Genomic DNA, 57,671 nt, shown 5'->3' with positions numbered 1-57,671 from the left:
ACCCCCCACCACGGAACCCTGCACCTCGACGCCGACACCATCCGCGACATCGCCCTGACCTGCGCCGACACCGGCGCCCAGACCGGATTCCACGCCATCGGCGACGCCGCCATCACCACCGTCCTCGACGGCCTCAACGCCGCGGCCGCCCACCTCGGACGCCACCGCCTCGCCGCCGCCCGCCACCGCCTCGAACACGCCGAGATGATCAACGAAGCGCATCTGGCGCGCATCGCCGCCCTCGGACTCGTCATCTCCACCCAACCCGCCTTCGACGCCCGCTGGGGCGGCACCACCGGCATGTACGCCACCCGGCTGGGCCCCGACCGCGCCGCCACCCTCAACCCCTACGCCGCCCTCGCCCACGCCGGCATCCCCCTCGCCTTCGGCTCCGACGCCCCCGTCACCCCCCTGGACCCCTGGGGCGCCATCCACGCCGCCACCGCCCACCACACCCACACCGCCCGCCTGCCCGCCCACACCGCCCTACGCGCCGCCACCCACGGCGGCTGGTACGCCGCCCACGCCGAACACGACGGGCACGGCACCCTCGCCCCCGGCCACCCCGCCACCTACGCCATCTGGACCCACACCGGCCTGCACCCCACCACCGGCCTGCCCCATCCCGACACCGCCCAGCCCCTCTGCCGGCGCACCGTCCTACGCGGCCAGATCCTGCACGACACCCTCACCTGAACCCATCCACCCATCCGCCACCATCCGCACCCCCCGATCCCCACCATCCGCCACCATCCGCAGTCGGCGGCCGAGCAAGATCCGGTTAACCAGGTCCCCGTGGGGGGCAAATCGGACACGAACACCCCCACAACGACCTGTTAGGATCTTGGGCCGCGCCAGGGTCGGGTTTTCCGTCACGGAACGTGACTGCGAGGCCGGGTGGCGGCGGGGGAGTGAGCCCGCAGCCGACACGCACGACACGAACGGCGACAGTCAGGCAGAACACCAAGCACCCCGAGGTCTCGCACACGAGGCGGGAGCCGACGTGGCCAGTACGCCCGGCGTGACCGAGACTGGACCGGTGACTGCGACTCCGGCCCGCCACCGTCCCGCGGCCCCCCGGACCGGGGAACCCGCCGACCTGCCACCCACCGACAGCATCCCCATCCAGCAGAACACCCCCGCCGCCACAGCGCCACCCGCCGCGGCGGGGGAGCAGCGCGCCACCAGCCCGCACCCGGCAGCCGTACACGGCGACACAGCCGGGACGCAGCCAGCGGGGGAGAACCACCAACCCCACCGCAACCGAACGCGACACACCCACCCCAGCCGCGCCACCCTGCGCCGACGCACCCCACCCGCCCTGGCCGCCCTCACCGGCGGCCTCCTGCTCTACCTGGCCACCCCACCCGTCGGCGCCTGGCCACTGGCACCCCTGGCCGTCACCCTGCTCACCCTCACCGTCCGCGGCCGGCGCCTACGCGCCTCCTACACCCTGGGCCTCCTGTTCGGCCTCGGCTTCTTCCTACCCCTCCTGCGCTTCGTCTCCTTCGTCGGCGCCGACGCCTGGATCGTCCTCGCCCTCGCCGAAGCCGCCATCCTCGCCCTCACCGCCCCCGCCACCACCCTCGCCTGGCGCCTACCCGCCCCCTGGCTGTGGACCGGCGCCGTCTGGGTCGCCGACGAAGCCCTCCGCGACCGCGCCCCCTTCGGCGGCTTCCCCTGGGGACGACTCGCCTTCACCCAGTCCGCAACCCCCCTCACCCCCCTGATAGCCCTCGGCGGCGCACCCCTGCTCACCGCCACCGTCGCCACCCTCGGCGGCCTGCTCACCCTCACCGCCCTCACCCTGCGCCCCACCCTCACCCCCCACATCCACACCCTGCTCCACCGCCCACCCCCCACCACGACCAGCCCAGGCAGGAGAACAACCGCCCGCCAGCTCACCCCACCCCTACTCGGCGCCCTCACCCTCACCCTCATCGGCCAAGCCGTCCCCCTGCCCACCACCGCCGAACACGGCACCCGCACCATCGCCGCCATCCAGGGAAACGTCCCCGCCGACGGCGGCATCCACGCCCTCGGCCGCGCCTCCCAGGTCACCACCAACCACCTCACCGAAACCCGCCGCCTCGCCGCCGACATCGCCGCCGGCCACACCCGCCAACCCGACCTCGTCCTGTGGCCCGAAAACTCCTCCGACCTCGACCCCCTCCAGAACCCCACCGTCGCCGCCGCCCTACGCGACGCCGCCCGCACCGCCCGCGCCCCCCTGCTCGTCGGCGCCGTCCTCGACGGACCCGGACCCGGCCACGTCCGCAACGCCGGCATGATCTGGACCGCCGACGGCTACACCGGCCACATGTACGTCAAACGCCACCCCGTCCCCTTCGCCGAATACCTCCCCGGCCGAGCCCTGCTCACCACCCTCATCCACCGCTTCGCCGACGAGATGCCCAGCGACTTCGTCCACGGCACCACCATCGGCACCCTGCCCGCCGCCGGCACCACCATCGGCGACGTCATCTGCTTCGAAGTCGCCTACGACTCCCTCGTCCGCGACACCGTCAACCACGGCGCCGAACTCCTCGTCATCCAGACCAACAACGCCTCCTTCGGCCGCCACGGCGAAAGCCAGCAGCAACTCGCCATGTCCCGCCTACGCGCCATCGAACACGCCCGCGCCACCATCCAGGTCTCCACCAGCGGACAGAGCGCCCTCATCGCCCCCAACGGCACCATCCTCGCCGAAAGCGGCCTATACCAGCCCGCCGCGCTCAGCGCCACCCTCCCGCTGCGCACCAGCCGCACCCTCGCCGACCGCGCCGGCGACCTCCCCGAGGCGGTGCTGCTCGCCCTCGCCCTGGGCGCCATGATGGCGGGAGCACTACGCCGCACCACCCATACGGCCCACACCACCGACAGCAGCACCCCCAGGCCAGGCCAGCCACACCCGGACGCCTAGCCGCCCACCGACCAGGCCAGGGAGAACACCGCACCACCGGGCACTCGGACATGGCCCCCGAAACGGAAGGAACCGCGTGGATCGCCACCGCGTCGTCGTCTGCATCCCCACCTACAACGAGCGGGACAACCTCCCCGACACCGCCCGCCGGCTGCGCCGCGCGAACCCGACGGTCGACCTGCTCGTCATCGACGACGCCAGCCCCGACGGCACCGGTCAGATCGCCGACAAGCTCGCCGCCGACGACGACCACATCCACGTCCTGCACCGCACCGAAAAATCCGGACTCGGCACCGCCTACATAGCCGGCTTCACCTGGGCCCTGCAACACGACTACACCGTCATCGTCGAAATGGACGCCGACGGCTCCCACCAGCCCGAACAGCTACCCCGCCTGCTCACCGCCCTCGAACACGCCGACCTCGTCATCGGCGCCCGCTGGATACCCGGGGGAGAGGTCCGCAACTGGCCACGGCGCCGCCTGCTGCTCTCCCGCGGCGCCAACCTGTACGTCCGCGCCGCCCTCGGCATGCCGCTGCGAGACGCCACCGCCGGCTACCGCGCCTACCGCGCCGACGTCCTACGCGCCCGCGACCTCACCCGCATCGCCAGCCAGGGCTACTGCTTCCAGGTCGACCTCGCCTGGCAGGCCTGGCGCGCCGGCTACCGCGTCACCGAAGTCCCCATCACCTTCGTCGAACGCGCCCGCGGCACCTCCAAGATGAGCAACACCATCGTCGCCGAAGCATTCTGGCGCGTCGGCTGGTGGGCCCTCACCCACCCCCGCCGCACACCCACCCCCCGCACCCACACCCAGCCCCACACCACCAGCGACCCCGACACCACCCACAGCAACATCACCCACAGCAACGTCACCACATCCAGCAGCTAACCCGCCCCGCGAACCCCACCCACAACCAGAGCACACCAAAGGGTCGGGCACGCACCCCCCCCGTGCCCGACCCGCACCCCACACACGGCAGCGCCCCCGACGCCACCCACACCCGCTCAGGCGCTACGCCGCCCCTCACCGGTACCCCGCAGCACCGCCAACCGCTCCGCCAGAACCTCCTCCAGATCATCCGTGGTCCGACGCTCCATCAGCATGTCCCAATGCGTACGCGGCGGCTTCGCCTTCTTCGGCTCCGGCCGCTCACCATCGACAATCACCGACGCGCCCCCACACACCCGGCACTCCCACACCGACGGCACCTCCGCCTCCGCGGCGAACGGCATCGTGAACTGGTGCCCGTTCGGACAGTCGTAGGACGCCGACTGACGCGGGGCAAGCTCGGTACTGCGGTCAGTCTCGTAGGACACCGCACCGAGACGGCTTCCCCGCAGGATGCGCTCGCCCATATAACTCCTCCGAGCGTCGAGTCGTATGCAACTACCCCCCGACAACGTTCCAGCCAGCCGAGACGTTCCCACCGCGGAAGGACCCGTATCACAATCATGAACACAGCACGCCAGCGACCCGTCGCGAAACACCCCAACCACCCCCTGCGCGCCCTGCACACCACCACCCTCGGCATCCTGCGCACCGCCGTCGGAACCCTCGCCCTCACCCGCGCCGTCGACACCCTGCGGATCACCGGCGTCGACCGCGTCACCGCCACCCAACTCGCCTGGACCGCCCGCCTCGCCGGCATCCGCGACATCGCCCTCGGCGCCGGCCTGCTCACCGCCCAGGCCACCGGCCGCGACACCCACACCTGGATCACCGCCGGAATGCTCGCCGACACCGCCGACGTTTCCGTCTTCGCCACCGCCACCGCCCGCGGCCACCTCCCACCCGCCCTCGGCGCCGCCATGACCACCCTCGCCCTCGCCGGCGCCGCCACCGCCACACCCCTGCTGCGCACACCCAAGACGGGGGAGTAACACCCCACCCAGCCACACCCCACCACGAAAGGACCCGCCACCCATGACCACCAGCAACCCCAACAACCCACCACCCACCACCCACAAGATCACCAAAACCGACGAGCAGTGGCGCACCGAACTCGACCCCGAGCGCTACGCCATCCTGCGCCAGGCCGCCACCGAACGCGCCTTCAGCGGCACCTACACCTACAACAAGGAAACCGGCACCTACCGCTGCGGCGCCTGCGACACGCCCCTGTTCACCTCCGACACCAAATACGACTCCGGCAGCGGCTGGCCCAGCTTCACCGAACCCACCACCCGCGATGCCGTCACCCTCATCGACGACCACTCCCACGGCATGACCCGCACCGAAGTCCGCTGCGCCCGCTGCGACAGCCACCTCGGCCACGTCTTCCCCGACGGCCCCGGCCCCACCGGCGAGCGCTACTGCATGAACAGCCTCGCCCTCAACCTCGACACCGACTGAACCCGCCAGACCCAAACCCACACCAGACCACCACCCACACAACCCTGTGGTCGTTCTGACCCCACCAGAACGACCACAGAGCAGCCCACACCAGCGCCAACCCCCCATCCCCCAAGCGCCGATAATGCACATTATGTCAAGTAGCGGGACCGCAGGCGGGTCAAGATCATCTCTACATGATCGCCCGGCCGCCCCCGACAAATGTGATGATCATGGTGGGTGGCCTCGGGTGACAGTCCGCCGAAGGGCGCCACCCGAGGCCGAGAAGCGTTACCAGGGGCGCGACAGTCGGGCTGGAACACCGCCGCCGGCGCATGCTGGAGCGCAAAAAGATTTTCAGGCCCGACTCCCCCAGGTGCTGGTCTTTGTGGTGGTAGTTGATCAAGGTGGTGCGACATCGTCAACAGTGTTGATTATCTTGGATGGAGTCGATGGTCGGAGCGGCAGGCGCGTTCCGGCAGGCCGATACTGACCCGCATGAGCGATGGCGATCCGGCCCCCCTTGCCGCGGACGACAACGGGAACCTCCTCGTGGCGTTCCACCAGGCCGGCGAGGACGCCGAACCGCGCGACGCTGCGCTGCCGGCGTCCTTGGTCGCGCTCTGGACCGACGACGGCCGCCTGCTGCTGGTGTTCGACCGCCGTCGGCAGCGCTGGGAGCTGCCCGGCGGGATGATCGACGCGGGTGAGACACCGCGGCAGGCGGCGATACGTGAGCTGCGCGAGGAATCCGGCTATCAGGTGGATGACCTGATCTTCGAGGTGGGGTGCGGTACCGGTCAGGCGACCCGCGGGCTGGCGGCGCTGGGCTGCCCGGTGACCGCCGTCGAACCCGGCGCGGGATTGGCCGCACTCGCCCGCCGGCGGTCACCACCTTCCGCAACGTTGAGCTCGAGACGTCGACGTTCGAGGACTGGGATGACCGTGGTCGGCGCTTCGACGTTCTCGTGGCCGCGTCGTCATGGCACTGGGTCGACCCGTCGATCGGCTGGCGGCGCGCGCACGAGGTGCTCCATCCCCGAGGGTGGATGGCGCTGGCCGGCAACGTCGTCGTCCGCCGGCGCGGACAGCCGGAGGTGTACGCCGAGACCGCCGACCTCCACGAACGGCTGTCCCCCGGGAACCCCGACTGGGGGCTTCCGCCGCTGGAGAGCGATGTCGGGGGGTCAGTGGGGGGCGTCGGACCAGCGGTGCAGGACCGAGACCTCGGCGACGAGGCGCACCCCGCTGCCGGCCGCCCAGTAGCCGGCGGTCGCCGCCAGGGTGCGGTGGAGCAGGTCCACGGCCGGTTGGGCGCTGTCGCGAGGAACGTGCAGCAGCAGCTCGTCGTGCAGGCACAGGACGATCTGGCCGCCGAGGGGGGACAGTTCAGCGCGCACCGTCGCCGCCCAGGCTTTGAACAGCTCGGCGGCGGGTCCTTGGACCACGGCGTTGCGGGCGAATCGGCCGCGGGCCGTGCGGGCTGCCACCGAGGAGGAAAGCTCGCCGGACCGTGGCGGGGCGGGCGGCTCATCCGGCGCGGTGGTGGCACCGGGGGCGGGTGGGGTGGGCTCGTCCCATGCCGGTTCGGTGAGGCCGCGGCCCGAACCGGGGGAACCGGGTGGGGAGGCGAGTGGCGCCGTGCTGGTCGGTGCCAGGGTCAGGCGGAGCAGCCGCCCGCCGAAGGTGCGCAGGTCGCGTCCGTCGCGGCCGGCGGCGTCGGCGGCGTCGAGGAAGTCCAGCGCCGTGGGGTATGCGCGGCGCATGCGGCGCAGCGCCTCGCCCGCGGAGCCGGTGGTCTGGCCGTACATGGCGGCGAGCATCGCGACCTTGGCCTCGGCACGGGGCCGGCCCAGGTGCGCGGCGACGGGGGCGTACATGTCGTCGGCCTGGGTGGCCCGGGCCAGCGCCGGGTCGCCGGAGACGACGGCGAGCACCCGGGGTTCGATCTGGCCGAGGTCGGCGCGGACGAACACCCGGCCCGGTTCGGCCACGACGGCCACGCGCAGGTCGGCGGGCAGGTTGTGCAGGCCCGCCTGGGCGGTCATCCGCCCGGCACCTCCGTCGCTGCCGTGCCAGGTGCCGCGCAGCCGCCCGTCGGGGCCGACATGGTCGTCCAGCCAGCGGTGGCCGTAGGTGGTGGCGATCCGCTCGGCGCGCCGCCATGCCAGCAACGCGCCGACGACGGGATGCGCGGCGCGCAGCGGTTCGAGCCGTCCGGAACGGGTGTCGGGAACGTCGATGCCCACGCTGCGCAGCGCCATGCGGACCGCGGCGGGGTTGCGCAGGTCCACGGGGCGGGGCAGGTGGGTGAGGACGGGGGCGTCGCGGTCGCGGCGGGCGGCGAGCTCGTCGGCGCCGGAGCGGGGTGCCGGGCCGATCAGCTCGGTGAGCAGCGCCGCGGCGACCGGCCTGGCCAGCGGCAGGCCGTCGCGTTCGAGCTCGCGGGCGAGCAGCTCGGCGGCCGACTCCGACCGGGCGGTGAGCACGGCCAGCGGTGTGGGCCCGGGCCGGGGCCGGGGATCGTCGAACCGGCGCAGCTCGCGCTCCTGGTGTTCCTGCACCCGCACGGCGCGGCGGGCCAGTTCCCCTGCCCGGCGCAGTGCTTCGGCCGGTGACGCCGCCCGTTGGGGCCACCCGTCGTCGAGTGGCTGGTCCGCCACCAGCTCGGCCGGGCGCTCGCCGTCCCGAATCCGGGCGGCCCCGGCGCCGACCCCGCGGATCGGAGCGCGGGCCGGGGGGTCGCTCGCATCCGGGGTGCCCGTGGTGGGGTCGACGTCCGCGTCGGCGGCGTCCCACAGGTCAAGCTGGCCGGCCACGACGGGGCGGGTGGGACGGACCGGCGGCGGGGGCGCGGGCCGCCCGGTGAACGCCGCCCACACCGCGCCCTGGTCGCCACGGCGTCCGCCGTGCAACAGCCGGTGCACGGCGGACAGGTCCCAGCAGGCCACCCGGTGCAGGCCCGCGGCCAGCAGCGGCCCGGCCGACGGCCGCGTCGACCACCACACCCACCGCGGCGCGACCCGTCGCTCGATCTCGGCCACCCATCCGGCGGCCCGCTCGTCGCCGGCCGCCACGAGGACCTCACCCACCGACCCGGCGGCCGCCGGGTCCTGCCACGCGAGCGCGAAGCCGACCGCCGGCACGGCCACCATGGCCAGCGGATACCGGGGCGGCAACCCGGCCGCGTACAGCCGCGCGCAGACGTCGGCCCCCTCGGCGGGCAGCGCGGCCGTGACCATGACTCGATTCTCCCCGGCGGCTCCGACAGTTTCCGTTCCCGTCGCCGCTCCCCCGGGCGGCGACACCCACCGTCCTGGCATCCACCGTCCTGACACCCACAGCCCTGGCGACCCGCACAGAGCCTCGCGGCGTGCAGCCGCTCCTTCGCCCCCCGCCAGGCCGACCCGCGCGGCCACCCCACTATGATCTTCGTATCTCGGATGCTGGTGTGGAGGCTGGGTTCGTGTTCCTGATGAAGATTCGATGATCGTGAACGCCGAGTGGCGTCAACACTGTTGATTATCTTGGTTTACGATGCGGGCGGATGGTGCCGGTCCCGGTGTGGTCCTGGCGCGGGACAAAATCCGCGTGCCGGGGAAATGCCGACGTCCGAATCCCGAACCGGTGAGAATCCCGGTCTACGGGTCTGGGGCGACTGCGGCTCTGGGGCGACTGCGGCTCTGCTGTGACTACGGCTCTGGTGCGACTACGGGGGGAAGGGTGGATTCATGGCCGGGCGGGACAGCGAGTACGACCGTCCCATCCTGCTGGCGTGCGGCGGCTGCGATGCCCGTTGGACCGCGCTTACCGCGGCGCACTGCCCGACCTGCCATGCGACGTTCGCCGGTGCCACCACCGGTTTCGACGCCCACCGGGTGGGCGGAACGTGTCAGCCACCGCCGCAGGTGGGGCTGCGCGAGGACCGTGGTTACTGGCTGTTCGGCGACGAACGGCCGCCCGGGCGCGTCCTGCAGGCCGAACCACCGACCGCGGTGGCCCGGATGGCCGGTTGACCGGCATCGGCCCACAGCGTGGGCGCGGTGTCCGGTGATGGTGGCATCAGGCACGATCGAGGGACCATGACACTCGCCGACCGCCTTCCGCCGCGCTCCCCCGCCGCTTCGACCGCCCCCGCTGTGCTGACGGCGTCCGGTGCCACCGCCACGGGCCCGGCCGCCGCCCCGCCGGATCCCGACGCCCTGTACGACGCGTTCACCGCCTGGGCGTCCGAGCAGGGCCTCGAGCTGTATCCGGCGCAGTCCGAGGCGCTGATCGAGATCGTGTCGGGGTCGAACGTGATCCTGGCGACGCCGACCGGGTCGGGCAAGAGCCTGGTGGCGGCGGGGGCGCACTTCGCGGCGATGGCGGCGGGGCGGCGCACGTTCTACACGGCGCCGATCAAGGCGCTGGTGAGCGAGAAGTTCTTCGCGCTGTGCGCGATGTTCGGGGCGTCGAACGTCGGGATGATGACGGGCGACGCGAGCGTCAACGACAGCGCGCCGATCATCTGCTGCACCGCGGAGGTGCTGGCGAACATCGCGCTGCGCGACGGGGTGGACGCGGATGTCGGCCAGGTCGTGATGGACGAGTTCCACTACTACGCCGACCCCGATCGGGGCTGGGCCTGGCAGGTTCCGCTGCTGGAACTGCCGCGCACCCAGTTCGTGCTGATGTCGGCGACACTCGGCGACGTCTCGAGGTTCGAGGCGGACCTGACCCGGCGGACCGGGCGGCCGACGGCGGTGGTGAGTTCGGCGCAGCGTCCGGTGCCGTTGTTCTACCGGTTCGTGACGACTCCGTTGCACGAGACGATCGGCGAGCTGTTGGAGACCCGGCAGGCGCCGGTGTACGTCGTGCACTTCACCCAGGCGCAGGCGTTGGAGCGGGCGCAGGCGCTGATGAGCGTGAACGTGTCGTCACGGGCGGAGAAGGACGCGATCGCGGCGGCGATCGGCGGGTTCCGGTTCGCCGCCGGGTTCGGGAAGGTGCTCTCCCGGCTGGTGCGTCACGGAATCGGGGTGCACCACGCCGGGATGCTGCCGAAGTACCGTCGGCTGGTGGAACAGCTCGCGCAGGCGGGGCTGCTGAAGGTGATCTGCGGGACGGACACCCTCGGGGTGGGCATCAACGTGCCGATCCGCACGGTGGTGTTCACCGCGCTGTCGAAGTACGACGGGTCGAAGGTGCGGCTGCTCACCGCGCGGGAGTTCCACCAGATCGCCGGGCGGGCGGGGCGGGCCGGGTTCGACACGGTCGGCAACGTGGTGGTGCAGGCCCCCGAGCATGTGATCGACAACCTGAAGGCGCTGGCGAAGGCCGGGGACGACCCGAAGAAGCGGCGCAAGGTGGTGCGCAAGAAGCCGCCCGAGGGCAGTGTCGGCTACGGCGAGCCGACGTTCGAACGTCTGGTCTCCGCCGAGCCGGAGCCGCTGACCAGCCAGTTCACCGTGTCGCACGCGATGCTGCTCAACGTCGTCAACCGGCCCGGGGACGCGTTCGCGTCCATGCGCCATCTGCTCACCGACAACCATTCCGATGCCGCGACCCAGCGTCGTCTCATCCGCCGGGCGATCGCGATCTACCGGGCGCTGCTGGCCGCGGGGGTGGTGGAGAAGCTCGACTCCCCCGACGAGCTGGGCCGAAACGTGCGGGTGACCGTCGACCTGCAGCTCGACTTCGCGCTCAACCAGCCGCTGTCGCCGTTCGCGCTGGCCGCGCTCGAACTGCTCGACCCCGCCTCCCCCGGCTACGCCCTCGACGTGCTCTCGGTTCTGGAGTCGACGCTGGACAATCCGCGTCAGGTGCTGCACGCCCAGCTGTCCAAGGCCAAGGGCGAGGCGGTGGCGGCGATGAAGGCGGAGGGCGTCGAGTACGACCGGCGCATGGAGCTGCTGGAGGAGGTCAGCTATCCCAGGCCGCTCGCCGAGCTGCTGGAGCCCGCGTTCGAGACCTACCGGCGGGGGCATCCATGGGTCGGTGACTACGAGCTCGCGCCCAAGTCGGTGGCGCGCGAGCTGTACGAGCGGGCGATGACGTTCGCCGAGTACGTCTCGTTCTACGGCCTGGCCCGCTCGGAGGGGCTGCTGTTGCGCTATCTGGCCGACGCCTACCGGGCGCTGCGCCAGACGGTGCCCGAGGACGTCCGCACCGAAGAGCTCGCGGATCTCACCGAATGGCTCGGCGAGCTGGTGCGCCAGACCGACTCGAGCCTGCTCGACGAGTGGGAGCGCCTGAGCGATCCGGACGCGGATGGCGCCGGGGGTGCGGCTGATCATCTGAGCGTCGCGGCGGCGGACGAGCGGCCGCCGGCGGTCACCCGCAACGCCCGGGCGTTTCGGGTGCTGGTCCGCAACGCGCTGTTCCGGCGGGTGGAGCTCGCGGCGCTGCGCCGCTACGACGCCCTCGGCGAGCTCGACGGGCCCCCGCCGGTCGGCGCCGGTGGCGTCGGGTCGACCTTCGACGCGGATGGCTGGCGGGAGGCGCTCTCGACCTACTACGACGAGCATGACGAGATCGGCACGGGCGCCGACGCCCGCGGCCCGAAGATGCTGCTGCTGTCCGAGGACGGGCCGCGCTGGACGGCCCGGCAGATCTTCGACGACCCGGCGGGCGACCATGACTGGGGCATCAGCGCCGAGATCGACCTGGCCGCCTCCGACGAGGCCGGGGTGGCCGTCGTGCGGGTCACCGCCGTCGACCGCCTGTGATCACAGGCTGGCGTGCTCCTGATCACGGGCTGGCGTGCACCGTCGGCGCACGGCTGGCCGGGTCCGCCCTCCGGCCGCTGCGGCTGCGGCTGCGGCGGCCGGTGGGAAGCGGCCCCGCGCGACGGCACGGACGGGCCTGCTGCCGCCCGGGTCACCCGCCTGTCATGACCGGGACGACCGGATGGGGCGGTATCGTCACCCTGTGAGTACCGTACGGGTTTTCCTCCTGGATGACCATGAAATCGTCCGCCGGGGGATCCGGGAGATGCTGTCCGAGTCCGAGGACATCGATGTGGTCGGTGAGGCGTCGACGGCCGCCGAGGCCCTGCGCCGCATCCCGGCCACCCGCCCGGGTGTGGCCGTGCTCGACGCCCGCCTGGAGGACGGCAACGGCATCGACGTCTGCCGGGATCTGCGCAGCGCACATCCGGAGATCGGCTGCCTGATCCTCACCTCCTATGACGACGACGACGCGCTGTTCGCGGCGATCATGGCCGGTGCCGCCGGCTACCTGCTCAAACAGATCAAGGGCACCGATCTGGTCGGGGCGATCCGCACGATCGCCTCGGGCCGGTCGTTGCTGGATCCCGCGGTCACCCAGCGGGTGCTGACCCGGCTGCGCGAGGGCCCGGCGGAGGACCGCAAGCTTGCCGCCCTCGGCGAGCGGGAACGGCAGATCCTCGTCCTGATCGCCGAGGGCCTGACCAACCGGCAGATCGCCGGGCGCATCCATCTGTCCGAGAAGACCGTGAAGAACTACGTCTCGGCGATCCTGGAGAAGCTGGAGCTGTCCAGTCGTACCCAGGCCGCCGTCTACGCCACCCGCGTCGAAAAGTAACCGCGGCCAGAACCGCCTCGGACTCGGTGCCACGCACCATGCCGGGGCGGCTGGTCGCGGTTGTCTAGTCGAGATGGTTCAGCACGGCCTGCAGCGCCTCGGCGACGGACACGGCGGTGCGGATGACCGTCGCGGACGGCCACGGGTCGGATCGGGCCGCCATCGCCGCCCCGATCGCCTGGGTCGCCTCCCGCGCCCCGGGGCCGGCCCCGATCCGGCGGGCGATGCGCGCGGCGGCGACCTCCGGGGCCGTCACGCAGTGCAGTTCCACCAGGTCGGCGCTCACCTCGTCGGCGAGGTCGGCGGCCTCGGCCCGCAGCCGGGCGCTGGACCAGGACGCGTCCAGCACGACGTTCTCGCCGCGGCACAGGGCCGCGCGGGCCCGGCGCAGCATCTCGGCATAGGTGGCCTCGGTGACCGCGGGGGCGTACCGGCCGACCCCGAATCCGCCATCGCTCGTGGTTCGGTCACCCGCACGAGCCCTGGCCGTATCCGCCCCGAAGGCCCCTGTCGCGGTCGCGGTCGTGGGTGTGGGTGTGGGTGTGGCAGTCGCGGTGGGCGGGGTGTTCTCGGTGGTGGGATCGCCGGCGAGCTCACGGCGGATGATGTCGCTGCGCAGCAGGACCCAGCCGTCACCGGTCTCGGCCAGCCGGCTGGCCAGCGTCGTCTTGCCGGTGCCGGGCAGGCCACCGACCACGACGAGACGCACCCGCCCCGCCCGCAGGTGACGGTGGGCGACGGCGAGCAGCCGGCGGGCCCGTTCCGGGGCGTCCTGGTCGCCCTGGCCGTGTACACAGGCCGTGCGCGCGTGGGTGAACGCGCGGTAGGCGACGTAGAAGTGCTGCAGGGAGCGGGGGTGAACCTCGCCGCTGAACTCCCGGTAGGCCTCGAGGAAGTCGGCGGCCTCCTCAGCGGCACCGAGCCGTTCGAGGTCCATCGCGAGCGAGGCCACGTCGCCGAGGACGTCCCCGGAGCGCAGCAGCGGGTCGAACTCGACGCAGTCCAGGATCCGCGGGCCGTCATCGAGGCAGAAGATGTCCTCGGCGAGCAGGTCGCCGTGGCCGTCGCGGATCCACCCGGCCCGGGTGCGTTCGGCGAGCAGCTCGCCGCGCCCGGCCAGGTACCGCAGGGCGAGGTGACCGATGTCGTCGACGACGGCGGCGTCGAGCTGGCTGCCCCGGTAGGCGACGATCCCGGCCATCGCCTCGCGCCACAGCGCCGCGAGCGCCGCCGGCTCCCCGGCCGCGGCGATCCGCGCCGACGTCTCACACCGCTGGTGGAAGACCGCGAGCGCCCGGGCCACCGAGCGCAGGAACGGCGCGACCCGGTGCCCGCGGCGCACCAGGGTGGACAGCTGACGGTTCGCGGGCATCCGACGCATCACCACGAGATGGTCGACGAGCGCACCGCCGTCGTCGTAGAGGTCGGCGACGCCCAGGTAGACGTCGGGGGCCAGGCGCCGGTTGAGCATCACCTCGGCCAGACACAGCGCCTCCCGAGCCCGCCGATCGGGACCCGGACCCACTCCCGTCGCGACCGGCTTGCGCCGCTTGTAGACATGGTCACCGATCAGGTGGAGCACCGCGCCGTGGGTCTCGTAGGTCTGCCCGGCGGTCAGCTCGGCAAGTGCCGGTGCACGCATCCGTGGCGGACCGGCATGCGCCCGCGTCACCTCCGTAGGCGCCGGCGTGGTCATCGCAACGGCCGAGACGCTCGACGTCGCCGGCACCCTCGGACTGGTCGTCGGACTGGTCGTCGGAGTCGAACCGGACGTCGGAGCGGTCGTGCCGGTGTTTCCCTGGCTGTCGCCGGCACCTGCGCCGGGTAGCGCATCCCGCACGTACTGGACGGTCATCGCCTCTCCCGGGGGTTGCGTGAAACTCTCGCGGACGACGCCCGTTCCAGCGTCGAACAGTCGAACAGCGGCGTTCGATGGTTCTCACTGGTCATGCTCGCCGCCCGGGCGCATGCTCACGACCGCCAGAGGTTGCCTCCCCGAAGGACGTTCGGACCACCGCCGCCGGTCATCCGACCCAGGCCACGGCCCTGCCGCCGCACCATCGCGCGGTACGGGACGCCGTCCGCCCGCCTCCGGCGGCCGCCTCCCGGATTCCGGCGCGCCACCACGGTGGACGTTCCGTGCTACGCGCGGTCCTGTGCGCGGGGACGATCCGTGCTCCGCATGGACCGTCCCCGCGCACCCGCCCTGACCTCAGGTGCTACTCAGTGCTGCTCAGTGCTCCTCGAACTCGCGCAGAAACGTACGCCGTTCCGCGGTTGCCCGCAGCACCAGGCGCTCGGCTCGGGCAAACGCCTCATCGTCCAGGAACAGCTCAGCGCAGTATCGGTCGAGCAGCACCGCGAGGGTGCGCAGTATCTGGCGCAGCTCGACCGAGTCCGCGGCAATCCACGGCCAGGCGTTCTCGCGCATTCCGTGTACTGCATGCAGTACGTCCTGAACGCTCAACGCCCGGAGTCCGTCGCCGGGACCACCGGGAACATGGCCGCCGTCGACCAGCGAGCCGGGTCCGTCCGGATCGCGCATACCGACGCGGGCGCCGAGCGCCCAACAGGTCCACGGGTCACAGGCCACGTCAAGAATACGCCGCCCGCTGGCGAACAAAAGATGCCAACAGGTCCTTTCCGCCAGGAAGAGCCCGTACTTCTCCGCGAGCGGTTCGAGGACCTCCATCGCGGCCAGCGCGAACTCCGCCGTGGACGCCCCGCCAGCGTCCGCCCCCGCCGCTCCGTCGCGCATCCGCGCCCACCTGCCTTCCGGACCGTTCCCACCACGCCGCCGCCGGCCAGCACCCACGTCCCGGCACCGCATATGGACTCACGGTGAACTGTAGAAGACGACCCGGGGGCGTGGTACGGAATCCGCGCGGTTGTTCCTCCCGATGCCGATTGTTGACGCCGCACTTGTGGCCGGCCGTCCCGGCCGCACACGAGATTTCCGGAACAGCCCCGCAAAAGCACCATCCGCCGCCATCCGGCATTCTGTCGAGCTCGACCGGAAAACACGAGGTCACCATGGACGTGCCGCCCGGACGACCCGCCGCGCCGCCGCCTGGCGCCACCCGGGCAGACCCCCCGCGCCGCGTCGGCAGGCCCGGATCGCACCCCGCGAGGAACGGCCTTGGCGGCCGGCGGGTCGCCGGGCACCGCGGCCCGCGACCCTCGGCGGGTGGGCACCTTCGGGTCGTTCTGCCGCCGAAGGGTGCCGCGGTGAGGACGGTCGCGCGGCAGGTCTGGTGATCGCGGCGCGGACGTGGCGCGATCACCGCGGCGGACCTCGACGACGGTGACGGGTGGCCGCACCCTTTGTCACGGTGTGCTACGGGTCGTCCAGGCGACAACCGCTGGGCGAGGAAGGGCGGCCGAGCCTGGGCGTGCCCCGGTAGCATCGCTTCGATCTCCGCGCCGGGGGTACCGCGGCAGGTAGGCCGACCAGGGCGAACCGCCCTCGAGGTGGCTGTCCGGGCGCCACGCACCGTGCTGCGGGCAGCGCAATTCTGGGAGCACACGATGACCTCGCCATGGCAACCGCACGACTCACAGGGCAGACTGGGCCCCGGCGATCAACAGCCCGGATACGCAGAGCACGGCGGTGGCTACCCTGGCCAAGGCCAGGGGCAACCTGGATACCAGGGTCAAGGCCAAGGGCAACCTGGATACCAGGGCCAGGGGCAACCCGGATACCCGGGCGGCCCCGGCTACGGCGGTCAGCCAGGCTATCCCGGTCAGCCCGGTTACCAGGGCGGTTATCCGGGGCCGGGCGGTCCCGGTGGCCCCGGATACGGCGCTCCCCCCGGCTACGGCCCGCCGGCGCCCTTCGACGCCAGCGCGCCCTTCGGCCGCCACCCGCTCACCGGTGAGGCCTATTCGGAAAAGCAGAAGCTCACCGCGGGGCTGCTGCAGATCCTGCTCGGAAGCTTCGGCGCCGGCCGCTGGTACCTGGGTGACACCGGTATCGCGCTGGCGCAGCTGTTCACCTGCGGTGGGCTCGGCGTCTGGGCACTCATCGACGGGATCATGATGCTCACCGGCAACGTCCGCGACAAGCACGGCCGGCCCCTGCGTGACTGACCCGGCCATCCCGGTTCCGGTGTCGGCTCCGAGTCCGGAACCGACACCGGACAGCACGTCGACACCGACGTCGGCGTCGACGCCGGTCGATGCGGACCCGGCCACGCGGTCCCGGCGGGTGACACCGACGCCGACCGGCCTGGCCCCACCCGTGCGGCCGGAGCAGGTGACCCCGGAGCAGGCGCGGCGCCGTCGCGGGATCGGCGTCGCCGTGGCCGCCGGCGCCGTGGCCGGGCTCGGCTACCTGGTCGGCCACGACCCGCACGACCCCCGGGTGGCAATGCCGCTGTGCCCGGTGCGGCACCTCACCAGGCTGGACTGCCCGGCCTGCGGCTCGCTGCGCGCCACCTACGATCTGCTGCACGGCCACTGGGCCCACGCGGCGCACGACAACGTGTTCGCCCTGGCCTGCGCGCCCCTGCTGGCGGTGCTGCTCACCCGCCAGGCCCGCGCCGTGTGGCAGGGCCGCCGTGCCCCGCTGCCAGCCGCGCCCGCCTACGGTCTGGGCGCCGCGGCGGCGGTCTGGATGCTGGTCCGCAACATCTGCGGCTAATCCTCAGATGACCGTGACATTGTTCCAGCCTCCGACGGTGGATGTCCGCCGGCCGGCTCGATGACGACGAGAAGCGCCGGGCCGGGATGCGCGGCTCCCGCCGGATGACCGTCACTCCTGTGAGGCCGCACGGCTGATGCCCGCACGGTGCCCCCGCCGTCACCGTCAACTCCGGTTGTCACGACCGGCGAGCCCTCTCCCCACCGCCGACCCACCACCACCACCCTCCTCACCGCCGCGCGTGACGACGGATCAGCCCCGGAAAACCTCCGTGTCGCTTCTACCGGGTTACGAAGGGACAAATCGGCACACAAAGCCCGGTAGAAGCGACATCCCCGCGCACCAGCAACGCCACCACCCCGAAAACCATCACGGACAGTGAGATTCACCAGGTGAAACCAGCCGCGAGCCGGAGATCCACGACAAGCAACCTAGGCCAAGGCCGCGTGGATGGGGACGCCGGCGACGAGCGTGAGGCGCACCCACGCGGCCGACGGCTCGGCCAGCAGATCGGCCAGCCCACAGGAGGTCAGGCACAGGTCCGCCGGCGCGCCGGGCCGCACCGTGCGTAGCCGCGCGGGATCGCCGGGATGCCCGAGAAACAGGCAGAGCGCCGCGGCCGAGCCCAGACGTTCATGCCCGCCGAGGGTCCTGCCCGCGGCGGTGCGGCGGTGCACCGCCGCGTACACCGCCGCCCAGGGGTCGGACCCGCCGAACGGGCCGTCAGTGCCCGCGGCCAGCCGCACCCCGGCACGCACCAGCGATGCCGCCGGGTAGAGCGACGCCGGATCCTCGTCCGTGACCTCCGCGAGGTAGTGATCGCCCCGCTCGGCGACGAAGTTCGGCTGGGTCACCACGGTCAGCCCGGCGCCGCGCAGCTCACCGTAGAGCTCGGCCGGAATCACCGCCCCGTGTTCGATGCGATCACCGCTCCCGGCAGCGTGCCGGCCGACGAGCCGATGCCGCCCGACGGACGGGGGCTGCCCGGCGAACCGGCGCTGGTCGACGGGGCCGGCCGCGGTAAGGGCGGCGAGCGTCAGCACGGTCTGCACCCGTGTCACGCAGTGCACGGCGACCGGATGTCCCCGCTGGTGGGCAGCGTCAACCCGGCAGATGAGCCGGTCCAGGCCGGGCAGCCGGTCGTCATCCAGGATGATCTTGACGGGCCCGTCGGTCACCCGTGCGGTGCCGTCGGCCGCCTCCATCGCCGGCACGCCGTCGCGCGACGGCGACGCATCCGGTTCGGCCCGCGCATCCCGCGCGGCGCCCGCACCCCGGTCGTCGCGCCTACCCACCCCGGCCCGCGGACCGGGACCGGCGGGCCGGCCGGTGTCACTGCGGTCGCCGGTGTCACTGCGGTCGCCGGTGTCACTGCGGTCGCCGGTGTCACTGCGGTCGCGGGCGGGATGCGAGCCGGGCTCGGGACGCATGAGGTCGAGTCGCTGGGGCAGCGCACCGCTGGCCGCCGCCGCGACAAGCAGCGCACGCTCACCGGCGCCGCGTCCCGGGGTGGCATCGGTGAACCCGGTGACGCCACGCGCCGCGGCCTGCCGTCCCACCCGCGCGAGATCCAGCGACACCGATGGGACCGCGGGATTCTCGCGCAGCCAGTCGTCCATCCGCCACAACCGGCCGGTCGGAAGCCCGGCGCCGTCGCGTTCCACTCCAGGCAGCCGGCATGAGTCCACCCCGGCACGCTCGATCGCCGCCGAGTTCAGCACCCACAACGCTCCCCCGCGGTGCTGCACCCTCACGGGACGCCGTGCACACAGCTCGTCCAGGACGTACCGGTCAAGGTCACCAGCGACCGACGGGTGGTATCCCACCGCCCGCACCCAGCCGCCTTCAACCCCGCCCATCCCCGGCTTCGGGGCGATCCCGGGATCCTGGTCGGCCGCGGCCACCGGGTCGGCCGCGAGCACCGAACCCGCCGCGGGTGCGGTGCGTAGAGCGGCCTGGAGCCCGCTACGATCGACAACCGTGGGTGGCCCCGCCCACACCGAGCGCGCGGCCGCGGCCAGCGACATCAGATGCACATGATGATCGTGCAGGCCCGGTATCAGCGCGCCGCCGCCGGCGTCGATCACCCATTCCCCGGGCAGCGGGTCCAACGGCCGCCCGCTGAGCGTGATGATCCGCCCGCCGGCTATCCGCACGTCCATGAGCGGCACGTCCAGCGCCGCATCAGGCGGCGGCACATCGCTGGGCGGCAGGTACGCCGACGGGGCGACGCCCAGGAACCTCGCGGCCCGCGCCGCGGTCGGAAACACCTGCGCCCGCCGAATCAACAGCCTGCCGGTACCGCGTGCGGTGTCCTGCGTCCGGCCCATCTCAGCCACCCTACGAGTTTCCGTCACCGTGCGGACCGCCGGCCTGGTGCCGGGCGGCGCAGCCCACTCGATAGGCGGAACTGTCAGCGCGGCTGTCCCGCGAACGCGGTCCGAGTGGACGGGACCTGCTCAGATCAACCTGCGCCCTCGTCACCCCGAGCCCCCTCCCCGAGAACCCCGCGTCCCCGAGATCGCCACCTTCCGCACTGGTCCGCCGAGCAAGATCCGGCTAACCAGGTCGCAGTGGGGGGCAAATCGGACACGAACACCCCCACAGCGACCTGCTTGGATCTTCCGCCCGCCTGACGCCGGGATGCGGTTTCGGAGCGTGACCTTCGCCGTGTGGTGGCCTCAGGCCGACCCTGAATCAGGCAGATCCGATCAGCCGCCTACGGATACGACTCTCGCGGTGGGGATGGTGGGGATGGTGGGGATGGCCTCCCCTGCCGCTTCGGAGGTGGAGATGGCGGGCAAGGGGACGGACGCGGCGGCGGGTGTGGCGGCCGAGGTGAGGACAGGCGCTGCGGCACGGCGGCGGGGTGGGGTCCAGCGGGCGCGGTGGCGGGCACGGACGGGGGCGAGGACGGCGGCGACCGTCGCGTACACCGCGGCGAGGCCTGCGATGGCGAAGACGATGCGAAAGGCGCCGAGAGTCGGGACCGGGCCCTGCGCGGTCGCCACCGACAGATGGCCGAGGATCCCGGCGACGGCGGCACTGCAGGCCGCCTGCCCCACCATCCGCGCGAGGACCGTGAGGCCGCCGGCGGCGGCGGTCTGGGCGCGGGGCACCGCCTGCACGGTGAGCATCGCCACCCCGGAGTAGGCCAGTGCCGTGCCGGCGGCGACGACCGTCCCACCTAGGATGATCATGAAAAGGTCGTGGCTGTTGGCCAGGCGGAGCAGGTAGCCGACGGTGAGGGTGTTCGTGCCCAGCAGCAGGGTGGTGCGCGGACCGCGGGTCGCGGTGATCCACGCCGACAGCGGGGACAGGGCGACCATCGCAAGCCCGCCGGGCAGCAGGCACAGACCGCCGGCGAGCACCGACAGGCCCAGGCCGTAGCCGGTCTCGCGGGGTACCTGGACGAGCAGTGCGGTGCACATCGCGTTCGCGTAGAACGCGAAGCCGACGCCGAGGGCGGCCGCGTTGGCCATGAGGACCGGACGACGGGCGGCCAGGCGCAGGTCGACGAGCGGATCGGTGAGGCGCGTCTGCCGGCGCGCCCAGCCGCCGAGGATCACGAGTGCGGCGAGCGCGAGTGCGCCGACGTGGAGGCTGAAGGGTCCCCGGCCGGCGGCTCGGGACACGGCCAGCAGCCCGCAGAGCAGGCCGGCGGCGAGCCCGATGGCGCCGGGGGTGTCGAAGCGGGCGGGGGCGCGCACCGGGGACTCTCGCACGACCATGCGGGCCGCGACCATCAGGGTGACGCCGAGGGCCGCGATCACCCAGAACATCATGTGCCAGTCGGTGTATTGGACGATCAGTGCGCCGAACGGGACACCGATGACGGCGCCCACGCCCACCGTCGCGCTCATCATCGCCACTGCCGGTCCCACCCGGTCGCCTGGCAGCTCGTCGCGCAGGATGCTGATCGACAGCGGCACCACCGCGAGGCATGCCCCCTGCATGCCTCGCCCGGGGATCAGCAGCCACAGCCGCGAGGTGACCGCGCACAGCAGGGAACCGGCGACCAGCACCCCGAGCGCGAGCAGCAGCATGCGCCGTTTACCGACGATGTCCCCGGCCCGGCCGAACAGCGGCGTCACCACCGCTGCGACCAGCAGGCCGACGGTGATCAGCCAGCTTGCGTCGGCCGTGGAGGCGCCGGTCAGCCGCGGGAGGTCGGGCAGCAGCGGGACGAGCCAGACCTGGGCGACCGCGGTCAGCACCCCGCCGGCGCCGAGGACGACGGCGAGCCGCCGCCCGCGGACGGTGCCCACCGCGGCCAGCGGCACGGTGGGGGCGGCGTCGAGCGGGTGCAGGGCAGGTACGTCCACATGGCTCCTCGGGATGGTCCTCGCGGCCATCGGGTCAGCCGCGAGACCGGCGACGCGCTCTGCGCCGCCCGCGCCGGTAGCGGTCTACGCCGGTCGCGGACCCGGCCGGTCGCGGTCTCTGTCGGCACAGTCAACGTCCCGTGACTTTCGGCGGTCAACGCCACCCCGATCGGCGCACCCCCGCCTCTCGCCGACATCGATGCAGGTCACAGGCCCGATGAGGGCATATGAGGGTAGGCGGGGCAGCCCCGGAGCGCGGACCACCCCGGTGCGCCCCCACCCCCGCCCGCCCCCCGCGCTCCGGCTCGTCCGACCGAATCCGCCGCGAGTGCCAACCGGGCCAGACACGGGTGCCAACCGGGCCAGATCAGCGACACCGAGCCTCGCCGGTGGCACTGGGTCTCGCCGGTGAGACCCGGGCCTGGTCGGTGGCGACCTGGTCGGTGGCGACCTGGTCGGTGGGGGTGTGGTCAGTGGCGGCGTGGTCCCGTGGGGGGTGCGGGTGCGACGTTGGGGTCGGGTGCGGCGTACGGGTCGGGTGCGGCGTGGATGGCGCCCCGGGTGACGCGCAGGGGGCGGCCGCTGCCACCTCGGCGGCTGGCGATGATCTCCGCGGCGATGGACACCGCCGTCTCCTGCGGGGTGTGCGCGCCGAGGTCGAGACCGATCGGCGCGTGCAGGCGGGCAAGCTCCGCCTCGGTCATACCGTTCGCCCGCAGCCGGTCCAGCCGGTCCGCGTGAGTCCGCCGCGATCCCATCGCGCCGACATACCCCGCCGGGGTGCGCAACGCCACCTGCAGCAGCGGGAGGTCGAACTTCGGGTCATGGGTGAGTACGCAGATCGCCGTACGGGCATCCAGGGCGGACCGGGCGAGGTAGGCGGCGGGCTGGGCGCAGACCACCTCGTCGGCGTCGGGGAACCGCCGGGCCGTCGCGAACACCGGCCGGGCATCACACACCGTGACACGGAAGCCGAGGAACCGGCCCATCCGTGCCATGGCCGCGGCGTGGTCGGCGGCGCCGAACACCAGCATCCGCGGTGCCGGGAGGAAGGTCTGGACGAACGCGGGCGCCCGGCCGGGCCGCTGGCGTCGGACCGGAGCGGCCCCGGCGGCCAGCAGCCGGCGGGCGTCGTCGAGGTCGGTGGCGTCCAGGCCCGGGGAGCGCAGTGCGCCCACCGCCCGGGTGGGCCAGACCGCGGCCTGGTCGCCGGCACCGGCGCCGCCGAGCACGGTGATCAACGCCACCGCCTCGTCGGTGGCGAGCGCCGCCAGCACACCGTCGAGCGCCTCGCCGTCGGTTGCCTCGCCGCCGGGCGGCACCCGGCCGGGCACGTCCGCGGATCGACCACCGGCACCCGCGTCCGCGGGCGACCGCGCGGGTGTCGGATACGGGATGACGCCGATGTCGAGGTCGCCGCCGCAGGTCAGGCCGACCGCGAAGGCGTCCGCGTCGGTGAAGCCGAAGTGTTCCAGGCGAGGCCCGCCCTGACGCAGCGCCTCCAGCGCCGAGTCATGGACAGCCCCTTCGACGCAGCCGCCGGACACCGAGCCGACCACCTCGCCGTCGGCGGCGACGGCCATCGCCGCACCGGGCGGGCGGGGGGCGCTGCCGCGTACGGCGACGACGGTGGCGATCGCGAACGTCCGCCCGACCGCCCGCCATTCCCGCAGCGCCTCGGCGATCTCCCGCATCGCGCGCCCCTCACCCCGTGGCCGCTGCCACCGCTGCCACCAGGGACCACGATAGGACGACGGCCCGGACCCACGCTCGACGAGAGGGGCTCAGGAAGCCACGCGGGGGGCGGGGGGAGCCGCGGGGTGCAGCTCGGTGCGCAGTTCGTGGGCGCCATCGGGCAGGGCGACCTCGTAGTAGAGCCGGCGGGCGCCATCCGGCAACGTCACCACGCTCACGTAACGCAGCGCGCCATCGCCGACGGGCGAGGACGCGACCGGTTCGGTCCCCACGGCGTGGAACCGCTGCGGGGTGCGGCCGACGGCAAGCCCGGTACGTTCGGCCCAGTTCTGCGCGGCGCTGGCCCGACCGTCGTAGAAGGCGACGGGCTGGGGGCCGTCGGTGAGGACGGCGGTGATGCGCACGCCGCGGGCGTCCCAGTGGCCGGGGCGCGGGGCGAGCGCCGAGCCGGTGAACGTCCAGTGGACGCCGTCGTCGCTGGTGGCGTGGCGGCTGTCCATCCGGTCGGTGGCGTCCGGGTCGTCCAGCGGATGGCAGGAGGCCCACAGCTGCCAGCGGCCGTCGAGCCAGGCGACCACCGGGTCCTTCACCGCGAGGGCGGCCGGGTCGCCGGGCAGCACAGTACGCCGGCTGGACGGGTCGAAGGCCTCCGGCGAGTCGGCCTCGAGCAGGTCCACCCACCAGTGCGGGCTACCCGGGGCCGCGCAGCTGACGTAGAGCCGGAACCGGCCCTGGGGGGTGACGACAAGCGCCGGGCGCTCCAGGCTCTCGGCGCCGAAGGGCTCGCGGGCAACGACGGCGAGCTCGGTGAACGTCTCGCCGTCGGTGGACCGCGCGATCACCACGCCGAAACCACGCCCGGATCCGATCGGACGGCGCAGCCGGTAGGCCAGGTAGTACACCCCGTCGACGAGCAGAGCGCTCGGCGCCCCGGCCCAGAAACCCGGCCCCACACCGGGCGCCGGGGCAACGGCCACGCTGGGCTGACATCCGGGCACCGCGATGGCGTCCACTCCGGCCGCCGGGGCCGTCTCCACCCGGGTCGCCGTCTTCATCGCGATGGTTTGCTGCCGGACTGTTGCCATCGGGCAACCCTACCGTTGCCAAGCTGGGGAGGTATGCCCAAGGACGCTCCGCCGGCCGGCGGGCACGGCTACCATCCTGATTTCACCGATCGACTTACTCGGTTATTCCCTCAGCAAACCTACCGCCACCCGCGACCGGCCCGTCCCGGCTTTCCGTCCTGAATCCGGAGCCCGCCCATGGCCCTGCCCGACTTTCTCGTGATCGGAGTGCCCAAGGCGGGCACGACCGCCCTGCACGCGGCGCTCACCCGTCACCCGCAGCTGTTCCTGCCCGCGGTGAAGGAACCCAAGTTCTTCCTGACCGCGGGTCCCCCGCCGGCGCGGGGCGGTCCCGGGGACGCGCAGACGTACCAGGAGCACGTCTGGCGCCAGCAGGACTACGAGGCGCTGTTCGACCCGGCACCGGTAGGGACCCTGCGGGGCGAGGCCACACCGTTCTACCTGTACGACCTGGACGCGCAGAACCGGATATGCCGGCTCGCGCCCAAGGCGCGTCTGGTGGTGCTGCTGCGCAACCCGGTCGACCGGGCCCATTCGAACTGGACGCATCTGTGGGCGGCGGGGCTCGAGCCCGAACGGGACTTCGTGCGAGCGTGCGCGCTGGAGGAATCCCGCCGGGACGCCGGCTGGGCGGCGTTCTGGCACTATGTCTCGCTCGGCCGCTACGGCGAGCAGCTCGCCCACCTGTTCGGCCTGTTCCCCCGCGAGCAGGTGCTGGTGCTGCGCTACCGGGACCTGCGCGACTCCCCTGAGGAGACGCTGGACCGGGTGTGCGCGTTCCTCGGGGTGGCGACCGGCACGATCGGGGCGGTGCCCTCGGAGAACGTGACGCCGTTCGTCGCCGACTCGCCGGTGAACACCGTGCTGCGGGCGGCGCTGCGCACCGGCGGGCGCATCGGGGCGCATTTCCCGGTGCCGGTACGCCGCGCGGTGCGCGGACCGCTGCTCACGGCGCTGCAGCGCCAGTCCGGGGGCCGTCCGAGGCTCACTCCGGCACAGCGCAGCGCGGTGCTTCCCTACTTCACCGCCGACATCGCCCGCCTCGAGGAGGTCACCGGCCTGCCCTACGGCGACTGGCTGACCGTGGGCGTCGAGCCCGATGTGATCGACTAGCCGATCGGTCGCCTAGCCGAGCGAGCGCGGGTCGGCGGGAACGTCGACGGCGTGGGCGCGCAGCGCCTCGAGCGGGATGACCTCCAGGGCCCGCTCGTGGGTGCTGGCCAGCACCACCGGTGCGGCGGCGCCCGCGTGGTAGGCCTGCAGCCAGCGCACCGCGACGACGCACCAGCGGTCGCCCGGGCGCAGCCCGGGGAAGGTGTACTCCGGGCGAGGGGTCGACAGGTCGTTGCCCACCTGCCGCTGGTGCTGCAGGAACTCGGCCGTCATCACCGCGCACACGGTGTGACTGCCCAGGTCCTCCGGGCCGGTGCTGCAGCACCCGTCACGGTAGAACCCGGTCACCGGATCGGTGCCGCAGGGCTCCAACTCGCTGCCGAGGACGTTTCTTTCCGCTGCCACCTCGCCATTTTCACCCACGCCCACGCCGCCCACACAGCGACCTGCCAGATCGGGCCGGCCCGGTCATCTCGCCGTGGCCGCCAGCGGCCGCCACCCGCTGGCCCGGCGCCGTGCGCCGGATTCGCCGGCGCCTGCCCACGGATGCGCCGGGCTGGTCCCCACGGCCGCATCCGTGGGGCCCGGCGTGGCCGCGATCCGCGACGATCGTACGTGGGCAGATCGTCCCGGCCGGGCGGCCCGGCCCAGCTCCGGCCCCTGCCTGCCGGCCCGCCTGCCGTGTCGGGAGTGGTTCGGCCCGGGATCTCGACCGGATCCTGACGGGTGATCATGGCCATTGCGGCCGACACCGCGCGGACCGGTTCAGCCTGCCGGGACGGGATCGCGCAGCGCCTCGGGCAGGGCGTCGGCGTGCACGACGGTCAGCGCGCTGACCGCCCGGGTGAGCGCCACATACAGGCGGCGTTCACCGAGCAGCGGCTCGGTCTCGGCCGCCACGATCGAGGCCGGCTCCACCGCGATCACATGGTCGAACTCGAGCCCCTTGGCCAGGGAGGCCGGCACCAGGCTCGCCCGAGTGGACGCGGGCACCCCCTCGTCATCACCGAGCGTGGCCACCGGTAGGCCAGCGGCCCGCAGGGCCGGGAGGAGGCCGGCGACGTCCCCATCGGCCGCGATCACGGCGAGGGAGCCCTCGCGGGTGAGCGCCACCCGGGCCGCCTCGGCCACGGTGCCCGGCACATCCGCGGTGGCGAGCACTGCCAGCGCCCCGGGTGCCGTGCGGACCGAGACCGCCGGCGGCAGGTCGGGGGCGATGCGGGCCAGCAGCCGGTTGGCGAAGGCGAGGATCTCCGCCGGAACCCGATAGCCGCGGGTCAGGACCTCCAGATGGGCGTCCCGCCGGCCCAGATGGCCCAGTTGGGCCGGCCAGGACGTCGCGGCCCACGGCGTCGTGCCCTGGGCCAGGTCCCCGAGGACGGTGAGCGACCCGTCGAGGCAGCGGCGGGCGAGTGCCCGGCACTGCATCGCCGAGAGGTCCTGTGCCTCATCGACGATGAGGTGCCCGACTCCCTCCGTGCCTTCGAGCAGGTCCCGAGCCTCGTCGACGAGGAACGCCTCGGCCCGTGACCAGCGCGGCCGGCGCGCCGGGCCCGGCGGCGCCGTGGCGAGCAGCAGCGCCTGCTCGTCCGGATGGAGGATGCCCTGGCCCGCGCGGGCCAGCAGGTCCGGGTCGGTGAGCAGCCGGTGGACCAGGCCCGGGGCGTCGAGTGCCGGCCAGACGGCATCCACCGCGTCACGGATCGGCCGGCTGCGGGCCAGCGTGCGCAGCGCCCCGTCGGTGAAGAAGTGGCCGCCGAGCTCGGCCCGGCGGCGCACCGCGTTCGCGAGCTGCCCGGCGAGCCGCTCGCGCGCCGGGACGTAGCGCACCGTCCCTGCGCGCAGGGCCGCGGCGGCGGCGGTGAACAGGTCGGCGAAGTCCTGCTCGCCCACCGTCCAACGCCCCACCCGGGTGGTGACCGAAACCTGCCCGTCCGGGGGACGCAGCCCGCCGTGCGCGGCGGCCCGCAGCACGGCGGCGAGGCGCGCGTCTCCCTTGAGCACCGCCGACGCCACCGGCTCCCCACGGCCAGCCTCCCCGCCGACGGCGCTGTCGGTGCCGTCGGTGCCGACGGTGCCCACCAGCTCGTCGACGGTGACATGGCGCACCGCGTTCTCGCCCAGCGCCGGCAGGACCGCGGCGATGTAGCGCAGGAACGCCTGGTTGGGCCCCACGACCAGCACCCCCGCGCGGGCCAGGCGCTCCCGGTGGGCGAACAACAGATAGGCCGCCCGGTGCAGCCCGACCGCGGTCTTCCCGGTTCCTGGGGCGCCCTGCACGCACAGGCTCACGCTCAGATCGGCCCGGACGATCTCGTCCTGCTCCGGCGCGATCGTCGCGACGATGTCGCGCATCGGCCCCGACCGCGGCCGTTCGATCTCCCGCTCGACAAGGCTCCCCGCGCGGACCACCCCCTGCGCCGGCACCGCCTGGGCGGTGGTGGGTGGACCGGGCGTGCCGGCCGGATCGGCCATCGCCACCGAGGGGGACGTACCACCCGACGGGGCCGGTGGGTCCGTGGTCATCACCGGTTCGTCCTCGTAGGCGGTGAGGATCCCGGCGTCGTAGCCGAACCGGCGCCGGGTGCGGACGCCCATCGGGTCGCCTCGGTGCGCCCGGTAGAACGGCCGGGCCACGTCCGCCCGCCAGTCCACGACCAGCGGATCGTCCCCGGCGGACTCGCGCACGTAGCGCCGCCCCAGATAGAACCGTCGTCCGGCGACTGCGGCGTTCCCGCCACCAGCGCCACCGGGCCTGCCGTGGCCACCGGATCCGCCGTCGTTCCCGGCCCCGTCGTCGTTCCCGGCCCCGGCGCCGCTGCGGGCCACGCCACCGGCGCCGGGCGCGTCCCCGGCATCCGGGCCGTGGGCGGCATAGTCCAGCCGGGCGAAGAACAGGGGGGTGTCGCCGCCGTCGGCGAGGCTGGCGATCCGACGCTTGCGGGCCTGCCGGAGGAACTCGTTGGTCGCCTTGTCGCCGACGGGATCACCCTCGGCCATCCGGGTGTTCCGCGCCTCGTCGCGCATCCCGTGCAACGCCCGGCGCCCCCGTTGCAGGTACGCACGCTCGGCTGCCAGCTCGGCCGCGCCCTCGGCCCGCGGGTCCGCCCTGTCGCCGGAGCGCCCGCGTGCGGCTGTCGGTTCATGCGCCGCTCCGCTGCGGGTCGGAACGGCGCGGGCACCGTCCGGCCCGCGGGGATCCTCGAAGTCCGGGCCGGTCCCGCCGTCGTTCTCGATGCTCCGCATGCCAGCGCTCCGCGTCATCGCCACTCCCCAATTTTTACCCGGTAAAGTTTACCGAAGGGGCCAGGGCCGCCATGCGATCGGCCCGCGCCACCGAGGCGTCCCGAGCGCACGTCCGCGCCCATGGCGACCTGCTCGGATCTCCGACCGGTCTGGCCCCAGGACATCCGTTGCGGAACGTGACCCTGGTCGGGGGCTGGGCGCGGGGGGCCGGGGGGGCGCGGCGTCCGGGGTCAGGCGTAGTCGGGTAGGCCGCGGCGCAGGCTGGTGAACGCGCGGTGGGCGGCGCAGACGGCCTCGGCGTGGCGGGCGGCGGCGGGCTCGCCCGCGGACAGGTGGGTCCAGTTCTCCCGGGCCAGGACCCGCTGCACGACGACGACCTGCGCGGCGGCAAGGCGGGCCGCGAGCTCTCCGGCGCCCGGGACGGCCTCGGCAAGGGCGGTGGCAAGGGCGCGCTCGTCGACGTCGGCGTAGTGGGCGACCCGCCCGAGCAGGCTCGGGGTACCGAACACCATCGCGTGGAAGGCAAGGACTTCGGGAACGTCGTTCAGACCGGTCACCGGCTCGCGGCGGTCCAGACCGGCCACCAGGTGGGCTTCCAGTGCGTCCAGGGGCGCCACGCCGTCCGTCCGGGCGTGCACCACCCGCGCCGCCTCGCCACGATGGTCGAGGATGCGGTGCAGGACCAGGTCCTCCTTGGCCGGGAAATGGGCGAACAGGGTCGGTTTGGTCACCTGGGCCGCCGCGGCGATCTCGGCGACCGGCACCTCGTCGAACCCGCGTTCGAGGAACAGTGCGATCGCCGCTGCCGACAGCGCGTCATGAGTCCGTTGCCAGCGCCTGGCCCGACCATGTTCGGCGACGCCATCCTCGGCCCGACCCTCCCGGGCCCGGCCGTGAGCGGGTGTGCCCCTCACCTGGCCGATCCCTCAGCCGAGCCGCCCACCTGCCCGCGCCCGGCCCATCCAACTCGTCGAATACGTCCGCGCCTCGGCCATGTTCATGGTGCGACTATGGCAGAGGGCGACCGCGACCAGCCCGCGTCGTCGACGCCGGCATCCGCCCGGCGGCCACCCGCCACCGCCCGACATCCGTTGTCCAGGGGCAGGTACGACGAGCGACCTGCCGACCGGATCGGACCTGCCGGCCGGCAGGTCCGTCAGGCGACGTGGACGAAGGGACGCCGCGCCGGGTCGGGTTCGGCCTCGCGCAGCACCTCGCGGGTGACGGTGGCGACCTCGCCCACGCCGAAGAACAGGAAACGCAGGAAGTTGACCAGGGGATTGCCCTCCGTCCACTCGAAGTAGACGTGCGGGCGGACGTCGGCGGTGTCGCGCAGGTGCAGCAGCAGCGCGGCGATCGCGTTGGGCACCGAGGTGCTGGTCGCGCACAGTATCCGGTAGCCGGCGCGCTCGACACCGTGCACGTCCAGCTCGCCCTCGAACTCGGACGAGTCAGGCACGCTGACCTCAAGGAAGAGCAACGGCACGGCCTCGGGCACGTACAGCTCATCACGGGCCTTGCGAACCTTGTCGGCGTATTCGGCGGCGTCGCCGACATCGAGCTCGTTGGCGACGAGGTGGAGCCCGCCGGTCGCCGCGGCCTGCCCCACCCACGTGGTGGTGACGTCGTCCAGGCGCACGCCGGTGACCCGCAGCTCGAAGGCACGCTGTGCGCGTGAGCCGAACGAGACCAGCATGATCGCCACGATGAAGATCGAGCCGATGATGAGGCCGTCGGGGCGTTCGATGATGTTGGCGATGGTGGTGTACACGAACACCGCGGCGATCACGCCATAGGCGACGGCGGCCCGGCGCCGGCCGCCGCGCAGCGCCGAGAGGGTCACCGCGAGGGCCGCCGAGGTGATGAGCACCAGCACGCCGGTGGCGTAGGCGCCGCCCTGTTTGTCCACGCTGGCATCGAAGACCACCGTCACGGCGAACCCGATGGCGGTGAACACCAGCACCAGCGGTCGCACCGCACGCGCCCAGCTCGGGGCCATGCCGTAGCGGGGCAGGTAGCGCGGGACGAGGTTGAGCAGCCCGGCCAGCGCCGAGGCGCCGGCGAACCACAGGATGAGAATGGTGCTCGCGTCGTAGACGGTGCCGAACACCGAGCCGAGGCGCTCATGGGCCAGGTAGGCCAGCGCGCGCCCGTTGGCCTGCCCGCCCGGCTCGAACTCGCGCTCGGGGATGAGCAGGGTCGTCGCCAGGCTTGAGGTGATCAGATAGACAGCCATGATCACCGCGGCGGTGGTGAGCAGTGTGCGCGCCCCGCGGATCCGCCCAGCGGGATGATCCTCCGTGTCGTCGTCGTCCCCGCGCACCAGCGGCATCACCGCCACGCCGGTCTCGAATCCGGACAGGCCGAGCGCGAGCTTGGGGAACACGATCAGCGCGAAGCCGACCAGCGCGATCGGGTCTGGATGCTCGCGCACCAGCAGCGCATGCCAGTCGTCGAACAGGTGCGGATGGCCGACGATCTCGACCAGCGCGTCGACGACGACCACCGCGTTCAGCCCGAGGTAGAGCGCGACCAGTACGACGGCGATCCCGACCGCCTCGGTGAAGCCCAGCAGGAACACCCCGCCGAGCGCGGTCAGCAGCACCAGGGTGACGCCGACCTGGTGTCCCTCGAGCGCATGCGGCGCGTAGGGGTTCTCCAGGATGTGCGCGGTCGCGTCGGCGGCGGACAGGGTGATCGTGATGAGAAAATCCGTGCAGGCGAAGCCCAGCAGCGCGAGCACCAGGATCTTGCCGCTCCACCAGGGCAGTTCCTTTTCCAGCATGGCGATGGAGCCCTCGCCGTGCGGTGAGTCGTGTGCCACCCGCCGGTACACCGGCAGGGCACCGGCAAGGGTCACCAGCACCAGCACCGCGGTGGCGATCGGGCTGACCGCGCCCGCGGCGAGCGCGGCGATACCCGGCTGGTAGCCGAGGGTGGAGAAGTAGTCGACGCCGGTCAGGCACATGACCCGCCACCACGGGTGCAGCCTGTGCTCGGCGGCGGGTTGGGCGTGCGGACCGGCATGCTGGGTGGTCTGTTCGGTCCCGGACAGCAGCCAGGCCGCTACCCGGCCCCCACTCGGGCCCGTCCGCCCCGCAGGGATCCCAGCCGGCCCGGCCTCCTCACGCGGCCCGTGCGGACCAGACTGGCCTTGGTGGAGCGGATGATCTGGCATGGGGTGCATCCTGCCCTGTCGCCCGGTCACCGCGCGGACCAGGCGCCCTCCCCGCACCGGCGCGACGGCCGGCGGGCGGCGAGAATGGTCGGGTGGAGGTCCTCAGCAGCCGCATCCTGATCAGGCCGGTGAATCCGGCGCGCAGCCACACGTTTTACCGGGACACGTTAGGGCTCGCGGTGTTCCGCGAGTTCGGCGCGCCGGACGAGCCGGGCGTCGTGTACTTCCTCGGCCAGGGCCTGCTGGAGGTCGCCGGCCGCGCCAGCGCCCCGGCCGGCGCCGCGGGCGACGGCGTGGCTGACAGCGCTTCCCGGTGGCCGGGAATCTGGCTACAGGTCCGCGACCTGGCCATCGAGCACCGCCGGCTCGCCAAGGCGGGGGCGACGATCCGCCGCCCGCCGCGTCGCGAGCCCTGGGGCCTCGACGAGATGTGGATCGAGGATCCCGACGGCATCCCGCTTGTTCTCGTCGAGGTACCCGCCGATCATCCGCTGCGCCGCGACCAGCGTTCCTGAGGCCCGGTCTCGCGCGGCCCGGCCGCGGGCAGCACCATGGTGACGACGGCGCCGCCCTGCGGATGGTTGGCCGCGCTCACCACGCCGCCGTGCGCGGCGACGATCGCGGCCACAATGGACAGGCCGAGGCCCGCCCCGCCGTCGCGGCGGCGTCGGGCGGCATCGGCCCGACGGAACCGTTCGAACGCATGGGGCAGGAACGCCTCGGGAAACCCCGCTCCCCGGTCGCGGACCGTCACCCGAACCACCTCCCCCTCCCCTGTCGGGCCGTCCCACGCATGCTCACCGCTGTGGCTCGGGCCGGCCGGCGGGCGGGGCCGAGTAGCCCCGCCGGGCCGGGCGGGCTCGTCACGATGGGCGGTGAGGATGAGGTCGACGGTGCTGCCGGGTGGTGCGTGGCGTAGGGCGTTGGCGAGCAGGTTGTCGACGCACTGGCGCAGCAGATCGGAATCACCGGGCACCCGCGGTCGTCCGCCGCGAGTGCCGGGATCCAGCGCGGCGATGCCGCCGGCAACGTTCGCCTCAACCACGATGGTCGCCTCAACCTCGACGGTCGCCTCGGCCGCGTCGTGAACCGCAGCCGCGTCGTGAACGTCAGCCGCGGGGCTCGCCTCGGCCGCGGGAGGCACCTCGACGGCAAGGCGTATGCCGCGTGCGGCGGCGAGGCCCGCGGCGGCCCGGGCGGCGCGGATGAGCAGGTCGTCGAGGTCGACCGGTTCGCGGCACAGCCGGCCACCGTCCATGCGGGCCAGGGTGAGCAGGGACTCGGCCAGGCGGATCAGCCGCTCGGTCTCCTCCGCGGCGCCGGAGATCGCCGTCCGAAGCTCCGCGACCGTACGTCCGGGCCGGGCGGCCAGCTCCAGTTCGGCGCGTAGCACGGTCAGGGGGGTACGCAGCTCATGGCCCGCGTCGGCGATGAACGCCCGGTCGCGCAGGCGGGCGGCATGCAGCCGGGCGAGCAGATCGTTCATCGTCCGGGCCAGCGCGGCGATCTCGTCCCGGGTCCCCGGTACGGCGAGCTCGGGTGCCGGCCCCGGCGCGTCCCCACCGGATGGCCCGCCTCGCGGTGGAAACAGCGACGGCGACGGCCTGGTGGGGTGGGCCGCGGCTGGGCGGGGGGCGGGGTGTGTCCGGTCTTCGGCGGCGGCGAGGCTGGCGGCGTCCCGGCGCATCCGCTCGACCGGGCGAAGCGCCGCGCCCGACAGCAGCCAGGCGGCGAGACCGGACAGGGCCACCAGCGGCGCCGTCGCGACGATCATGACGTCGCGGACACGGTCCTCGGCCCGGTCGGTGAGCCAGGTGGGGGTGCCGACGACGGCGACGAGGGTCGTGCGGCCCGCCGTCCCGGACACGGTCACCGGGTCGGCGTACAGGCGCACCCGCCCATCGGACTGCATGCCTGGACGCGCCCGGACGGTGGTCAGCACGGGCCGCGCGCGGGCCACGGCCAGGGTGGTGGCGTCCAGTACGGAGGTCTGGCCCGCATCCGCGGTGGATGCCAGCGGGCGGCCGTCCGCGGCCAGGACCTGGGCGATCGGCCCACCTCCGGCGAGTAGTCCGGGCAGGCCAGCCGGCGTCCCCGTGCCTGTCCGCGTCGGGGTCTGGGCCGGCGTGCGCGTGGCAGCCGATTCCGGCGCCGCGGCCGGTGCCGGAACCGCCCCGGTGGGAAAGCGGTCGGCGATGCGGACGGTCAGCACATCCGCGCGGGTACGCAGGTCGGAGTCGACCGCGTCGCGCAGGTTCGCCCGCAGCAGCAGGTAGAACAGGAGGCCGGCCAGGAACAACGCGAGCGCGGTCCCGAGCGCGAACAGCAGGGTCAGCCGGACCCGCAGCGGCACCCCGCTACCCCACAGCCGTGGTCGGACCGAGGTCCAGTCCCACGGACCCGGACCCGGACCCGGACGTGGACCCGGACGGCGGCCCCGGCATCGGTGCGGACTCGGTCGTCCGCGTCGGTCCGGCGACGCGATCGGCGGCATCAGGCTCATCCGATCGGGTGTGCGTGCGCAGGCGGTAGCCGACCCCGCGGACGGTGTCGACGAGCGACTCTCCGCCCGGTTCGTCGATCTTGCGTCGCAGGTAGCGGACGTACTGGTCGACGATGTTGGAGCTGGCGTCGAAGGCGTTGTCCCACACGTGGTCGATGATGAAGGTGCGGCTGAGGACCTCGTCCGGATGGCGCAGCAGCAGGTGCAGCAGCGCGAACTCCTTCGCCGAGAGCTCCACCGGCGTGTCCCGGTGCCAGACGCGGTGCGCGGCCGGGTCGAGGCGTACGGGCCCGGCGGCGAGGATGACCGGGCGCGGGTCGGATCCGCGGCGCACCAGCGCGCGCAGCCGGGCGGTCAGCTCGCCGAAGCTGAACGGCTTGGGCAGGTAGTCGTCGGCACCGGCGTCCAGGCCGCGGATGCGGTCGTCGACGTCCACGCGGGCGGTGAGCATCAGCACCGGCGCCCACCGGCCCCGGGCCCGCAGTCGGGCACAGACCTCGAACCCGTCGAGTCCGGGCAGCATGAGGTCGAGCACGATCGCGTCGTAGTCGACCTCGCTGCCGCGCCAGAGCGCCTCGACGCCGTCGCCGGCGAGATCGACGCCGTAGCCCTCCTCGATCAGCCCGCGGCGCAGCAGCTCCGCGGTCCGCTCGTCATCCTCGACCACCAGCACCCGCACGACGCGGATCGTACGGGCACCGGCATGTGAGCACCATGTGCCGGCACCGGCGACCCCGTCCGTCAGACCACGGCGGGGGCGATGCGCCGCCACTGCTCAAGCGGGAACGCCTGCATGTCGGCGGCCAGGACCTGCAGGCAGACATGGTCGGCGCCGGCCTCGCGTGCTCGCGCACCCGGCGGGCGATCGCCTCCTCGTCCCCCCAGGCGATCATGGCGTCGAAGACCCGGTCGCTGACCTCGGCGACCTCCTCGGCGGGGAAGCCGAGCCGGATGAGGCTGTTGGCGTAGTTCGGCAGCGACCGGCCACACCACACCGGATCAGGAGTCTTCCACCGGACGCCATGCGCGTTCAACGGGAACCGGCCCCCTGCGGGCCGGCCGGATGGCCTCCATTCCGGCTAAGCCACGGCGCACTGTCGGGCGGCGCCCTGGACCATCGCGGGTTCGGGGCCCGGTAGTGCCAGGTGGGTCACAAGACCCCCATCTTCCGGTGGCACAGATGCGGCACTATCATGCAGCAAGTTTCGTATCCGAGGAGCTCCACCTGGGGGGGCATCCGCAGATGCGGGCGGGGGGCGTCGGCCGGCGGCTGTCGGTCGGGCCGGCGATCGGGGTGACGACGGTGTCGCCGTGGACCAACTCACCGCTCTGGGATGGATGCCATCCGCAGGCGGTCTCGAGCTGGCCGACCGTCAGGGAACAGTGCGTATCGGGTGAGACGGTCGACCGTGCCTGGGTGTACGGGCGACCCGTCATGGGCGAAGGATCGGGAACACGTGAAATTTGTCAGGGTGAGAACCGCACTGGCGGTCATGGCCGGTGCCGGTCTGTTCCTTGCCGGATGTGGCGGCAGCGGCAGCGACGGTGCGACGACGAGCACCCCGTCACCGTCGGCGAGCGCCTCCTCCAGCGGCGTCACCGGCACGGTGACGGTGTTCGCCGCGGCGTCGCTGACCGGCACGTTCACCACGCTCGGCAAGCAGTTCGAGGCGGCCAACCCCGGCTCGACCGTGAAGTTCTCCTTCGGGGGAAGCTCGACGCTGGCCACGCAGCTCACCGCCGGGGCGCCGGCGGACGTGTTCGCCGCGGCGAGCCCGGCCACCATGAAGACGGTCACCGACAAGGGCCTGAACAGCTCGGCGACGAAGGTGTTCGTGCGCAACCAGCTGGTCATCGCGGTGCCCGCGGCCAACCCCAAGGGCATCACCGACCTGGATGACCTGGTCAAGCCCGACGTGAAGGTCGCCGAGTGCGCCGAGGCGGTGCCCTGTGGCGCGGCGGCGAAGAAGGCCCTGACGGCTGCCGGGGTGAAGCTCACGCCCGTCACCCTCGAGCAGGATGTCAAGTCCGCCCTGTCCAAGGTCACCCTCGGCGAGGTGGACGCGGCCCTCGTGTACCGCACCGACGCGATCGCCGCCGGCGGAAAGGTGAAGGGCATCGAGTTCCCCGAGTCGGCGAAGGCTATCAACGACTACCCGATCGCCACGCTCAAGGGCGGCAAGAACGCTGCCGGCGGCACGGCGTTCGTGCACTACGTGACCTCCAGCACCGGCGAGGCGGTCCTGTCCAAGGCCGGTTTCCAGGCACCCTGACCGGCACCGCACGCGGGCGGGTCCGCCCGGGAGTCTCCCCGGGCGGACCCGCCCGTTCAGGGCGTCGGCGGCGACGGGATCACACGTCGCCCGTGCGGGACTGGCCGATGCGGTGGCAGCTGGCACTGTCCTGCAGATAGCCGAAGGCAAAGGCCTGCGCCCGCTGGGTGGGGCTGCCGTGGGCGTCGGGGGCGGTGGCGGGCTCCTGGTTGAACCAGCCGCCGCGGGTGTCGCCGAGGGAGAAGAACAGCATCGCGCCGTTGAACGCGTCGGACATCTGGACCAGGCCGGCGGTCTGTGCGGCGTCGGTCTGCCTGCCGGCGAAACAGTCGGCCTGGTTCTCCTCCGCCCGGGGGACGACACCGAGGGTGCGTCCGATCTTGTCGCCGCGGTGGGACAGCTCGTGCATGAGGACGAACAGCGGATAGGTGGGGCCACCGGATTTCGCCAGCTCGTTCATGAACTCGACGCTGTAGGCCACCGTGTCGTCGAGCGTGCAGTACAGGGCGTTGTCGGAGAACTGGTCCGGGTCGGCCTGGGCCCCGCAGGCATCACCGGGCGCCTGTCCGTTGTGATATTCGATGATCTTCGGGATGGTCCAGGCCGCGCCGAGTTCACCCCGCCAGAAGGTGTTGACGCCGCCCGGGCAGCCGGCCGGTTCGCTGACCACCCGCAGGGCGTCGTCGACGCTGCGCACGCTGGTCGTGCAACCCGTCGCCGTCGCCGTCGCCGTGGCCGGCGTCGGGGTCGGGGTCGCTCCGGCGGCCTGCGACGAGGAGGTGCCCGCGGGCAGGATGGCGCGGGACAGCGCCGCTCCATCCGTCGCGTTGCACCCGGCGGTGAGCAGGCCGACGACGATCACGATCGCGGCCGCAGCCGCCCGAAAGACCCGCACGACGATGAACGCTAGGGGCCGGCGGGGCTTCCGCGACGGCGGGCGCAGGCCCGTATGGGCCGGGCCGGAAACAGTCCGAGGGTCCCGGACAGCCACCGTCCGACGGCACCGGCACCCGGGTCACGGCCCGGCCTCGACCGTCGGGCGTTGCCCGGCCGCTCCTCCCTTGACGGCGAGAATGTCTATCGCCGCAGATCAGGGGCACTCTCGCCGAGCCGTCGGGGCGAGCATCCCGATGTCCGCGGGCGCGGGCGGGCGGCCCGCTGCCCGTCTGTTGGTTCGACGGCGGGCCGCGGGAGCGGACCGGGCGAGCCACCGTTGGTGGTGACGCCCGTGAGCCGCGTCACGCCGAGGACCAGCCACAACGGGTCACTACTGACGTGGCCCGATCAGGGGAGGTCGAACCTACCCACGAACCCACCATCCGCGGCGCCCGCTGCTCGGCCGGCCTGCTGGCCGGTGGCGAGCGAGGTGGTGGTGACGGTGAAGACCTGGGCGACCCGGGCGGGCAGCCAGCCGTCGTGCGGCCGGGACGGCACCACCCGCCAGCCCAGACCCGGGGTGAGCATGGTCAGTTCGCCGGTGCCGGCCCGGCGGGCGATCGGGATGCGCTCCTCCCACCGGGCGGTACCGTCCGGTCCGGGCACGGCAAGCCCCACGACCACCTCGCCCGGCAGGTCATCCGCGACGGGGATCTCCCCGCCCGCCCCCGGCTCTGACCCCGACGTGGACCCCGGTGCGGACTTCGACGTGAGCACCACCGACAGCACCGGCCCGAGACCGTGATCCGCGTCGACGGCGACGCCCCGGACCGTCGAGCCCACCCGCACATACACCGCCGGCACCGCGCCATGCGGGCCCGCGGATGATCCTGCCGGCCCCGTCAGGCCCAGCGCGCTCGTTGCGGCCGATCCGTTCGAGTCCGCCGTGCCGGTGCTCGCGGGCAGCGCCGAGCCCGTCCTTGGCAGCTCGACATCGAGGCGCAGCTCTCGCCCCTGGACCTGGTGCAGCGCGGTGAACGATCCGACGTAGCTGGTGGGCGCGGCGGGGTCGACGATCTCCGCGGGGCGCAGGCGGTACAGGGCGCGCCCGGGCATCCGCTCGCCCAGGGTGGCGGTGACGGGGCCGAGGTCGGCGGCGTAGAGCACCCGGTCGTGCAGCTCCGGATCATTGCGCAGGATCTGGTAGGGGACCTGGGTGTATCGGCTGGGCGTGTCCGGGGTGACCACGACGACGGATGGGCCGGGCAGCGCGTCGGGCAGCAGCGCGGCGAGCAGTGCGTCATGGTCGTTGACCCAGTCCTGGCCGCGCAGCTTCGCCGGCAACGGCGAGAGCGTGAAGCCGAACGCCGCCGTCACGGCCACGAGCGTGAGCCCCGCGTGGGCGACCCGGGCAGCCTGGTGGCCGCCAGCCTGGCGGCGGACGTCCTGCCCGCTGGGGGCGAGACGGTGCAGCGCCGAACCTGCGGCCGACCACAGGCGCCGGGCCCCGTCGGCGCCGAGAACGACCACCGGGGCCACCGCCGCGAGGTGGTAATGCGGGCCGAGGCCGTCGCGCAGTCCTGGTCGGGCGAACGCCGTCCCCCACCAGAACAGGTAGCCGGTGACGACCGTGCCGGCCATCGCCACCAGCAGCAGCCGGTGCGTTCGGCGGGGCCGGGCGAGCGCACCGACGACGCCGCACGCGACCAGCAACGGCCCGCCGAACAGCCAGCCCGGCGCCGCGTCAAGGGTCTCGACGGTGGCATGCAGGGCCAGGCGGCGGCCGAAGGCGAACGTCGGTTCGGAGGGCAGGATGCGTCGCGGGCCGAAACCGAAGCGGTCCAACGGGTCCGATGCCGACAGCGGCATGCGCAGCGGCGAACCCGTCACCGCGGTGTTGAAGGCGAGCAGCAGGACGGCGAACGGTGCCGCGCCCAGCAGTACCCAGCCGACGCGCCGGGCGGCGAGTGCCGGCGTGCGGCGCAGCCGGGCCAGCGCGAACACCGCGGCGACGGCGAGCACGAGGAGCGCGTCGTAGGGTCGCAGCAGCATCGCGAAGCCGGAGCCGGCCCCGCCGGCGAGCAGCAGCGGGCGGCTGCCGGTGCGCGCCCCGCGCAGCAGGACCGCGGCGGTGGTCGTCAGCGTCGCGGCACCGCAGGCATAGGCCAGTGGCAGCGCCGTGTGCAGCAGCACCAGCGGACTTGCCGCGATCACCGCGGCGGCCAGCACCGCGCTCGCCGCGTCGTCGAGGACCTCCCGGGCCAGCAGGTAGGTGCCGGCGACCCAGCCGGCCGCCACCGCGGCCGGCGCGACGGCCATCGTGCCGAACAGGGCCTGCGAGCCGGCCAGCAGCGCCGGCCAGCCCGGCAGGTACTTGGTGAACAGTCGACCGTCGTGCTCGCCGGTCAGCCAAGGGCGAAAGAACGGCTCCATCCGCGCGGCGTCCAGGGTGAGCTGCCCGTGCAACAGCATCCGGGCCTGCAGGACGTAGGCGGCCTCGTCGGCGTCACCGGAGCCCTGCCGCAGCAGCGTCGCCTGCAGCAGAAGGCTCGCGGCGAACGAGAACACACACAGCGCCGCGACCACTGCGGCCGGCCTCGTCCACGGCCAGAGGCCGCGTAGCCGGTGCCTGGCCAGGCCCGGCCTGGCTGACCAGAACCTGGCCCACACCCGAGACCGTCGCCCCACCGCTGCCGTCCGCGCCCGCGATGGCGTGACCCGCGGCGCAGGCACCGGCGCGTTCTCCGCCCAGGGCAGTGAGAATGCGCGCATGTCCCCATCTCCACAGCGCGGCCGGATCAGCCCATCCCGGCCGAGGACGTCCTGTCCGAGAGATTTGTGCGCTCTCAGCGTAGTGGGGAGATAAAACAGATTTCGTACCCGGGTGTCCTCCGAAGGTGCCGTCCGGCCAGGGAGGTTGCGGCCCCGTCGACGCTGGGCGGAAGGAATGGCCGGCGGGTGCGGTAGCCCTTTCGGGCCTCGAATCGTCGACGAAGGCACGCGCGCAGGGGGCGGGCCGGCGGCTGCCCTCCGGTTACGGCTGCCCTCCGGTTAGGTCTGGTCTCCCATCGCGTCTGGCCGCACGGGTCCGGGTATCCGGTCGGGATCGCCCGGAAACACCCGCGGCGACACGCCGCGTCGAATAGCGCCCAGGCAGGGATTTCGGCCGGGATGGACTTCTGCGGGGCCTACCCGCCCCGTGCGACGGACTGGAGCCGCGGGTCAGGTGGAACGGGCGGTTTCAGCGACGGTGGGTGGTGCGGCATCGCCCCAGCGGGCGCGCCGTGCCCAGCGGAACTCGTCGCGGCGGCTGCGGGCGACGACGGTCTCGCCCCGGCCGTCGGACGTGCACAGCACGAGCCGGACATGACCGGAGTGCGCCCGCGGCGCACGCAGCACCCGCCCGGCGGCATGTGCCGGCTCGCCGCGGGAGGCCACCAGATAGGCGAACTTCTCGTCCTCGTGGCCGAGGTCGGCGTCCTTGAGCGCCCGGTGCGCCGCGCTGCGCTCCACGCGGCGGGAGAAGTGACACCAGTCGCCCGCCGGCAGCGGGCAGGGACCGTCGGACGGGCACGGCGCCGTGATCGTCGCGCCGTCGGCGAGCAGTGCGGCGCGGGCGGCAAGGATGCGGGCATACCCGTCGGGGGTCCCGGTGTCGATGAGGACCAGTGCGCCGTTGGTGGCATGCCACCAGGCGGCGAGGGCCGGGCCCCGCTCGTCGGCGGGTAGTTCGCCCAGCAGGTAGGACGCGAGGGTGAGGTCGGCATCGTCGACGGGGGGCGGTGCCTGCGCCGCGCCCCGATGCCAGCGGGCCGACCGCAGCGCCGTGGCCGCGCCCGCACCGACGTCCGTGACGGTCGTGGCGGCGGTGGCGGTGGCGGTGGTGGCGTGGCTGGCGAGACGTTGACCGGCGCCGATCATCCGGCTGGAGCGCTCGACCAGGTCGATGCGGGTGATGCCGGCGAACGTCTCCAGCGCGGCCCACATCGCGGGCCCGGGACCCGCGCCAAGGTCGAGCAGGCTGGCTGGCTGCCACAATGGGCGACGCTCGGCGAGTTCGACCAGCACCGCCCGGCTGGCGGCGAGCGTTGCCGGCAGCCGGGCAGCAAGGTAGGCCTGGACATGCCGGTCGGTGAGCGCGGAGTCGTCAGGTGTGTCCGAGCCGCCGCGGTACCGCGCCGAGAGCTCACGGTAGGCGCGAGCCAGATCCCGCCGGGGCCCGCCCTCGCCGTCGGCCGCGGCGGCTCTGAGCAGGGCGTCGGCATCGAAACCGGTCCGCGTCCGGATGGTCACGGCAACAGCCTAGTGCGCTGGGATTCCCGGACCACGGCGACCAACCTCGGCCCATATGCGTCGGCACCCCGACGGGACTACTCGGCCGGATGAACCGGTTCGACCGCGGCCGTTCGACGATGATCGAATACCAGACTCGTGCGCACCTCGCACACCTCGGGCCGCTCGGTGATCCGGTCGACGACCAGCCCGTACAGCCCGTCAACATCAGCCACGGCGACGTGGAGCAGAAAATCCGACGCACCCGTCGTGGAGAACACGCTCACCGTTTCCACCAGGCCGGAGGCCCAGTTCCGGAAGTCCTCCATCACCGGGCGGGCGGACGGGCGTACTCTTACCGATACCAGCGCCTGCACCGGACGTCCGATGGCGGCCAGGTCCACTTCGGCGCGAAACCCGCTGATGATGCCGCGTTCGATCAGTGAACGGACGCGCTGCAGCGATGTGGAAGGCACAACCCGCGTCGCCAGGGCGAGATCCCGGTTCGTCCGCCTGCCATTTTCCTGAAGCAGGCGTAACAGGGCGCGATCCAGGTCGTCCAAGCGTGTTCCCCTCCCACCGCCGTCATTCCCGTGCGTGGCGACATCCTAACAAGATGTCGGCGATACGGGCATTTACCGAACAGCTCATCCTTGCATCGTCAACAACCCCGCCGTGCCTCGGTCCGGCGGGCGCGCAGGTCGGGTGCCGCCCCTCCCGTCCACGCCACCACCACCGCGGCACAGCAGTTCCTTCGCATCCCCCATCCCGCCTACGCGTTCGTTCGCCCGCCCCCCTTGGACGCGTTGTTTTCTCCCGGCGGGCGCGGCTTCCCAGGTCGGGTCAGGGACAGTTCGCGGCGCCCGGTCAGGGACTGGTGCGCTCGACCGATGGGCCGCCGCCTGGCTCCCGACCTGAACCGGCTCCCTGGGCACCCATCGAGCCAGAACCGCCATCCGGGCTGCGCGGGGCACCGGGGCTGTACACACCGTCCGGGCTGTTCGCACCGCCGTCCGGGCTGTTCGCGCCATCCGGGCTGGGGCCCTGCGGGTCAGTGCCAGTCGGGTCAGTGCCTTCCGGGTCAGGGCCAGTCGGGCTGGGGCCTTCAGCCGCGCCGCGGCTGCCATCTGGACTCCTGATGTAGTCCGCGCTCTGACCACTGGCCGGAACGAGGCCCCGCGCGGTGGGGGTGCCGCCGCCTGGCCCGAACCCGCCACCCGTGTTCAGGCTGGGATCCGGCGAGCCGCCCGTGCCCGGCCCCGCACCGCCCGGTGGCGAGGGCCCGTCCGCCCCCAGGCTCGCGGACGGCCCCGCACCGCCGGTGGGCTCGGAGTCCGAATGGGGGAAGATCGTGATCGTCGGGCCCGGGATGCTGGCGGCACCAGTACCGGTAGCCCCGGCAGTGCCGGTGGCGGACGTGACACTGACGGGGGCACTGGCATTGGCACTGGCGGCGGCAGCGGAGCTGCCAGTGCCAGTGGCCGAGGCGCTGGCGGGGACCGAGCCGGTGGGACTGGCCTCCCCGGTGGGACTGGACCTGACAGTAGGAGTGGTGCCGGCGTGACGGCGCGTGGGAATGCGCTGGGTGCCCACGGTGCCGCCCGCGGTGCCGCCCGCGGTGCCGCCCGCGGCGGCTCCCCTGGCTCTCGTCGCGCCCGCTTGGGGTGATCCACTGGCCGTGCCTGCGCGGGAGCCGTTGCTCTGCCGCGGGCCCGGTTCCGGTCCCGGCACGGCGGTCAGCCCGGGTAGGGACGCCGTGGCCCTGGTCTGGTCCGCACCAGGGCGGGGGCGCAGCTGCAGCAGGACCATCGTGAGCGCCAGAAGAAGGGCGGTCCCCAGGGCTGTCGCGCCCACGGCCGCGGCACCCAGCCAGCGCGGTCGATGCGGGCCGTTCGGCCACCGGCCGCACTGGCCATGACGTCGCGACCGCCGGAGCCGGGTCAACGGCTCCGGGAGAACCGCGGTGGGCGGTCCGCTCCAGTGGTCATCGCGCTCGGGCGCCGCCAGCCGGGACGGACTCGGTGAAGGGAGCAGGTTTGGTGCAGGGGGCAGGCTCGGCGGGCCCGGGACGCCGGGCGTCGCGCAAGCGCACGGCTCTGCGGCCGACACTTCGGACGGGGTCGAGGCGCCGCGAGCCGAACCGGACGGGTCGGACGGGTCGGACCGCTGTTCCCTGCCGCCGGAAACCTCCAGGGCTGGGCTGATGGCGGTGGCCCCGGATGTGCTCACCACGTCAGGTGTCTGGGCGCGGGGTGTCGGCCGTGCGGACTGGACAGCCATCCGCGCATCCGGGGCCCCGGCCGAATGCACCTCCAGGGCTGCTGGCGCCGGCACAACTGCCGGCATCCCCACAATGGCCGGCATCCCCAGAACCGCCGGCATCTCCCGGGTCGCATCGGCGATGGCGGCCGGCTCGGTGTCCGGCGTCGCTGCGCCCTGGCCCGCATGGGGGGTGTCCTGGCCCGCGACAGGTACCTCGGTCCCATGGCCCGAACGGGCCGGGTCCTGGCCTGGTTGGGCGGCACGGAGCAGGCGGGAGCGCGGCAGGAACACGATGCGGTGGTCGAACAAGGCGGCCTCGTCCCGGTCCGTCTGGAGGGACTCGGCTCTCGCCCGCAGGACAAGGCGGAACGGTCCGCGGCCCGGCGGGCCAGCGCCCGGCCCGCGGGATCGCCGGGTATCCGAAGGTGGCGGCTCGGGCGGGCCGGACGGGTCGGGCATGCCGGACGGGTCGGACGGCCGGACTGTTCCGTTGGACGTCGGGAGTATCTGGCCGGGCGAGGATGCGAGGTCACCATCCGGAAGTGAGCTCGGGCCCAGGTCGATGGCCGAGACCGGCGACGCCGTCTCGTTCGCCAAGGGGGGCGACCCCGGCGCGGTGGTTGACGGCCGTGGCACGGACAGCGATACCGGCGGCGCCGGAGCGGTCGCGGGCGAGACCGAGGGCGATACAGGTGGCGGCGCGGGCGGCGATCCGGGCGCAACGGGAGACGACCCAGGAGGTGCGGGAGGCGACGTGTCAGGCGACGCGGGCGGTGGTACGGGCCCGGCGGTCCGCGCGGCCGGCACCGGGCCGCGCACGGCGGGGCCGGGAACCGTCCCCGGCCCGGCACCAGGCGCCCCCGGTCCGCCGGAGCGCTGTGCGGCGGACCGGGACGCGCCGGGCCGCGGACCTGCCGGTGGGCCGGTCAGGGGGACGGCTCCGAACCGAGCGGCGGGAACCGGAGAGGCCGGCAGGATGTCCAGCCGGCTCGTGATGATTGTTTCCGGGTCGGCCCCAGGGCGGATCAGCCGGCGGAGCAGCTCGTCGGCACGGGGGCGCGAGGAGGACTCCCGCCGCATCGCGGCGCGGACGACCGTGGCCAGCGCGACGTCACCGAGCGCGGCATCGAGCCGGTCGAAGGCGGGTTCGTCGCGTTGCAGACGACGTAGCTGTTCGGCGGTCGGCCCGGTGCCGAAAGGAGGTTGGCCGGTCGCGGCGAACACCACCAGTCCGCCCCAGGCGAAGACGTCCGTGGCGGTGCTCACCCGATGTCCGCTGGCCTGCTCGGGGGACATGAACGCCGGGGTACCCGCGACCCGCCCACGCGGGCCCCGCGGAGCGTCGTCGGACACCCGCGCCAGCCCGAAATCGATCACTCGGGGTCCGAGCGGGGACAGCAGCACGTTCGCGGGGCTCAGATCGCGGTGCACGAGGCCCGCGCCATGGATGGCGTTCAGCGCGGCGACCACACTCACCGCGATCCGTTCGACGTCGGCCGGCCCGAGCGGGCCATGGGTGGTGACCGCGCGGGCCAGTGTGAGGCCGTCGACGAACTCCGTGACCAGGTAGAGCGCGCCTTCGGCATCCTGGGCGACGTCGAGGACCTCGGCGGTGCAAAAGCGTGCGACCCGCCTCGCCATCGCCGCCTCCCGAAGAAACCGCTCCCGGTAGCGGGGGATCCGGGCGATCTCGGCCCGGATGACCTTCACCGCCACCAGGCCCGTGTCCCGCCCTCGACCGAGGAAGACCGTGCCCATCCCGCCCTCACCGAGCCGGCCGAGGATCTGGTACTCCCCCAGCACGCGTGGGTCACTGGGCCGCAGTGGATCGGGCCGGGTGGTCAGCCCGCTCGGCGGCTCCTGCACCGCTGCGGGCCGGTCCTGCGACGCACGGACGTCCTCGTCACGTGAATCCACATGTCCTCCGTACGGCCAAACCGAAATCGGGCGCGGTGGGCGGCACCTGCCACCTGACGACCAGCGGCGGGCTGCCGCCGACGGCCGGGTCGTTCCTATCGCGAACCCAGCAGGTAATCCGGCTGCTGCCACCCGGACAGGTCATACCGGGCCACTGTTTCCTCGACGACGGACGGGAATCGGGGTGATTGACCCATAGGCCCGAATAGGCCACTCGTTCGGGTCTTCTGGTCGCACTCGGCCACCTTCGCGTCCTTGTGACGTTGCTGCCGACCCACTATCCCATCATCCCGAAACCGCCACGTCGGCCGGGCATCAGACTCACGTTTCCCAGCCATCGGACGCTTCCCAGGCCTACTTCCGGGCCGCTTCCGCAGCAGCCGCGACCGGCGCGCCTCATTCGGGCAGAATCGCCGCATCCGACACCGATTCCTGGCCGGCCCGACCGGAAGTACCAGCTCAGCCCGCCGTGGTCAGGCGGCGCGGGCGGACCCACCCACGCCGCCCACGCCGCCCACGCCACCCACGCCCGTCCGCCGTCCGACCAGGAAACAAGCGAGGATAACTACTATCCGACAGATATCCTTATCCTTTTCCTACGACCCAGCACGCCAGGAATCGACACCTTGATTCCGCCCGCCATCTTGTTAACCTGAGTTTCACACCGGGCGACGTTTCAACCCCAGCTCAACCGCTACCATTCCCCTCGGGTTCGCCGCACGGCATTCCCGCTCCGACCGGCACCCGCCGGAACGAAGTCGTAGGCCAGCCACGGGATGACCGGCCACGCGGCCATCGCCCCGTGAATGTCGATCGGAAATGAGGGTCCCCATGGCATTCGTCATCATGGCCGGTTGCATCGACGTCAAGGACGGCTCCTGCCTCGAGGGCTGCCCCGCCGACTGCATCTACGAGGGCGACCGCAAGATGTACATCCATCCGGATGAGTGCACCGACTGCGGTGCCTGCGCCGTCGCCTGCCCGATCGGTGCCGTCCTCAGCGACGACCGGGTGAAGGACAAGGACCAGGAGTTCCTCGACAGCGAGAGCGCCTTCTTCTCCGATGTCCTGCCCGGGCGCGACAAGCCCATCGGCGAGCCCGGCGGCGCGACCGGCTTCGGCAAGATCAAAACCGACACTCCCTTCATCGCCGCTTACCAGAAGTGACGGTGGTGGAATCGGCGTCCAGTGAGGCCCAGAATCATCGACAGAGAGTGATGCTTTTCGCCCATCCATCCCACCCCAAGCCAGCCTTGGTAACAGCACGTGATGATGATCAGCGGGGCGCTTTCACGTTGTGATGGTCGCTGGCACAACGCTGGCACGCGCGGTGGTCGCGGACCGCTGCCGCCGTGGGATGAAATTCTCGATCGCCACGGCGGCCTGCTCCGCAAGCTCCTCCGCGACCACCGCGTACACATCCCACGTGAACGACGCCGCCGTCCCGAATCCTCGTGCGTCACCCCACAGCAGACGCTGCTCCACCTGCCACCCACCTGCCGGTTCCGCCGGCCAGCCACCGCCGAGGCCACTACCGTGAGATGGACATACGGTCACGGAGGGGCGGATCGTGGTCTGGAACAAGAGGGGTGCGTCACGCGGTGGTGCATCCACCGGACGTGACGGCATCAAACGCGGCGGTAAAGACGGCTCCGCCGGCAGCAAAGGCACCCCGGACACCGAGAAGGACTACGCCAAGCGCGGCGCGGCGAAGTCCGAAGACCTCGACAAGGTTGAGACCGCGGACTGCACCGCCTGCAACGGCAGCGGCTACCAGCAGTCCGACCGGGCCGAAGCCGACGCGGACGGCGGGTTCACCGGAACACAGACGCCACGCTGCACCAGCTGCGACGGATCGGGACGGGTGACGAAAAAGTGAGCGACAGCGAACCGGCCGCGCCCGGCGAGGTCATCGCTGCGCTGCTCGTCCTGGTCGCCTGCAACAAGTGTCGCCGTCGCCGTGGCGCCCAGCTGCACAGGACGGGCCGCGGTGAACCGGTTCCGCGGCGAGGGACCTGCCCACACGGCAAGCCCCTGCGCACCCTGTGGGCACCCGGCTACGGTCCCGGTTCCCCCCCGAAGGTCGACCCGTCGACGCCGGAGGAACGCCGCTGGGGCGCGGTCTAACCGCGAGGCACCCGACCCGCTGATCGTGCATCCGCCTGTGGGGACGCCCCGGATCCGGCTGACCCCACCAGACCCAACGAATGCCACAACCGCTTACCAGAAGTGACGGTGGTCGGCGATGCGCTGGTCATCAACCACCGCTGTGCCCTGGCACCGGCGGCCCCCCGGAGGTGGTGGCGCGGCGGGTTACGGGATCCAGTACAGCTGCTGAGTCCGCCCCACGTCCGAGGTTGCCGGACCGGAGGTACCCGGACGCGACGTCCGCGGGCGGGTGACCGACAGCGGCATCGTGTTCTCCGGGTCGAGGTCGGCCCGCGGCGCCACGAGGGCCCGGTCCGAGAGGTGATCCACGACCGGACCCTGGGCCGGGGCCGGCGTCGTGAGCGGACCCGCCGCGGACCTGGGCGCCGCCCGCGGTGCCCGGTGGGAGCTCGAGCGGGTGCGGCTCCCCTGCCCCGGAAATTTTCCGTTGAACAGTTTCCGGAGCAGGGGTGACGGCGCGATGAGGAAATGGTGGATGGCCAGGGTGACACCGATGGCCAGCAGACTGAGGAGCAGCATCTGCGGCCAGTGCAGTGACGTGTCGAACCCCAGCAGGGTAGCCAGCACGTAGATGAAGAAGAAATGGAACAGGTAGACCGTGTAGGAGGCATCGGCGAGGTAGCGCGCCGCGGGGTGCGGGCCGGGGACCAGCCACGCGCCGAGAGCGAACAGCGTGGCGACGAGCGCCACGGAGACAACAGCCTCGCTGAGGACCAGCCCGGTTCCGGAGGCGAGCGGCGCGACCCCGTGGTTGGCGGCGAACAGCGCGAGCCCGGATCCGGCGAGCAGGATCGGTGCGGGCCGCTGGAAATGGGCCAGCAGCCGGTTCCGGTCGAGGTGGAGCAGGACGCCGAGGCAGTAGAAGGGCAGGAACTCCAGCGTGAACCGGGCGAGTTCGCCGACGGTGCCGGTGCCGAGCAGTGGCTCGACGACGGCTCGCCGTCCCCCGCGCAGCACGATGGTGAAGGCCAGGACGGCGACCACGACCACGGTCATGGTGCGCAGCCGTCCGGCCGTGGCCCGCCGAAACGCCGTGGTCGCGACAAGCCGGGCCAGGATCGCGACCACTACGGGCGTGCACAGCGCGTAGACGAGCAGGACGATCAGGAACCACAGGTGCAGCGTCCAGTGCAGCTCGCCCTGCGGGTGCGCGAGGGTCCGGCCGCGGAGGAAGTCCAGGAACGAGACGTCCGGATCGTTGTGGAAGTTGTAGGTCATCCACAGCGTGGGCGGGTTGAACAGCACCAGGGTGCAGACCAGCGGTGTGCCCACGGCGGCGAAACGTCGGCGGACGGTCTGGGCGGCGCCGTACTTTCCGACCAGCATCGCCGAGAGAAAGCCGGAAATCAGGTAGAAGCCCTCCATGCGGAACAGGCCGGAGGCGTACCCGATGGCGTGAAAGACCCGGTCGTCGCCGAGTGTGGCGACATGCACGAACACGCCGACGAGCATGAAAGCGCCGCGCAGCGCGTCGAGATGATGGTAATGGCCGTCTGGCTCGGACGGCCGCTTCGGTACCCGCACGTCTGTGCCCCCAGTGATGCCGCATCGCCCGGGCATGCCCCGGACCGGATGCTCACGCGGGTCAGGGACAGGCGTCCCCCGGCGCCCCGATGCTGGTCTCGCCCGCGCGGAAAGGTAGGAAATCCGGCCTGGGTGACTGTCACCCGCGCGGACTCCCCGGGTCCGCTGATCGACACAGGCCAGACTTTAGCGAGAAGGCCTCACCAAAACACCGACGGACACACAACACCATCCGATGCCGCGGTGCATTCGGTATGTTTTCCGGTCACGGCCCACACGGCGACCACACCGGAGTCCGTATGGGAGCCCGCTGGCAACCCACCGTGCTGCTGGTGCGCGCGGTTCCTGGTGCGCGCGGCGACGCGGCGGTCCGCGCGCCGGCCAGGTCAGAAGGTGCGGTGCTCGGTGGACAGGGCTGCCAGCAGTTGGGCCAGGGTGTCGGCGACGGCGGCGTGCCGCTCGACCAGGTAGAAATGCCCGCCCGGGAACTGCCGCAGGTCGAGGGAGGCCGTGGTGTGCCGGTGCCACAGCTGCGCCTCGGCGGTCGTCACCCGCGGGTCGGTATCGCCGATCAGCGCGACGACCGGGGTGCTGATCACGGCGTCCGCGTCCGGTACGTAGGTCTCGATGGCCTGGTAGTCGGCCCGGGTCGGGGGGAGGATCAGCTCCAGCAGTTCGGGTTCGGCGAGGACGCGGGGATCGGTGCCGCCCAGGGTCGCCATCTCCGCGACGAACGCGGCTTCGGGTAGCAGATGGTAGGCCTCGTCGCGCTGCGCGGACGGGGCGCGCCGGCCGGAGACGACCAGCAGCGCCGGGCGCGGTCCGCCGGCCGCGGCCAGCCGCCGGATCACCTCGAACGCGACGATCGCCCCCATGCTGTGCCCGAACAGCACCAGCGGACGATCGTCGGGCAGGCCGCTGATCACCTCGGCGAGCGCGTCGGCCAGCGGCGCGATCGAGGTGTGCAGCGGCTCGAGCCGCCGGTCCTGGCGGCCCGGGTACTGCACGGCGAGCACCTCGGCCACCGGGGCCATCGCCTTCGCCAACGGTATGAAGAAGCTCGCCGCTCCGCCGGCGTGGGGGAACAGCACCAGCCGCGGCCCGTCGGGTGGGCCAGGCTGGAAGCGCCGCAGCCAGAGCTCGGCGGACAGGGTGCCGTGATCAGTGGACACGCTGGTCTCCCGGTCCTACCGCCCGGTCCGAGCGGCGGCTGTCGTCGTCGGCACCGCGGGTCCGGCCACGCGGACACGTGCCGTCGCTACGCTGTGCGGGCGTCCCCATATCCACATCATAGAAGTCCCACACGCCTAGACCATCCGATTGCGGTCACCGCGGTCACCGCGGGGGGCTCGGCCTACAGGCCGCGGCCGGGATTGAGGATGCCGGTGGGGTCGAAGGCGGCGCGCAGGCGCTGCTGGAGGTCGTGCTGGTGGGAGCCGAGTTCGGTGGCGAGCCAGCGGCGTTTGAGCCGGCCGATGCCGTGCTCGCCGGTGATGGTGCCGCCGAGCTCGAGTGCGAGGGCGAAGATCTGCTCGGCGGCGCTCCAGGCCGCGGCCGGGATCTCCGGTTCGCCCGGGTCGACGACGATGATCGGGTGCAGGTTTCCGTCGGCGGCATGGGCGAGGGTGTAGAGGTCGACGCCGGTGGCGGCGCCGATCTCGGCGATGCGGGCGACGGCGGTCGCGAGCCTGCCGCGCGGGACGGCGATGTCCTCGATGAGGGGCCGGCCGAGGCGCTCGAGGCTCGGCAGGGCGGCGCGGCGGGCGGCGAGCAGTGCCTCGGCGCCGGACTCGTCGCTGGAGCGGTGCACCAGCCGGGCCCGATCGGCGAGGATGGCCTGCACCTCGTCGGCTTCCTCACCGGCGCCCGCGCCGTCGGTCTGGACGAGCAGGAAGACGTCACCGTGCGCGGCCAGTCCGCTGCCCGTGGCGGCGTCGACGGCTCGGACGGTGGGGGCGTCGAGCAGCTCGGCGACGGCGGGCACGATGCCGGCGGCAGCCAGCGCGGTGACGGCGTCGACGGCGTCGGCCACCGTGTCGAAGTAGCCGACGAGGGTGACGGTGGCCCGCGGAATCGGTCGCAGCCGCAGGGTGGCGCCGACGACGACGCCGAGGGTGCCCTCGGAGCCGACGAACAGGGCGGTCAGGTCGTATCCGGCGACGCCCTTCACCGTCCGCCGCCCAGTGGAGATCACCTCGCCGTCGGCGAGGACGACGTCGAGGCCGAGGACGGACTCGCGGGTGACGCCGTACTTCGCGCAGCGCAGCCCGCCGGCGTTGGTGGCGATGTTGCCGCCGATGGTGGAGATCTCGGCGCTCGCCGGGTCCGGGGCGTAGCTGAGGCCGACACCGCGGGCGGCGGCGTCCAGGTCGGCGGTGATGACGCCGGGTTCGACGACGGCCACGGCGTCGGTGACGGACAGCTCGCGGATCTGGTTCATGCCGGAGAGGTCGAGTACCACCCCGCCCGCGCTGGCCGCCGCCCCGCCGGCAAGGCCCGTGCCGGCGCCGCGCACCGTGACGGCGACCCCGCGGGCGGCGGCGACCCGCAGGACGGCCTGGACATCGGCGACCTCCCGGGCGAAGGCGACGCCCAGCGGGCGCCCCGACGGGATCCAGCCGGAACGGTCGAGCCGGTGCGCGTCGACGACGGCCGGATCGGTGCTCCAGCGGCCCACCGGCAGCGCGACGGCGAACGCCTCGGCCACCAGCGGCCGCGTCGCGGCCCCCCGCCGCCCCGCGGCCTCGGCCACGGCCACGGCCGGTGTGCGGGTCCCGGTCCCGGGCGACGGGCCGCTGCCCGAGACCGCCGCGGCCGGTGCGGGTGTCGCGGCGGCGGACGGGAGGCCGGTGCTCATCGGGCGCCGGTGGCCACGGGCCGGGCCGGATCCGACGACCACGCCGACCAGGATCCCGCGTACAGGGCGGCGTCGACGCCGGCGATCGCGAGCGCGGCGATCTGGTGCGCGGCGGTCACCCCGGATCCGCAGTACACGCCGACCGTGGCGTTCGCCCCGTCGGCCGGTCCCGCCTGTGCGGGCACCGGCGGGACCGCGAGCACCGTCGCAGCCGGGGCGCGCAGGGCGGACGCGGAGCTACTCGCCGCGCCGTTCACCGAGCCGGCGCCCGAGGCGGCGGCAGCGGCGCCTGCGGGGGTGGGGGCGGGGGCGGAGCGGGAGGCTTCGGCCGTGGCGCGAACGGGGACGCCGAGGGCGGCGAAGCGGGCGCGCAGCTCGTCGGCGGGACGGAAACGTCCGGTGGCGTCGAGGTTGTCGCCGGTCGCGGCGCTGATCGCCCCGGGGATGTGTCCGGCGCGCGGGTCGACCGGCTCGACCTCGCCGCGGTAACGCTCGCCTGCCCGGGCGTCGAGCAGGATGCCGTCGCGGGCGAGCGCGCCGGCCGCGTCGGCGTCGAGGACGGGCAGGTGCCCGCCGGTCAGGACGACGTCGCCCGGCGCAGGGATGATCTCCCCCGTTTCCAGGGGCAGGCCGGCGCCGCGCCAGGCGCGCAGCGCACCGTCGAGGATGCGCACGTCGCGCACCCCGGCCCAGCGCAGCAGCCACCAGGCGCGGGCGGCGGACAGGCCGCCGGCGTCGTCGTAGACGACGACCCCACGCCCGGCTCGCAAACCCCAGCGGCGCGCGGCGCGCTGGAGCTCGTCGACGGCGGGCAGGGGATGACGTCCGGCGGTGCCGCCCGGTGCGGCGGCCAGCGCGTGGTCGCTGAGTTCGGTCTCGAGGTCAACGAAGACAGCGCCGGGCAGATGACCCTCACGGTAGTGATCGTGGCCGTCCGGATCGCCGAGCGCCCAGCGCACGTCGAGCAGCAGCGGCGGCGTGGCCGAGGTCAACTCGTCCTGCAGCGCCTTGGCCTCGACGAGTACCTCGCCGGCGACGACTCGGCCCGCGGGGCCCGCCGCTGGGCCGGTGGTGGCGGTGGCGGTGGCGCTGTTGGTGGCGGCCAGGGCCAGCAGGGCCTCGAGGTCGTCGTCGCCAAGGCCACCGGGGCGGGCGCCCAGGCGCGAGGCGGTGGCGATGCGGGCCTGGACTCCGGCGTTGATCGGCGCGGTCAGTCCGTGCAGCCGGGCGAGCAGCACGATCTCGCCGTTGAGGTAGTCCGACTCGACCGAGCCGCCGCGGGCGAGACTCTGCCAGGTCGAGCTGCCACCGCGGGCGTAGCCCGGAATCTCGGCGATGGTGAGTCCACTGAGGTCCAGTGGGCTGGACCGCACGTCAGCCACGTCGATGCCGGCGGCGGCGAAGACCCGGCGGGCCTCGGTGACAAGCTCGGCGGCGACCGTGTCGCGCCGCGGGCCGGGTGGGTAGATCGCGTCAAGGTTGTAGGCGAGGTTGCCCAGCAGTTTGCCGGCCTTCCAACGCGTGATGTCGTCGACGACGAGCACCGCGGACGCCGCGCGGCGCAGGTCGCCGGCTATACCTTCCACGACAGCACCGTCCACGACAGCACCGTCCACGACAGCGCCCGGCGACCCGCCAGGCACCGCGGGCGCGAAGGGGGCGCGCCCGAGCAGGAAGCCGGCGACACTCGGCCTGGCCGGTGAGATCACCTCGGCGGGCCGCAGATGGGACGACGGGCTGTAGACCACGGCGTCGAGGACGGTGGCGAAGCGGCGCAGCGCCGCGCGGGCACTGTCGAGGCCGTTCTGCAGCAGTACGACGGGCAGCGCCTCGGCGGCCGTGCTGGCACCGCCGTCCACGGGTGCCCAGGCCCACTGTGCCAGCACCGCCTCGCTGTCCTGGGACTTGGTGGCGAGGACCAGGACGTCCCCGCTGCGCAGGTCGGCCTCGTCCGGCCCGGCCAGCACCGGCAGGTCGAGCTGGTGCACGACGGCGGGACCGCCGACGGAGCGCGGCGGCCGGATGTAGCGCAGGCCGCTCTCGCGCAGGGCTGCGAGGTTCGCCCCGCGGGCGACCAGGACGACGCCGATCCCGGCGAGGTGAAGCTCGGCCGCGACGGTCGCGCCGACCGCGCCGGCACCGATGATCACATAGCGCCGGCTCGCCGCAGTCGAGTCGGCTGCGGGTGCGCTGCTGCCCTCCAGGTCCGCGGTCAATGCCTTCGTCCTTCCTGTCTGAGGTCGACGGGGGCCGCGCTGGGCGTCCCCGCGCCGGTGGGAACGCCCGCGGTCACGGGTACGTCGATCACGGGCACGGGCACATCGGTCACCGGCGTGCCGGTCGCGGGTGCACCGGCCGCGGGTGAGCCGGTTTTCGGTGCGGCGAGGTCGGCGGCGAACCGCTGGCCGGGTACGGCGCCGAGCAGCTCGCGGGTGTGCTCCTGCGCCGGGGCGGTGAGCACGGTGGCCGCCGGGCCGCTCTCCACGATCCGGCCTCCGCGCAGCACGGCGACGTGGTGGGCGAGGGCGGCGACGACCGCCAGATCGTGGGAGACGAACAGGTAGCCGATCCCGAGCTCGTCCTGCAGCCGGGCGAGCAGGGTGAGGATCTGGTCCTGCACGGAGACGTCCAGCGCCGAGACCGGTTCGTCGAGGAAGACGAGCTCGGGTGCGAGCGCCAGCGCCCGGGCGATCGCGACCCGCTGGCGCTGACCGCCGGAGAGCTCCGCGGGGCGGCGCTCGGCGTAGGCGGCCGGCAGGGCGACCTGGTCGAGTAGTTCCCGGACCCGGGCGGCGCGGGACGCCCGGTCGCCGACACGGAAGGAGACCAGCGGCTCGGCGATGCTCTGCCCGACGCTGAACCGCGGGTCGAGGGAGGAGAACGGATTCTGGTGGACGAGCTGGAAGCGTCGCCGCAGCGGCCGCAGCTGCGACCAGCTGGCGCCGGTGATATCGGTGCCGTCGAGCCGGACCCGGCCACGGGTGGGACGTTCCAGCCCCATCGCGATGCGCAGCGCCGTCGTCTTGCCCGAGCCGGACTCGCCGACCAGGCCGAGGGTCTGCCCGGCGCGCACGGTCAGCGTCACGTCGTCGAGGGCGGCGAACAGGCGGGTGTCGCCGCCGCGGGGCAGCCGGAAGTCCTTGCCGACGCCGTCCAGGTGCAGCAGCTCGGGCGCCGGTGCCACCTCGGTGTGCCGCGGCACGACGCCGCCGGCGTGCGACAGCGCGGGTGCGACGGCGATGAGGTGGCGGGTGTAGTCCTCGCGCGGGTGCAGCAGGATCTCCCGCGGTCCGGCCTGTTCGACGATGCGCCCACGGCGCATCACGATCACCCGGTCGGCCCGGTCCGCGGCGACTCCCAGGTCATGGGTGATGATCAGCAGGGAGGTGCTGGTCTGTCGGGCCAGCCCGGCGAGATGGTCGAGGATGCGCTGCTGGACGGTGACGTCCAGGGCGCTGGTCGGCTCGTCCGCGACGATGAGGCGGGGGTGGCCGGCGAGCGCGATGGCGATGAGCACCCGCTGGCGCAGCCCGCCGGACAGCTCGTTCGGGTATTGGCGGGCCCGCATCGCCGGCCGGTCGACCCCGGCACGTTCCAGGGCCTCGAGGACCTCCGCGGTCACCAGGCGGCGGTCCACCCCCCGGCGGCGCACCGCCTCGCCGACCTGCCCGCCGATGCGCATCGTCGGGTTGAGCCCGACCATCGGATCCTGGGGGATGAGGCCGACGACCGGCCCGCGCAGCCGGCGCAGCTCCCGCTCGGGGGCGCCGGTGACATCGGTGCCGGCAAGGGTGATCCGCCCGGCGGTGACCACACCGTTGGCGGGCAGCAGGCCGAGGATGGCGTTGGCCGTGGTGGTCTTGCCCGATCCGGACTCGCCGACGACGGCGACGGTCTCCCCCGCGGCGACGGTCAGGCTGACCTCCTGCACCGCCGGGACGACCTGGCCGTGCTGCCGGTAGCCGACGCTGAGCCCGGCAAGCTCCACAAGCGGCCGGTCGGCAGCGCCGGTCGGGGCAGGGCTGGTGGCCGTCTCGGCCGGGTTCGGCGCGCTCACCGGCGCACCTCCTCGAGGGTGCGGGCCAAATGGTTGAGGCTGAACACGACCAGGGCGACGAACAGGCCGGGCAGCAGCGAGAGCCACGGACTGGTGATCAGGTAGTTGCGTCCGCCGGAGATCAGGCTGCCCCACTCGGGGGCGGGTGGCGGGGCGCCGAAGCCGAGGAAGCTCAGGGTGGACACGAGCAGGACGGCGGTGCCGAAGTCGAGCACGGCGAGCACTCCGACCGGGCCCCACGAGTTCGGCAGGACGTGGCGCAGCGTCACCCGCAGCCAGGAGGCGCCGCCGGTGCGGGCGGCCTCCACGTAGGGCTGGGAGCGCACCCGCAGCACCTCGGCGCGGGTGGTGCGGGCGAACCCGGGGGTGATGCCGACGGACACCGCGACGGCCATCGGCACCAGGCCGAACCCGAGGGCGGTGATGATGGTCAGGGCCATCATCAGGATCGGGATCGCGAGCAGCACGTCGACGACGCGCATCAGCAGCGCGTCGATCCAGCCGCCGAAGAACCCGGAGATGACGCCCAGCGCGAGCCCGGCGACGACGGCGATGAGCACCGACGCGCCCGTCACCTTGATCGTCAGGGTGGAGCCGTGCAGCATCCGGCTGAACAGGTCACGGCCCAGTTCGTCGGTGCCGAACGGGTGGGTGAGGCTCGGGCCGTGCAGCTTCTCCGCGGGCGAGGTCGCCGACGAGCTGTGGGAGGTGAACAGCGACGGCACCAGTCCCGACACGATCACGAACAGGACGAACAGGAACGCGAGTACGAAGCCGGGGCGGCGCCCCCCGGCCCGAAGGGCGGGTGGCGGCCCCCCGCGACCAGGGCGCGGAGCTGGGTCAGCGTGGGCTGCGGACGAGCCATAGATCA

At 73.1% G+C, this 57,671-nt stretch carries 43 protein-coding genes and 1 pseudogene (1 of these 44 running past the window's edge); 17 read left to right on the top strand and 27 right to left on the bottom strand.

Annotation, left to right across the window (positions count from 1 at the left end; translation table 11 throughout):
• From MXD95_RS23055 to MXD95_RS23045, 3 genes are all read left to right on the top strand, one after another.
• On the top strand, positions 1 to 696 hold the end of the coding sequence (locus MXD95_RS23055) for an amidohydrolase (RefSeq protein ID WP_308301561.1). It extends 900 nt beyond the left edge of the window; only the last 696 of its 1,596 coding nucleotides appear in the window; its start codon lies off the left edge, out of view; its stop codon occupies positions 694 to 696.
• 343 nt (positions 697 to 1,039) lie between these two features.
• The gene (gene lnt, locus MXD95_RS23050) at positions 1,040 to 2,923 is read left to right on the top strand and encodes an apolipoprotein N-acyltransferase (protein WP_250642789.1); all 1,884 of its coding nucleotides are present in this window, start codon (positions 1,040 to 1,042) and stop codon (positions 2,921 to 2,923) included.
• 76 nt (positions 2,924 to 2,999) lie between these two features.
• Positions 3,000 to 3,815 (top strand): polyprenol monophosphomannose synthase, encoded by an 816-nt coding sequence (locus MXD95_RS23045; protein ID WP_250642788.1) that lies wholly within the window; start codon positions 3,000 to 3,002, stop codon positions 3,813 to 3,815.
• Positions 3,816 to 3,931: 116 nt separating this feature from the next.
• Here MXD95_RS23045 and MXD95_RS23040 read toward each other — a convergent pair whose 3' ends face one another.
• Positions 3,932 to 4,282: an RNA polymerase-binding protein RbpA gene (locus tag MXD95_RS23040; RefSeq protein WP_101833638.1), complete on the bottom strand. Its 351-nt coding sequence runs from the start codon at positions 4,280 to 4,282 to the stop codon at positions 3,932 to 3,934.
• Between the two features lie 96 nt (positions 4,283 to 4,378).
• On the opposite strand from MXD95_RS23040, the gene MXD95_RS23035 reads away from it, so the two are divergent.
• The 3 genes from MXD95_RS23035 (at position 4,379) to MXD95_RS28675 (ending at position 6,524) form a co-directional block, all read left to right on the top strand.
• Entirely contained in the window at positions 4,379 to 4,807 is a 429-nt protein-coding gene (locus MXD95_RS23035) for a hypothetical protein (RefSeq protein ID WP_250642787.1), read from the top strand.
• A gap of 43 nt (positions 4,808 to 4,850) precedes the next feature.
• Entirely contained in the window at positions 4,851 to 5,279 is a 429-nt protein-coding gene (gene msrB, locus MXD95_RS23030) for a peptide-methionine (R)-S-oxide reductase MsrB (RefSeq protein WP_250642786.1), read from the top strand.
• A gap of 477 nt (positions 5,280 to 5,756) precedes the next feature.
• Complete coding sequence (locus MXD95_RS28675; protein WP_285223731.1) at positions 5,757 to 6,524, top strand: NUDIX domain-containing protein; 768 nt, start codon at positions 5,757 to 5,759, stop codon at positions 6,522 to 6,524.
• Here MXD95_RS28675 and MXD95_RS23020 read toward each other — a convergent pair.
• Positions 6,446 to 8,500, bottom strand: coding sequence for a DNA polymerase (locus tag MXD95_RS23020; RefSeq protein WP_374122114.1), 2,055 nt, complete (start codon positions 8,498 to 8,500; stop codon positions 6,446 to 6,448). The two genes, MXD95_RS28675 and MXD95_RS23020, sit on opposite strands and share 79 nt — an antisense overlap.
• A gap of 489 nt (positions 8,501 to 8,989) precedes the next feature.
• On the opposite strand from MXD95_RS23020, the gene MXD95_RS23015 reads away from it, so the two are divergent.
• The 3 genes from MXD95_RS23015 (at position 8,990) to MXD95_RS23005 (ending at position 12,806) form a co-directional block, all read left to right on the top strand.
• On the top strand, positions 8,990 to 9,274 hold the full coding sequence (locus MXD95_RS23015) for an FDXHR family putative zinc-binding protein (RefSeq protein WP_250642785.1): 285 nt from the start codon (positions 8,990 to 8,992) through the stop codon (positions 9,272 to 9,274).
• Between the two features lie 66 nt (positions 9,275 to 9,340).
• Positions 9,341 to 11,968, top strand: coding sequence for a DEAD/DEAH box helicase (locus MXD95_RS23010; protein ID WP_250642784.1), 2,628 nt, complete (start codon positions 9,341 to 9,343; stop codon positions 11,966 to 11,968).
• 202 nt (positions 11,969 to 12,170) lie between these two features.
• Entirely contained in the window at positions 12,171 to 12,806 is a 636-nt protein-coding gene (locus MXD95_RS23005; protein WP_308301560.1) for a response regulator, read from the top strand.
• 64 nt (positions 12,807 to 12,870) lie between these two features.
• Here the strand turns inward: MXD95_RS23005 and MXD95_RS23000 are convergent, their stop codons facing one another.
• Complete coding sequence (locus MXD95_RS23000; RefSeq protein ID WP_250642782.1) at positions 12,871 to 14,661, bottom strand: bifunctional aminoglycoside phosphotransferase/ATP-binding protein; 1,791 nt, start codon at positions 14,659 to 14,661, stop codon at positions 12,871 to 12,873.
• Between the two features lie 378 nt (positions 14,662 to 15,039).
• Positions 15,040 to 15,564, bottom strand: a complete 525-nt coding sequence (locus MXD95_RS22995) for a hypothetical protein (RefSeq protein WP_250642781.1) — start codon at positions 15,562 to 15,564, stop codon at positions 15,040 to 15,042.
• A 770-nt stretch (positions 15,565 to 16,334) separates the two neighbouring features.
• Between MXD95_RS22995 and MXD95_RS22990 the strand changes: the two genes are divergently transcribed.
• Together MXD95_RS22990 and MXD95_RS22985 are read left to right on the top strand one after the other, a co-directional pair.
• The gene (locus tag MXD95_RS22990) at positions 16,335 to 16,895 is read left to right on the top strand and encodes a TM2 domain-containing protein (protein WP_250642780.1); all 561 of its coding nucleotides are present in this window, start codon (positions 16,335 to 16,337) and stop codon (positions 16,893 to 16,895) included.
• A 118-nt stretch (positions 16,896 to 17,013) separates the two neighbouring features.
• Positions 17,014 to 17,448, top strand: coding sequence for a DUF2752 domain-containing protein (locus MXD95_RS22985; protein ID WP_250642779.1), 435 nt, complete (start codon positions 17,014 to 17,016; stop codon positions 17,446 to 17,448).
• Positions 17,449 to 17,879: 431 nt separating this feature from the next.
• Here MXD95_RS22985 and MXD95_RS22980 read toward each other — a convergent pair whose 3' ends face one another.
• The 4 genes from MXD95_RS22980 to MXD95_RS22965 all read right to left on the bottom strand — a co-directional run bounded on the left by MXD95_RS22980 (position 17,880) and on the right by MXD95_RS22965 (position 24,523).
• Entirely contained in the window at positions 17,880 to 19,778 is a 1,899-nt protein-coding gene (locus tag MXD95_RS22980) for an amidohydrolase family protein (protein WP_250642778.1), read from the bottom strand.
• A gap of 381 nt (positions 19,779 to 20,159) precedes the next feature.
• Positions 20,160 to 21,773, bottom strand: a complete 1,614-nt coding sequence (locus MXD95_RS22975; protein ID WP_250642777.1) for an MFS transporter — start codon at positions 21,771 to 21,773, stop codon at positions 20,160 to 20,162.
• Positions 21,774 to 22,243: 470 nt separating this feature from the next.
• Positions 22,244 to 23,467, bottom strand: a complete 1,224-nt coding sequence (locus MXD95_RS22970; protein ID WP_250642776.1) for an XdhC family protein — start codon at positions 23,465 to 23,467, stop codon at positions 22,244 to 22,246.
• A 90-nt stretch (positions 23,468 to 23,557) separates the two neighbouring features.
• Positions 23,558 to 24,523 carry a glycoside hydrolase family protein gene (locus MXD95_RS22965; RefSeq protein ID WP_250642808.1) on the bottom strand — a complete coding sequence of 322 codons (966 nt, stop codon included), beginning with the start codon at positions 24,521 to 24,523 and terminating at the stop codon, positions 23,558 to 23,560.
• A gap of 207 nt (positions 24,524 to 24,730) precedes the next feature.
• On the opposite strand from MXD95_RS22965, the gene MXD95_RS22960 reads away from it, so the two are divergent.
• Positions 24,731 to 25,666, top strand: coding sequence for a sulfotransferase family protein (locus tag MXD95_RS22960; protein ID WP_250642775.1), 936 nt, complete (start codon positions 24,731 to 24,733; stop codon positions 25,664 to 25,666).
• A gap of 12 nt (positions 25,667 to 25,678) precedes the next feature.
• Here the strand turns inward: MXD95_RS22960 and MXD95_RS22955 are convergent, their stop codons facing one another.
• The 4 genes from MXD95_RS22955 to MXD95_RS22940 all read right to left on the bottom strand — a co-directional run bounded on the left by MXD95_RS22955 (position 25,679) and on the right by MXD95_RS22940 (position 32,090).
• Positions 25,679 to 26,071 carry a DUF2237 family protein gene (locus MXD95_RS22955; protein WP_250642774.1) on the bottom strand — a complete coding sequence of 131 codons (393 nt, stop codon included), beginning with the start codon at positions 26,069 to 26,071 and terminating at the stop codon, positions 25,679 to 25,681.
• Positions 26,072 to 26,431: 360 nt separating this feature from the next.
• Positions 26,432 to 28,912: a HelD family protein gene (locus tag MXD95_RS22950; protein WP_250642773.1), complete on the bottom strand. Its 2,481-nt coding sequence runs from the start codon at positions 28,910 to 28,912 to the stop codon at positions 26,432 to 26,434.
• A 230-nt stretch (positions 28,913 to 29,142) separates the two neighbouring features.
• Positions 29,143 to 29,724: a TetR/AcrR family transcriptional regulator gene (locus tag MXD95_RS22945; RefSeq protein ID WP_250642807.1), complete on the bottom strand. Its 582-nt coding sequence runs from the start codon at positions 29,722 to 29,724 to the stop codon at positions 29,143 to 29,145.
• 344 nt (positions 29,725 to 30,068) lie between these two features.
• Positions 30,069 to 32,090, bottom strand: coding sequence for an APC family permease (locus MXD95_RS22940; RefSeq protein WP_250642772.1), 2,022 nt, complete (start codon positions 32,088 to 32,090; stop codon positions 30,069 to 30,071).
• A gap of 92 nt (positions 32,091 to 32,182) precedes the next feature.
• On the opposite strand from MXD95_RS22940, the gene MXD95_RS22935 reads away from it, so the two are divergent.
• The gene (locus MXD95_RS22935) at positions 32,183 to 32,605 is read left to right on the top strand and encodes a VOC family protein (protein WP_250642771.1); all 423 of its coding nucleotides are present in this window, start codon (positions 32,183 to 32,185) and stop codon (positions 32,603 to 32,605) included.
• On the opposite strand, the gene MXD95_RS22930 is transcribed toward MXD95_RS22935, so the two are convergent.
• The 3 genes and pseudogenes from MXD95_RS22930 to MXD95_RS22920 form a co-directional block, all read right to left on the bottom strand.
• Complete coding sequence (locus tag MXD95_RS22930) at positions 32,575 to 34,443, bottom strand: sensor histidine kinase (RefSeq protein ID WP_308301559.1); 1,869 nt, start codon at positions 34,441 to 34,443, stop codon at positions 32,575 to 32,577. The genes MXD95_RS22935 and MXD95_RS22930 overlap by 31 nt on opposite strands.
• Before the next feature lie 4 nt (positions 34,444 to 34,447).
• Positions 34,448 to 35,272: a response regulator transcription factor gene (locus tag MXD95_RS22925; protein WP_250642770.1), complete on the bottom strand. Its 825-nt coding sequence runs from the start codon at positions 35,270 to 35,272 to the stop codon at positions 34,448 to 34,450.
• A 62-nt stretch (positions 35,273 to 35,334) separates the two neighbouring features.
• Positions 35,335 to 35,570: pseudogene (locus MXD95_RS22920) on the bottom strand (LLM class F420-dependent oxidoreductase); the annotation flags it as partial.
• A gap of 495 nt (positions 35,571 to 36,065) precedes the next feature.
• On the opposite strand from MXD95_RS22920, the gene modA reads away from it, so the two are divergent.
• Complete coding sequence (gene modA / locus MXD95_RS22915) at positions 36,066 to 36,866, top strand: molybdate ABC transporter substrate-binding protein (RefSeq protein WP_250642769.1); 801 nt, start codon at positions 36,066 to 36,068, stop codon at positions 36,864 to 36,866.
• Positions 36,867 to 36,945: 79 nt separating this feature from the next.
• On the opposite strand, the gene MXD95_RS22910 is transcribed toward modA, so the two are convergent.
• The 5 genes from MXD95_RS22910 to MXD95_RS22890 form a co-directional block, all read right to left on the bottom strand.
• Positions 36,946 to 37,761 carry a neutral zinc metallopeptidase gene (locus tag MXD95_RS22910; RefSeq protein ID WP_250642768.1) on the bottom strand — a complete coding sequence of 272 codons (816 nt, stop codon included), beginning with the start codon at positions 37,759 to 37,761 and terminating at the stop codon, positions 36,946 to 36,948.
• A 389-nt stretch (positions 37,762 to 38,150) separates the two neighbouring features.
• A complete protein-coding gene (locus tag MXD95_RS22905) occupies positions 38,151 to 40,514 on the bottom strand; it encodes a DUF7846 domain-containing protein (RefSeq protein WP_250642767.1) in 2,364 nt (787 codons plus the stop codon).
• A 450-nt stretch (positions 40,515 to 40,964) separates the two neighbouring features.
• A complete protein-coding gene (locus MXD95_RS22900) occupies positions 40,965 to 42,035 on the bottom strand; it encodes a small ribosomal subunit Rsm22 family protein (protein WP_250642766.1) in 1,071 nt (356 codons plus the stop codon).
• Positions 42,036 to 42,112: 77 nt separating this feature from the next.
• Complete coding sequence (locus MXD95_RS22895) at positions 42,113 to 42,577, bottom strand: Lrp/AsnC family transcriptional regulator (protein ID WP_250642765.1); 465 nt, start codon at positions 42,575 to 42,577, stop codon at positions 42,113 to 42,115.
• A gap of 304 nt (positions 42,578 to 42,881) precedes the next feature.
• Complete coding sequence (locus MXD95_RS22890; RefSeq protein WP_250642764.1) at positions 42,882 to 46,193, bottom strand: serine/threonine-protein kinase; 3,312 nt, start codon at positions 46,191 to 46,193, stop codon at positions 42,882 to 42,884.
• A gap of 831 nt (positions 46,194 to 47,024) precedes the next feature.
• Here MXD95_RS22890 and MXD95_RS22885 point away from each other — a divergent pair.
• On the top strand, positions 47,025 to 47,360 hold the full coding sequence (locus tag MXD95_RS22885; RefSeq protein WP_250642763.1) for a ferredoxin family protein: 336 nt from the start codon (positions 47,025 to 47,027) through the stop codon (positions 47,358 to 47,360).
• A 123-nt stretch (positions 47,361 to 47,483) separates the two neighbouring features.
• Here MXD95_RS22885 and MXD95_RS22880 read toward each other — a convergent pair whose 3' ends face one another.
• Positions 47,484 to 47,678: a hypothetical protein gene (locus MXD95_RS22880; protein WP_250642762.1), complete on the bottom strand. Its 195-nt coding sequence runs from the start codon at positions 47,676 to 47,678 to the stop codon at positions 47,484 to 47,486.
• 85 nt (positions 47,679 to 47,763) lie between these two features.
• Between MXD95_RS22880 and MXD95_RS22875 the strand changes: the two genes are divergently transcribed.
• Both MXD95_RS22875 and MXD95_RS22870 read left to right on the top strand, forming a co-directional pair.
• Entirely contained in the window at positions 47,764 to 48,072 is a 309-nt protein-coding gene (locus MXD95_RS22875) for a hypothetical protein (RefSeq protein ID WP_250642761.1), read from the top strand.
• Complete coding sequence (locus MXD95_RS22870) at positions 48,069 to 48,320, top strand: hypothetical protein (RefSeq protein WP_250642760.1); 252 nt, start codon at positions 48,069 to 48,071, stop codon at positions 48,318 to 48,320. The genes MXD95_RS22875 and MXD95_RS22870 overlap by 4 nt, the downstream gene beginning before the upstream one ends.
• A gap of 186 nt (positions 48,321 to 48,506) precedes the next feature.
• Here MXD95_RS22870 and mdoC read toward each other — a convergent pair whose 3' ends face one another.
• The 6 genes from mdoC to MXD95_RS22840 form a co-directional block, all read right to left on the bottom strand.
• Entirely contained in the window at positions 48,507 to 49,886 is a 1,380-nt protein-coding gene (mdoC, locus tag MXD95_RS22865) for a glucans biosynthesis protein MdoC (protein WP_250642759.1), read from the bottom strand.
• 386 nt (positions 49,887 to 50,272) lie between these two features.
• Entirely contained in the window at positions 50,273 to 51,058 is a 786-nt protein-coding gene (locus tag MXD95_RS22860; RefSeq protein ID WP_250642758.1) for a thioesterase II family protein, read from the bottom strand.
• A gap of 182 nt (positions 51,059 to 51,240) precedes the next feature.
• Positions 51,241 to 52,743, bottom strand: a complete 1,503-nt coding sequence (locus MXD95_RS22855; RefSeq protein WP_250642757.1) for an FAD-binding oxidoreductase — start codon at positions 52,741 to 52,743, stop codon at positions 51,241 to 51,243.
• On the bottom strand, positions 52,740 to 54,959 hold the full coding sequence (locus MXD95_RS22850) for a rhodanese-like domain-containing protein (RefSeq protein ID WP_250642756.1): 2,220 nt from the start codon (positions 54,957 to 54,959) through the stop codon (positions 52,740 to 52,742). Before MXD95_RS22850 ends, MXD95_RS22855 begins: the two co-directional genes overlap by 4 nt.
• A complete protein-coding gene (locus tag MXD95_RS22845; protein ID WP_374122113.1) occupies positions 54,956 to 56,800 on the bottom strand; it encodes an ATP-binding cassette domain-containing protein in 1,845 nt (614 codons plus the stop codon). The genes MXD95_RS22850 and MXD95_RS22845 overlap by 4 nt, the downstream gene beginning before the upstream one ends.
• Positions 56,797 to 57,669: an ABC transporter permease gene (locus tag MXD95_RS22840; RefSeq protein WP_250642755.1), complete on the bottom strand. Its 873-nt coding sequence runs from the start codon at positions 57,667 to 57,669 to the stop codon at positions 56,797 to 56,799. Before MXD95_RS22840 ends, MXD95_RS22845 begins: the two co-directional genes overlap by 4 nt.
• Between the last annotated feature and the right edge of the window lie 2 nt (positions 57,670 to 57,671).

It is taken from the genome of Frankia sp. AiPa1, assembly GCF_023243075.1.
GTDB lineage: Bacteria > Actinomycetota > Actinomycetes > Frankiales > Frankiaceae > Frankia.
The sequence above is the reverse complement of the archived record's forward strand: the minus strand, read 5'-3'. Positions and strand labels throughout refer to the sequence as shown.

Excerpts from the sequence above, each read along its gene's own strand:
- MXD95_RS23015 (WP_250642785.1), top strand. The coding sequence starts at position 8,990 with ATGGCCGGGCGGGACAGCGAGTACGACCGTCCCATCCTGCTGGCGTGC.
- MXD95_RS22965 (WP_250642808.1), bottom strand. The coding sequence starts at position 24,523 with ATGAAGACGGCGACCCGGGTGGAGACGGCCCCGGCGGCCGGAGTGGAC.
- MXD95_RS22885 (WP_250642763.1), top strand. The coding sequence starts at position 47,025 with ATGGCATTCGTCATCATGGCCGGTTGCATCGACGTCAAGGACGGCTCC.
- MXD95_RS23035 (WP_250642787.1), top strand. The coding sequence starts at position 4,379 with ATGAACACAGCACGCCAGCGACCCGTCGCGAAACACCCCAACCACCCC.
- MXD95_RS22980 (WP_250642778.1), bottom strand. The coding sequence starts at position 19,778 with ATGGGCCGGACGCAGGACACCGCACGCGGTACCGGCAGGCTGTTGATT.
- MXD95_RS22960 (WP_250642775.1), top strand. The coding sequence starts at position 24,731 with ATGGCCCTGCCCGACTTTCTCGTGATCGGAGTGCCCAAGGCGGGCACG.
- MXD95_RS22940 (WP_250642772.1), bottom strand. The coding sequence starts at position 32,090 with ATGCCAGATCATCCGCTCCACCAAGGCCAGTCTGGTCCGCACGGGCCG.
- MXD95_RS22950 (WP_250642773.1), bottom strand. The coding sequence starts at position 28,912 with ATGCGGAGCATCGAGAACGACGGCGGGACCGGCCCGGACTTCGAGGAT.
- MXD95_RS22855 (WP_250642757.1), bottom strand. The coding sequence starts at position 52,743 with ATGAGCACCGGCCTCCCGTCCGCCGCCGCGACACCCGCACCGGCCGCG.
- msrB (WP_250642786.1), top strand. The coding sequence starts at position 4,851 with ATGACCACCAGCAACCCCAACAACCCACCACCCACCACCCACAAGATC.
- MXD95_RS22995 (WP_250642781.1), bottom strand. The coding sequence starts at position 15,564 with ATGCGCGACGGAGCGGCGGGGGCGGACGCTGGCGGGGCGTCCACGGCG.
- MXD95_RS22905 (WP_250642767.1), bottom strand. The coding sequence starts at position 40,514 with ATGCGCGCATTCTCACTGCCCTGGGCGGAGAACGCGCCGGTGCCTGCG.
- MXD95_RS22990 (WP_250642780.1), top strand. The coding sequence starts at position 16,335 with ATGACCTCGCCATGGCAACCGCACGACTCACAGGGCAGACTGGGCCCC.
- MXD95_RS23040 (WP_101833638.1), bottom strand. The coding sequence starts at position 4,282 with ATGGGCGAGCGCATCCTGCGGGGAAGCCGTCTCGGTGCGGTGTCCTAC.
- MXD95_RS28675 (WP_285223731.1), top strand. The coding sequence starts at position 5,757 with ATGAGCGATGGCGATCCGGCCCCCCTTGCCGCGGACGACAACGGGAAC.
- MXD95_RS22970 (WP_250642776.1), bottom strand. The coding sequence starts at position 23,467 with ATGCGGGAGATCGCCGAGGCGCTGCGGGAATGGCGGGCGGTCGGGCGG.
- MXD95_RS23010 (WP_250642784.1), top strand. The coding sequence starts at position 9,341 with ATGACACTCGCCGACCGCCTTCCGCCGCGCTCCCCCGCCGCTTCGACC.
- MXD95_RS23020 (WP_374122114.1), bottom strand. The coding sequence starts at position 8,500 with ATGGTCACGGCCGCGCTGCCCGCCGAGGGGGCCGACGTCTGCGCGCGG.
- MXD95_RS23000 (WP_250642782.1), bottom strand. The coding sequence starts at position 14,661 with ATGACCGTCCAGTACGTGCGGGATGCGCTACCCGGCGCAGGTGCCGGC.